General features: G+C 37.9%; 54 protein-coding genes (2 of these 54 running past the window's edge). 23 read left to right on the forward strand and 31 right to left on the reverse strand.

Annotated features, from left to right (window positions below):
* A protein-coding gene (gene clpB, locus J7Q84_RS02990) for an ATP-dependent chaperone ClpB (RefSeq protein ID WP_209092897.1) crosses the window boundary here: on the reverse strand, positions 1–1,836 show its 5' portion. The gene continues 780 nt to the left of window position 1, outside the view; 1,836 of the gene's 2,616 nt are visible here — the first part of the coding sequence; the start codon lies at positions 1,834–1,836; its stop codon lies beyond the left edge, outside the window.
* Positions 1,837–1,986: 150 nt separating this feature from the next.
* The gene (locus J7Q84_RS02995) at positions 1,987–2,166 is read right to left on the reverse strand and encodes a YjzC family protein (protein WP_209092898.1); all 180 of its coding nucleotides are present in this window, start codon (positions 2,164–2,166) and stop codon (positions 1,987–1,989) included.
* A 548-nt stretch (positions 2,167–2,714) separates the two neighbouring features.
* Between J7Q84_RS02995 and J7Q84_RS03000 the strand changes: the two genes are divergently transcribed.
* From J7Q84_RS03000 to J7Q84_RS03010, 3 genes are all read left to right on the forward strand, one after another.
* On the forward strand, positions 2,715–3,521 hold the full coding sequence (locus J7Q84_RS03000) for a Cof-type HAD-IIB family hydrolase (protein ID WP_209092899.1): 807 nt from the start codon (positions 2,715–2,717) through the stop codon (positions 3,519–3,521).
* A 102-nt stretch (positions 3,522–3,623) separates the two neighbouring features.
* Positions 3,624–3,770 carry a hypothetical protein gene (locus J7Q84_RS03005; protein ID WP_209092900.1) on the forward strand — a complete coding sequence of 49 codons (147 nt, stop codon included), beginning with the start codon at positions 3,624–3,626 and terminating at the stop codon, positions 3,768–3,770.
* Positions 3,770–3,964 (forward strand): DUF3813 domain-containing protein, encoded by a 195-nt coding sequence (locus J7Q84_RS03010; RefSeq protein WP_209092901.1) that lies wholly within the window; start codon positions 3,770–3,772, stop codon positions 3,962–3,964. The genes J7Q84_RS03005 and J7Q84_RS03010 overlap by 1 nt, the downstream gene beginning before the upstream one ends.
* 20 nt (positions 3,965–3,984) lie before the next feature.
* Here J7Q84_RS03010 and J7Q84_RS03015 read toward each other — a convergent pair whose 3' ends face one another.
* Positions 3,985–4,842, reverse strand: a complete 858-nt coding sequence (locus J7Q84_RS03015; protein WP_209092902.1) for a YitT family protein — start codon at positions 4,840–4,842, stop codon at positions 3,985–3,987.
* Positions 4,843–5,041: 199 nt separating this feature from the next.
* Here J7Q84_RS03015 and J7Q84_RS03020 point away from each other — a divergent pair, with 199 nt between their 5' ends.
* Positions 5,042–5,173 (forward strand): DUF3941 domain-containing protein, encoded by a 132-nt coding sequence (locus J7Q84_RS03020; RefSeq protein WP_209092903.1) that lies wholly within the window; start codon positions 5,042–5,044, stop codon positions 5,171–5,173.
* Positions 5,174–5,202: 29 nt separating this feature from the next.
* On the opposite strand, the gene J7Q84_RS03025 is transcribed toward J7Q84_RS03020, so the two are convergent.
* Entirely contained in the window at positions 5,203–6,066 is an 864-nt protein-coding gene (locus J7Q84_RS03025) for a CvfB family protein (RefSeq protein ID WP_209092904.1), read from the reverse strand.
* Positions 6,067–6,214: 148 nt separating this feature from the next.
* Here J7Q84_RS03025 and J7Q84_RS03030 point away from each other — a divergent pair, with 148 nt between their 5' ends.
* Positions 6,215–6,706, forward strand: a complete 492-nt coding sequence (locus J7Q84_RS03030; protein WP_209092905.1) for a YajQ family cyclic di-GMP-binding protein — start codon at positions 6,215–6,217, stop codon at positions 6,704–6,706.
* A gap of 43 nt (positions 6,707–6,749) precedes the next feature.
* Here the strand turns inward: J7Q84_RS03030 and J7Q84_RS03035 are convergent, their stop codons facing one another.
* From J7Q84_RS03035 to J7Q84_RS03060, 6 genes are all read right to left on the reverse strand, one after another.
* On the reverse strand, positions 6,750–9,056 hold the full coding sequence (locus tag J7Q84_RS03035; protein ID WP_209092906.1) for a glycoside hydrolase family 65 protein: 2,307 nt from the start codon (positions 9,054–9,056) through the stop codon (positions 6,750–6,752).
* Positions 9,057–9,123: 67 nt separating this feature from the next.
* Positions 9,124–10,161, reverse strand: a complete 1,038-nt coding sequence (locus J7Q84_RS03040; RefSeq protein ID WP_209092907.1) for a LacI family DNA-binding transcriptional regulator — start codon at positions 10,159–10,161, stop codon at positions 9,124–9,126.
* Positions 10,162–10,428: 267 nt separating this feature from the next.
* Entirely contained in the window at positions 10,429–11,955 is a 1,527-nt protein-coding gene (locus tag J7Q84_RS03045; RefSeq protein ID WP_209092908.1) for an alpha-amylase family glycosyl hydrolase, read from the reverse strand.
* A 29-nt stretch (positions 11,956–11,984) separates the two neighbouring features.
* On the reverse strand, positions 11,985–12,827 hold the full coding sequence (locus tag J7Q84_RS03050; RefSeq protein WP_209092909.1) for a sugar ABC transporter permease: 843 nt from the start codon (positions 12,825–12,827) through the stop codon (positions 11,985–11,987).
* A 1-nt stretch (position 12,828) separates the two neighbouring features.
* Positions 12,829–14,121, reverse strand: a complete 1,293-nt coding sequence (locus J7Q84_RS03055) for a carbohydrate ABC transporter permease (RefSeq protein ID WP_209092910.1) — start codon at positions 14,119–14,121, stop codon at positions 12,829–12,831.
* A 102-nt stretch (positions 14,122–14,223) separates the two neighbouring features.
* The gene (locus J7Q84_RS03060; RefSeq protein WP_209092911.1) at positions 14,224–15,489 is read right to left on the reverse strand and encodes an extracellular solute-binding protein; all 1,266 of its coding nucleotides are present in this window, start codon (positions 15,487–15,489) and stop codon (positions 14,224–14,226) included.
* A 343-nt stretch (positions 15,490–15,832) separates the two neighbouring features.
* Between J7Q84_RS03060 and J7Q84_RS03065 the strand changes: the two genes are divergently transcribed.
* Entirely contained in the window at positions 15,833–17,593 is a 1,761-nt protein-coding gene (locus tag J7Q84_RS03065; RefSeq protein ID WP_209092912.1) for an alpha amylase N-terminal ig-like domain-containing protein, read from the forward strand.
* A gap of 120 nt (positions 17,594–17,713) precedes the next feature.
* Here J7Q84_RS03065 and J7Q84_RS03070 read toward each other — a convergent pair whose 3' ends face one another.
* Positions 17,714–18,595: an AraC family transcriptional regulator gene (locus J7Q84_RS03070; protein WP_209092913.1), complete on the reverse strand. Its 882-nt coding sequence runs from the start codon at positions 18,593–18,595 to the stop codon at positions 17,714–17,716.
* A gap of 225 nt (positions 18,596–18,820) precedes the next feature.
* Here J7Q84_RS03070 and J7Q84_RS03075 point away from each other — a divergent pair, with 225 nt between their 5' ends.
* From J7Q84_RS03075 to J7Q84_RS03110, 8 genes are all read left to right on the forward strand, one after another.
* Positions 18,821–20,176, forward strand: a complete 1,356-nt coding sequence (locus tag J7Q84_RS03075; protein ID WP_209092914.1) for an MATE family efflux transporter — start codon at positions 18,821–18,823, stop codon at positions 20,174–20,176.
* Between the two features lie 122 nt (positions 20,177–20,298).
* Entirely contained in the window at positions 20,299–20,454 is a 156-nt protein-coding gene (locus tag J7Q84_RS03080; protein ID WP_209092915.1) for a DUF1540 domain-containing protein, read from the forward strand.
* 389 nt (positions 20,455–20,843) lie between these two features.
* Positions 20,844–22,067 carry an ammonium transporter gene (locus tag J7Q84_RS03085; protein ID WP_209093105.1) on the forward strand — a complete coding sequence of 408 codons (1,224 nt, stop codon included), beginning with the start codon at positions 20,844–20,846 and terminating at the stop codon, positions 22,065–22,067.
* A gap of 15 nt (positions 22,068–22,082) precedes the next feature.
* The gene (locus J7Q84_RS03090) at positions 22,083–22,448 is read left to right on the forward strand and encodes a P-II family nitrogen regulator (RefSeq protein ID WP_209092916.1); all 366 of its coding nucleotides are present in this window, start codon (positions 22,083–22,085) and stop codon (positions 22,446–22,448) included.
* Between the two features lie 224 nt (positions 22,449–22,672).
* Positions 22,673–23,431 carry a carotenoid biosynthesis protein gene (locus tag J7Q84_RS03095; protein ID WP_209092917.1) on the forward strand — a complete coding sequence of 253 codons (759 nt, stop codon included), beginning with the start codon at positions 22,673–22,675 and terminating at the stop codon, positions 23,429–23,431.
* Complete coding sequence (locus J7Q84_RS03100) at positions 23,428–24,111, forward strand: lysophospholipid acyltransferase family protein (protein ID WP_209092918.1); 684 nt, start codon at positions 23,428–23,430, stop codon at positions 24,109–24,111. The genes J7Q84_RS03095 and J7Q84_RS03100 overlap by 4 nt, the downstream gene beginning before the upstream one ends.
* Positions 24,108–25,220 (forward strand): glycosyltransferase family 2 protein, encoded by a 1,113-nt coding sequence (locus J7Q84_RS03105; protein ID WP_247739035.1) that lies wholly within the window; start codon positions 24,108–24,110, stop codon positions 25,218–25,220. The genes J7Q84_RS03100 and J7Q84_RS03105 overlap by 4 nt, the downstream gene beginning before the upstream one ends.
* Entirely contained in the window at positions 25,217–26,698 is a 1,482-nt protein-coding gene (locus J7Q84_RS03110) for a phytoene desaturase family protein (protein ID WP_209092919.1), read from the forward strand. The genes J7Q84_RS03105 and J7Q84_RS03110 overlap by 4 nt, the downstream gene beginning before the upstream one ends.
* Here J7Q84_RS03110 and J7Q84_RS03115 read toward each other — a convergent pair.
* The 4 genes from J7Q84_RS03115 to asnB all read right to left on the reverse strand — a co-directional run bounded on the left by J7Q84_RS03115 (position 26,691) and on the right by asnB (position 32,843).
* The gene (locus J7Q84_RS03115) at positions 26,691–27,548 is read right to left on the reverse strand and encodes a phytoene/squalene synthase family protein (protein ID WP_209092920.1); all 858 of its coding nucleotides are present in this window, start codon (positions 27,546–27,548) and stop codon (positions 26,691–26,693) included. The two genes, J7Q84_RS03110 and J7Q84_RS03115, sit on opposite strands and share 8 nt — an antisense overlap.
* A complete protein-coding gene (locus J7Q84_RS03120) occupies positions 27,545–29,005 on the reverse strand; it encodes a phytoene desaturase family protein (RefSeq protein WP_209092921.1) in 1,461 nt (486 codons plus the stop codon). Before J7Q84_RS03120 ends, J7Q84_RS03115 begins: the two co-directional genes overlap by 4 nt.
* Entirely contained in the window at positions 29,002–30,501 is a 1,500-nt protein-coding gene (locus J7Q84_RS03125) for a phytoene desaturase family protein (RefSeq protein WP_209092922.1), read from the reverse strand. Before J7Q84_RS03125 ends, J7Q84_RS03120 begins: the two co-directional genes overlap by 4 nt.
* 494 nt (positions 30,502–30,995) lie before the next feature.
* Complete coding sequence (asnB, locus tag J7Q84_RS03130; RefSeq protein WP_209093107.1) at positions 30,996–32,843, reverse strand: asparagine synthase (glutamine-hydrolyzing); 1,848 nt, start codon at positions 32,841–32,843, stop codon at positions 30,996–30,998.
* Positions 32,844–32,978: 135 nt separating this feature from the next.
* Between asnB and J7Q84_RS03135 the strand changes: the two genes are divergently transcribed.
* Complete coding sequence (locus J7Q84_RS03135; RefSeq protein ID WP_209092923.1) at positions 32,979–33,539, forward strand: DUF2777 family protein; 561 nt, start codon at positions 32,979–32,981, stop codon at positions 33,537–33,539.
* A 39-nt stretch (positions 33,540–33,578) separates the two neighbouring features.
* On the opposite strand, the gene J7Q84_RS03140 is transcribed toward J7Q84_RS03135, so the two are convergent.
* Complete coding sequence (locus tag J7Q84_RS03140; protein WP_209092924.1) at positions 33,579–33,944, reverse strand: YisL family protein; 366 nt, start codon at positions 33,942–33,944, stop codon at positions 33,579–33,581.
* A 157-nt stretch (positions 33,945–34,101) separates the two neighbouring features.
* A complete protein-coding gene (locus J7Q84_RS03145; protein WP_209092925.1) occupies positions 34,102–35,001 on the reverse strand; it encodes a fumarylacetoacetate hydrolase family protein in 900 nt (299 codons plus the stop codon).
* 291 nt (positions 35,002–35,292) lie between these two features.
* Between J7Q84_RS03145 and J7Q84_RS03150 the strand changes: the two genes are divergently transcribed.
* The 7 genes from J7Q84_RS03150 to J7Q84_RS03180 all read left to right on the forward strand — a co-directional run bounded on the left by J7Q84_RS03150 (position 35,293) and on the right by J7Q84_RS03180 (position 37,559).
* Positions 35,293–35,460, forward strand: a complete 168-nt coding sequence (locus J7Q84_RS03150) for an aspartyl-phosphate phosphatase Spo0E family protein (RefSeq protein WP_209092926.1) — start codon at positions 35,293–35,295, stop codon at positions 35,458–35,460.
* A 123-nt stretch (positions 35,461–35,583) separates the two neighbouring features.
* Entirely contained in the window at positions 35,584–35,805 is a 222-nt protein-coding gene (locus J7Q84_RS03155; RefSeq protein WP_209092927.1) for a spore germination protein, read from the forward strand.
* 16 nt (positions 35,806–35,821) lie between these two features.
* Positions 35,822–36,028, forward strand: coding sequence for a spore germination protein GerPB (locus J7Q84_RS03160; RefSeq protein WP_209092928.1), 207 nt, complete (start codon positions 35,822–35,824; stop codon positions 36,026–36,028).
* A gap of 39 nt (positions 36,029–36,067) precedes the next feature.
* Complete coding sequence (gene gerPC / locus J7Q84_RS03165) at positions 36,068–36,682, forward strand: spore germination protein GerPC (RefSeq protein WP_280635547.1); 615 nt, start codon at positions 36,068–36,070, stop codon at positions 36,680–36,682.
* Positions 36,683–36,685: 3 nt separating this feature from the next.
* On the forward strand, positions 36,686–36,883 hold the full coding sequence (locus tag J7Q84_RS03170) for a spore gernimation protein GerPD (protein ID WP_209093109.1): 198 nt from the start codon (positions 36,686–36,688) through the stop codon (positions 36,881–36,883).
* Between the two features lie 30 nt (positions 36,884–36,913).
* Positions 36,914–37,309, forward strand: coding sequence for a spore germination protein GerPE (locus J7Q84_RS03175; protein ID WP_209092929.1), 396 nt, complete (start codon positions 36,914–36,916; stop codon positions 37,307–37,309).
* Positions 37,310–37,343: 34 nt separating this feature from the next.
* Complete coding sequence (locus J7Q84_RS03180; protein WP_209092930.1) at positions 37,344–37,559, forward strand: spore germination protein; 216 nt, start codon at positions 37,344–37,346, stop codon at positions 37,557–37,559.
* A gap of 13 nt (positions 37,560–37,572) precedes the next feature.
* On the opposite strand, the gene J7Q84_RS03185 is transcribed toward J7Q84_RS03180, so the two are convergent.
* The 12 genes from J7Q84_RS03185 to J7Q84_RS03240 form a co-directional block, all read right to left on the reverse strand.
* Positions 37,573–37,875, reverse strand: coding sequence for an HNH endonuclease (locus J7Q84_RS03185; protein WP_209092931.1), 303 nt, complete (start codon positions 37,873–37,875; stop codon positions 37,573–37,575).
* Positions 37,876–37,897: 22 nt separating this feature from the next.
* The gene (gene addA / locus J7Q84_RS03190; protein ID WP_209092932.1) at positions 37,898–41,629 is read right to left on the reverse strand and encodes a helicase-exonuclease AddAB subunit AddA; all 3,732 of its coding nucleotides are present in this window, start codon (positions 41,627–41,629) and stop codon (positions 37,898–37,900) included.
* Complete coding sequence (gene addB, locus J7Q84_RS03195; protein ID WP_209092933.1) at positions 41,626–45,132, reverse strand: helicase-exonuclease AddAB subunit AddB; 3,507 nt, start codon at positions 45,130–45,132, stop codon at positions 41,626–41,628. The genes addA and addB overlap by 4 nt, the downstream gene beginning before the upstream one ends.
* A 121-nt stretch (positions 45,133–45,253) precedes the next feature.
* Positions 45,254–45,808, reverse strand: coding sequence for a signal peptidase I (gene lepB / locus J7Q84_RS03200; protein ID WP_209092934.1), 555 nt, complete (start codon positions 45,806–45,808; stop codon positions 45,254–45,256).
* Positions 45,809–45,851: 43 nt separating this feature from the next.
* Entirely contained in the window at positions 45,852–46,451 is a 600-nt protein-coding gene (locus J7Q84_RS03205; RefSeq protein ID WP_209092935.1) for a TVP38/TMEM64 family protein, read from the reverse strand.
* A 303-nt stretch (positions 46,452–46,754) separates the two neighbouring features.
* On the reverse strand, positions 46,755–47,345 hold the full coding sequence (locus tag J7Q84_RS03210; RefSeq protein WP_209092936.1) for a competence protein ComK: 591 nt from the start codon (positions 47,343–47,345) through the stop codon (positions 46,755–46,757).
* Between the two features lie 297 nt (positions 47,346–47,642).
* Complete coding sequence (gene aceA, locus J7Q84_RS03215) at positions 47,643–48,923, reverse strand: isocitrate lyase (protein WP_209092937.1); 1,281 nt, start codon at positions 48,921–48,923, stop codon at positions 47,643–47,645.
* Positions 48,924–48,955: 32 nt separating this feature from the next.
* The gene (gene aceB, locus J7Q84_RS03220) at positions 48,956–50,545 is read right to left on the reverse strand and encodes a malate synthase A (protein WP_209092938.1); all 1,590 of its coding nucleotides are present in this window, start codon (positions 50,543–50,545) and stop codon (positions 48,956–48,958) included.
* A 147-nt stretch (positions 50,546–50,692) separates the two neighbouring features.
* A complete protein-coding gene (locus tag J7Q84_RS03225) occupies positions 50,693–51,955 on the reverse strand; it encodes a M48 family metallopeptidase (protein ID WP_209092939.1) in 1,263 nt (420 codons plus the stop codon).
* A gap of 164 nt (positions 51,956–52,119) precedes the next feature.
* Complete coding sequence (locus tag J7Q84_RS03230; protein ID WP_209092940.1) at positions 52,120–53,664, reverse strand: fatty acid--CoA ligase family protein; 1,545 nt, start codon at positions 53,662–53,664, stop codon at positions 52,120–52,122.
* A gap of 161 nt (positions 53,665–53,825) precedes the next feature.
* Positions 53,826–54,815 carry a lipoate--protein ligase gene (gene lplA, locus J7Q84_RS03235; RefSeq protein WP_209092941.1) on the reverse strand — a complete coding sequence of 330 codons (990 nt, stop codon included), beginning with the start codon at positions 54,813–54,815 and terminating at the stop codon, positions 53,826–53,828.
* 9 nt (positions 54,816–54,824) lie between these two features.
* On the reverse strand, positions 54,825–55,559 hold the full coding sequence (locus J7Q84_RS03240; protein ID WP_209092942.1) for an MBL fold metallo-hydrolase: 735 nt from the start codon (positions 55,557–55,559) through the stop codon (positions 54,825–54,827).
* A gap of 176 nt (positions 55,560–55,735) precedes the next feature.
* Between J7Q84_RS03240 and yhfH the strand changes: the two genes are divergently transcribed.
* Positions 55,736–55,891 (forward strand): protein YhfH, encoded by a 156-nt coding sequence (yhfH, locus tag J7Q84_RS03245; protein ID WP_209092943.1) that lies wholly within the window; start codon positions 55,736–55,738, stop codon positions 55,889–55,891.
* Between the two features lie 134 nt (positions 55,892–56,025).
* On the opposite strand, the gene J7Q84_RS03250 is transcribed toward yhfH, so the two are convergent.
* Positions 56,026–57,039, reverse strand: coding sequence for a LacI family DNA-binding transcriptional regulator (locus J7Q84_RS03250; RefSeq protein ID WP_209092944.1), 1,014 nt, complete (start codon positions 57,037–57,039; stop codon positions 56,026–56,028).
* 264 nt (positions 57,040–57,303) lie between these two features.
* Positions 57,304–57,671: the 3' portion of a YhgE/Pip domain-containing protein gene (locus tag J7Q84_RS03255; RefSeq protein ID WP_209092945.1), read on the reverse strand. 1,774 nt of this gene lie beyond the right edge of the window; the window shows 368 of its 2,142 coding nt (coding positions 1,775–2,142); the start codon falls outside the window, past its right edge — the gene reads right to left on this strand; its stop codon occupies positions 57,304–57,306.

A 57,671-nucleotide genomic window follows, 5' to 3' on the forward strand; every position in this document is an offset into this window, starting at 1 on the left:
TAAAAAGATAAAAGAACCAACAGGACGATTTGGGTCCTTTATTCCAGCTCTTGCTCGCAGCACGGCATCTGTGACCAGCTTAACCGCTTCCTCTTGTCCAATTACACGTTCTGCTAAAATATGTTCAAGCCGAAGAAGCTTTTCACGCTCACCTTCTACGAGCTTTGTAACTGGAACACCTGTCCAACGTGATACAATACCAGCAATTTCTTCTTCAGTTACTTCTTCACGTAACAAACGGCTTTCCCCTTGTTTTTGCAGCATAGCCTTTTCGGTCTGCTGAAGCTCCTTTTCTAAAGCCGGTATGCGCCCGTGCCGCAATTCCGCAGCTTTATTTAAATCATAGTTTCCTTCTGCCTCCTCCAACTCTCTCCGCAATTTCTCCAGCTTCTCTCTAATATTTTGAACATATTGAATTTCTTCTTTTTCTAACTGCCACTTTGCTCGCATACTGTGAGCTTTATCTTTCAGTTCAGACAACTCTTTCTGCAACACTTTTAATCGTTCCTGACTTGCTTGATCCTGCTCTTTACTTAAAGCAGCTTCTTCAATCTCTAGCTGCATCACACGTCTCGTCACTTCATCCAGCTCAGTTGGAAGAGAATCAATTTCTGTACGGATAGTGGCGCAAGCCTCATCCACTAAATCAATCGCCTTATCTGGTAGAAATCTATCAGAAATATAACGATCAGATAAAACAGCTGCAGCCACTAGAGCTCGGTCATGAATATTGACACCATGATGAATTTCAAAACGCTCTTTTAATCCCCTTAAAATCGAAATCGTATCCTCGACTGTCGGTTCTTCCACTAGCACTTGCTGAAATCGGCGTTCAAGTGCCGGGTCTTTTTCAATATATTTCCGGTGTTCTTCTAGTGTAGTCGCACCTATGCAATGCAATTCTCCTCGGGCCAGCATGGGCTTTAGCATATTTCCTGCATCCATTGCCCCTTCTGTTTTGCCTGCCCCTACAATAGTATGAAGCTCATCAATAAATAACAAAATACGTCCTTCACTTTTCTTTATTTCGTTCAGTACTGCTTTTAATCTTTCTTCAAATTCCCCTCGAAATTTTGCTCCTGCAACTAAGGCGCTCATATCCAAAGCAAATACTGTCTTATCTTTTAATCCCTCAGGCACGTCTTTTCGAACAATTCGTTGTGCTAATCCTTCTACAATCGCAGTTTTCCCAACGCCAGGCTCTCCAATGAGAACAGGGTTGTTTTTGGTTTTCCTCGATAAGATACGAATGACACGACGAATTTCGCTGTCACGCCCAATTACAGGGTCCACTTTACCAAGCCTAACCTCCGCAACTAAGTCTCTTCCATACTTTTGCAGCGCTTCATATGTAACTTCAGGATTTTGACTTGTAACACGCTGATTGCCTCGAACCTCTAGCAAAGCTCGCAACAAGGATTCTCGTTTTATTCCAAAATGAGCGAATAATTTTCCAATATCTGAAGCAGCCTTTTCATTAGCAAACGCAAGTAACAGATGCTCGACAGAGATATATTCATCTTTTAAATGCTTTGCCTCCTCTTCTGCTCTTACAAATACTTTTTGGAGAGAACTAGTAATATACACCTTTCCTGCTTCCACCCCGCTGCCACTCACTTGGGGTCTTCGATCTAATAAAACCCGCACCTCTTTTTCAAATTGCGCCGTATCAATATTCATTCTTTGTAAAATTCTCTTTGCCAAGCTTTCCTCCTGCTGTAACAAAGCATGCAATACATGTATAGTGTCGACTTCTTGGTTACTGTTAGCAACAGCAATTGACTGTGCCCGCATAACCGCTTCTTGAGTTTTTTGCGTCATTCGATTTACGTCCACTGTCTTTCCCTTCCCTTTCTTGACTAAATTTGACCTTTAATTATTATTATATCCAAGATTTTATTTTCTACAAATAAAAGCCATCCCTTAAAGAGATGGCTTCAATCTTGTTTTAAAATATTAATGGACGAATTGAACACGAATGTTACTTTATGGTTTTCTCTTATATGTCCATTGTCTGTTATGGTTTGAGGTCTCAGGGAACTTGTCTCCGACATTGAGCTTAATCATTTTAGGATGCTTAACCATGCTCCCCGTTTCGCCGATTTCTACATAAATACCATCATTCGGTGCTTTCTGTCCAGGTCGGAATCGATGATTTTGTCCCATAATCCTTGTCTCCTTCCAAAAATACTTACACCCTTATATTTCCCGTTATCTCTTTGAATCATGAATGTGTTTTATTAGTAAAATTATGCTGATAAGACGGAGTATAAGTCTTTACAGGTTAACATAAGTATCACTGCTTGCTCTTCTTTCATATAAGCCTTTCCCTTACATAAGAATATCATAAGCCTCATATATTTAAAAAAAGTTGCTTTTCTGAACGAAGCATGTGATGGAAGTTGTTCAGATAGACAGGATAGATTCAAACAATTAGACAAGCCTGTTATTTTTATAAATCTGCATAAAAAAACTGACCAAACTGGCCAGCTCACAGGAGAGTCAAAAACTTACACGAGAAGATTACATTTTTATTATATCGTTTCTCCAAAAAAATGTAATCCCTTTCACAAAGTGGACACATTTTTTAGTATCATTTATATTCATTCTCAATTTCATCTTGACTTTCTATTCACTTTAGCTTTTAAGGTAGACAAAGAAACAGATAAAGGCGTAAGATAAAATTATACAATCTTATAAAAAAAGGTGATGCTATGCAAAAACATTTGATTGCTCTCGATTTAGATGGAACACTGTTGAAAGATGACAAGACAATTTCAGTACGCTCGAAAAAAGCTATTGCAAAAGCAAAAGAACAAGGCCATGTTGTGGTTATATCAACTGGACGTCCCTATCGTGCCAGCAGCTTATATTATGACGAGCTGAAATTAGACACTCCAATGATAAACTTTAATGGTGCATACATTCACCACCCTCTCGACCCTTCTTGGGGACAATATCACGAACCTCTAGACTTAACCATTGCCCAAGAAATTATAAAAGCATGCGCCGGATTCGGTGTGAAAAATATTTATGCAGAAGTAATCGATGATGTATATGTGCGTTATATAGACGAAGGTATGAAACATATTTTCCAGTTCGGTAATCCCAAAGTACACACTGGCGATTTACTCCGTATTTTACAAGACAATCCTACATGTTTATTAATTGATGCGGATGAACAGGAAGTCGAACTAATTCGAACTCATTTAAGCGATGTTCATGCAGAAGTAATCGATCATCGCAGATGGGCTGCACCTTGGCATATTATTGAAATTGTAAAAAGCGGATTAAACAAAGCTGTGGGTTTACAGCGAGTAGCAAAGCATTATGATATTCCACAGGATCGCATCATTGCATTTGGAGATGAGGATAACGATTTTGAAATGATTGAGTATGCAGGGCACGGGATAGCAATGGGCAACGGTATACCAGCTTTGAAATCTTTAGCAAATCATGTAACATTATCAAACGAGGAAGATGGCATAGCCATTTACTTAGAGGAAGTATTAGGACTGTAATGTAAAATTTATCATTCATAGGATTCTTCAAATAACAAACAATATAACAAGACACAGCAAATGTGTCACTCTTGTTTTGCTAACATAAAGGAGGAATCCACATTGGGTAAAAAAAACAAATCCAAGCGTTTTGTTCAACAAGGTTCTGATGCAGTAATGAAACATGACGAAAAGATTCCTTACCACCTTACTTTAGCACAAGCAGAAGCAAGAAAAGAACAAAATAATTCTACTCTTGGAGGCATCTAATGGGCAACCTTTTATTTCAACAAGCAAGAGATGCTGTCACACAAGCTTCACAGTGTACATCTAGTGAACAACAAGAGTTAGTTTCAAAAGCCAAAAATGCACTTACCTCAGCTTATGCAAATTCCTCTACAGCTGAAAAAGTGCAGCTGAGAGAAATGCAAGAACAACTGCAAAACCTTTCTGATACGCAATAAGGGGCAACTTGCCCCTTATTTTAGTCTTTACGGAAAGCACCTAATACCCCTACAGTTTGTACCACGTTTGTAAACGCATGAGGATCTACTTCCTTAATAATTCGCTCCAAATCATACAACTCATAACGAGTAATAACCATAACCAGCATTTCTTTATTTTCATTCGTAAATGCTCCTGTGGCAGGCACAGTAGTAATGCCTCGCACTAAACAAGAATGGATAGCTTTACGAAGAGCAGGTCCATTCTTGGTGACAATCATGGCCGTTACCTTTACATGACGAGTATGAATGGCATCGATAACACGAGTGGATACGTATAAATTTACTAATGTGTATAATGCTTTTTCCCATCCATACAGTTGTCCGGCTGTGATAATAATAAGGGAATTAAATGCAAAAAAGTAAATTCCAATGGGTTTATCTTTTAAGCGCGATAAAATCATCGCGACAATATCTAACCCTCCTGTAGACGCTCCATATTTTAACGTCAAACCGATACCAGCAGAAGCTATGACTCCTCCGAAAACCGCATTCAAGATAATATCATGGGATACGGCACGCACCGGTATAATCTCTAGAAACAAAGTCATAAACGCGACACTGATAAAACTGAACAGCGTAAAAGATTTCCCTACTTTTTTCCATGCTAAAATAACTACCGGTATGTTAAATACAATGAATAAAATACCGGTTGATAGATGAAAAGGAGTATATTCTTCAGTAATACGCGAAATAAGCTGGGCTAGTCCAGCAAAGCCGCTCGCATATACATCTGCAGGAATTAAAAACAAATTCATGCCGATTGCGTTTAAAAGTCCACCTATAAAGACAATAAAGATTTTTTTTGTAAACTCCTTATAATTTAGCTTTATGTTCACTTCTTTAAACTCCTCCTTACTACAACCATCTCGAAATATACAACTCATCTTATGTAACTTTGTACCACAATGTCATAGCATACTTAATTTATCTGTAATTGTAAAACATTATTTTAATATTTTTTCTAAGCTTATACATAGTCTTTACTGAAACGGGGACGATAAACATGCATCACAGAATTAAGGAGGAAATTTTATTATGCCGCATACAAGTGATAATGATAAAAAAGCAAGAGATAATAACGCAAAACATTTTGAAAAAAATATACTTGCGCATAAAAATGCTCAGCACGGAAAAAAATCATATTCTAAGAAAACAGATCATCTATGAATAATAAAAACCCTGTCAAAGCAGGGTTTTTATTCATTATTCTTTTTAAAATAGGTCCAGCCGTCTTCTTGGTACACTTTTTCTTCCTTCATAAGCTTGCCAAGCGCACGTTTAAAAGCAGCCTTACTCATATTAAAACGTTCTTTAATATCTTCTGGGTAGCTTTTATCCCAAAACGGCATAGCCCCTCCTCGGTTCTCCATATAATCGTATACAGTCTGAGCATCTTCATCCATACCTTCCTGCTTGCGCGGCAGCAGAGACACATTAATGCTTCCATCTTCTTTAACATCAATAATGCGGCCAGATACCCTCTCTCCAATACGCGGTTCCTCTCGTTGCTCGGATTCGTGAATAAATCCTAAGAAATGCTCATCTGTAATAATCGAGGCACCTACGCGCAGGGACTTGTAAATTCTTCCATTTACATTTTTGTTAAACATTGACTCCGTTGCCGGTACCATAATATCTCTTAGTTGCTCTTCATTTGCCATTTTGGCCAAAAGGCGTCCGCTGCGAGTTATTTTTAACGTACAGTAAAGCTCGTCTCCTTCTTGCGGCCATACTTTTTTATAGGAAGGCAAATCTTCTTTATCAATTAACATATCTTTGGAAACGCCAATGTCAACAAATACTCCTAAGTTATATTTAACCTCTTTTACCGGTACCCAATTAAAATCTTCTGCGGTAATAAGAGGCGTTTTCATTGTAGCTGTAAGACGCCCTTGGTGATCGTGATACAAAAATACATCAATAGTATCTTCCAGACATATCTCGCCCGCTACTTCATTTCTATGCATAAACACTTCTGTTTCTTCAGTACCGACCATATATCCAATATCTGTTTCTCTTAACACGGTGACAGTCACAATATATCCAGCTTCTAATTTCATTAATAATAATTCCTTTCTCAAAATATGTACTGTATCAGAATCTCATAATACCCTAAACAAAGGACAATTATAACATGTTTTTATTCCTATTTGTGATTCCTTCAGAATTTCACTATAATTAGAGTAAAAGAATGGTGGAGGTGGAAATATGTCAAAAGAAAGTTCATTTGATATTGTATCAAAAGTAGATCTTCCAGAGGTCTCCAATGCAATCAACATTGCCTTAAAGGAGATTCAGACTCGCTATGACTTTAAAGGGAGCAAAAGTGACATCAACTTAGAAAAAGAAGAGATTGTCTTAATTTCGGACGATGAGTACAAGCTTGGACAGCTAAAAGATGTACTCATTGGAAAATTGGTCAAACGTGGTGTCCCTATCAAAAACTTAGATTACGGAAAAGTTGAAAATGCTGCAGGTGGAACCGTTCGCCAGCGTGCAAAGCTAGTACAAGGAATCGATAAAGATAACGCAAAAAAAATTAACAATATCATTAAAGAAACGAAGTTGAAAGTCAAAAGTCAAATTCAAGACGATCAAATTCGAGTGACAGGAAAAAGCCGTGATGACTTACAATCCATAATCGCTGCTGTCCGTCAAGCAGATTTATCAATTGATATCCAATTTATCAATTATCGATAAGTACATAAGTTAAAGACCCGCTAGTACCAGCGGGTCTTTATCATTAGGCTTTATTTTGTTGAAGCGCTATCGTAACTGTACCGTTCGCCGGCAGAGTAATTGTTTCATCGTATACTTTTACTTGTAAATCGTCCCCGTTTGTTTGCGTCAATGTGACTCCTTCTTTGTCTACCCCTACTTTGAAGTTATGATTTCTATACACAATATTAAAGGAGTAGCTCTCCCAAGCAGATGGAATAAACGGTTGAAATGAAAGGGATTCTTTGAATGTCCTCATACCTGCGAAGCCCTGGACAATAGCTAGCCAAGAGCCCGTCATACTTGTAATATGCAAACCATCTTCTGTATCGTTATTATAGTTATCCAAATCCAAACGAGCTGTGCGATTATACATTTCATACGCTTTTCCTTCCATTCCAAGCTCTGCTGCTAAAATAGAATGGATGCATGGTGATAAGCTGGATTCATGTACTGTCATCGGCTCATAAAACTCGAAGTTGCGGCGCTTTTCCTCCAATGTAAATCGGTCATTTAAGAAATAAATTCCTTGCAATACATCTGCTTGTTTAATAAAACAGCTGCGTAGAATTTTATCCCAAGACCAATTCTGATTCAATGGTTTGTCTTCTGAAGCCAACGTGTCTACTGTGCGTAAGTCTTTATCTAGGAATGTATCATGCTGTACAAATACTGCAAGCTCTTCATCATAAGGATAATACATATTCCCTACAATATCTTTCCACTTCGCAATCTCATCTTCTGCAATCTTTAATTCAGCCAGTCTGTCTTGATGACCATTTTCCTTTAAGTACTCTATTACACTAAGTGTATACTCCAGTGTCCATGCAGAGATTAGATTTGTATACCAGTTATTGTTGATATTATTTTCATACTCGTTTGGTCCTGTCACACCATGCATCATATATAATTTTTTCTTTTTATTAAAATGGACGCGATCTGCCCAAAAACGCGAAATCCCTGTCAGCACATCTATACCATATGTATGTAAATAATCTTTATCGCCGGTGTAATTAACATAATTATATACTCCATATGCTATAGCGCCATTACGATGAATTTCTTCAAATGTAATTTCCCACTCATTATGACATTCAATTCCAGTGAACGTTACCATTGGATACAAAGCCCCTGCCAAACCTTGCTTGCTGGCGTTTACATATGCTTCTTCTAATTGGTTATAGCGATAAACACACAAATTACGCGCTACCTCTGGCTTGGCCGTTGATAAATATAAAGGAAGTGCATAAGCCTCAGTATCCCAATATGTTGCCCCTCCGTATTTTTCACCAGTAAATCCTTTTGGTCCAATATTTAAGCGAGCATCTTCACCATAGTATGTACAGAACAATTGGAATAAGTTAAAACGAATTCCTTGCTGCGCCTCCTGGTCCCCTTTAATTTCTACGTCTGCAATTTCCCACCGAGACAGCCATCCTTTTTTATGCTCGTCTAGTAAGGTATCATATCCTTTCCCGATGCTTCTTGCCAATATTTCTTTTCCTTTTTCGACAAGTACTTGAGCGTCATAATCTCTATCCGTTGTTACAGCAACATATTTTGTTAACGTAACTGTTTGATTTTGTTTAGCTTTTACCGTAATGATATTCTCAATATATTCGTTCTTGCTATTTGCTTGTATTTCTGCAACAGGACATTGGACCTCTATATTCATTGTCGCAGCCACTTGAAACGTAGGTGTTCCAAAAGGATTATCCTTCGTACGCATTACTAAGCTGCCTTCATATTCTTTCACCGCTTGCGAGACAGGTAACCAGAAATCTTCTTCATAATTAGAATCTTCGTTCCGTACATCACCATCTAGATATGGAATATATGTAATAACTCCCTCATAGTTTAATGGCGTTGCATTGTAACGAATTACTCCGAGCTCGCTTTCTGCTACAGACAAGAAACGAATAACTTCAAATTCCGTTTCTTTCCCTTCTTGGTTCACCGTAAACTTTCGTGTTAATACTCCATGCTGCATATCCAATTCACGATAATATTCTTTTATATCTGCACTGTATAAATCAAGTTCTTTTCCATCTATTAAGACACGTATGCCAATGTAATTTACAGAGTTAATAACTTTGCCAAAATAATCTGGGTAACCGTTTTTCCACCACCCAACACGTGTTTTATCCGGAAACCAAACTCCGCCTATGTATGAACCTCGATGAAAATCCCCTGAGTAAGTTTCCTCAAAATTCCCACGCATTCCCATGTGGCCATTTCCTAAACTTGTCATACTTTCTGCCAAACGAAATTCATCTTTATGTAATTTATTTTCAATAATTTTCCATTCATCTACACCAAATAATCTTTTCATTTTTTCACCTTCATTATTTAAAATTATGCAATCGTTTGCACTTCGAAATATAAACTCAGCTATGTCACTAAGTGCATAGCTGAGTTTCAATCAATTTACAAGTTTGACGCTTAATAATTTTATATGGTACCACAATACTTTTTGGAGCAAGATCTGGCGATTCCACTTTTTCAACTAAAGATTTTGCAGCTTCGTATCCTAACTGGAAGATACGGACATCCACCGATGTTAACGGAGGACAGGCAATCTCAGAAAAAATCACGTTGTTGAAGCTTACCACAGACACATCATCAGGTACAGAATACCCCTTTTCTGATAACATACTGAGCACACCAAGCGCCATTAAATCATCCGTTACTACAATTGCACTAGGTGGCTGTGGCAAAGACATAAGCTGTTCTACCGCTTGTTGTCCGCCTTCACGCAAAAAGTCCATATAAAAGATATAATCATCCAATAACCACAGTTCAGCAATTTTAAGAGCTTCTCTAAATCCTGCCAATCGCTCTTTTGTTACCATTAAATCCGGACTGCCTCCTACAAATGCAATATGCTTATGTCCAAGGGAAATAAGATACTGTGTAATTTCTCTGCTGGCTAAATAGTTATCGTTATCTACATATGTGATCTCTTCTATTGCTTTATGCGGTTTGCCAATCAAAACAAACGGAAATTGTTGCTCAATCAAATATTCAATGACTTTATCATCAATACGTGAATATAGGAGAACAATTCCATCCACGCGTCTCCCCTGCACCATCTTCACAACACCTTCATAAATTTCTTCCTCTGTTTCGCCTGTTGACATATATAAGGAATATTCCTTTATGTGAGCAAAGGAGCTAATGCCGCGAATGACCTCCGGAAAAAACGGGTTTTGAAACGATTTATTCGCAGAACTAGGCATAACAAGCCCAATTGCCTTTGTTGTTTGATTAGCCAAGCTTCTAGCATTCAGATTTGGATGATATCCAAGTTCATCCATAATTTTTCTGACACGCTTTTTTGTCTTTTCACTGATTCTTGGGCTATTTGCAATTACTCGAGAGACGGTCGAAGGTGCAACATTTGCTATTTTGGCTACATCTTTAATGGTAACAGCCATTTACACCCATTCCTTTCTCCTTAACCTGTTTCTTGACTACCTTTTGAGCCCACAAAGCATTAAGAAACTTAATAAACAAAAATTATTATCAGAAAAAGTTGTACAGTATAAGTATTTCCTTTTCCTGAATCGTTTACATTATAACATTCTAATTACAAAAATTTTACGGTTTCCTATGAATTTTTACTTATTCCATCTAGGCTGTTTCTCAATAAATTCGTGTGTTCTATAAGGATGGATGCAATTCACATTAGAGCACAACATACGTTATTGCTTTTTCTTGCGTTTTACCAATACTAAAAAAATCATAAATAACACATAAATACCAATTAATGTAGCGATAAACGGAATGTTTAACCCAGTTTTAGGAGCAAGCGCATATACATTGGCCTTCTCACGATCCAATATTAAATCGTATCCGTCCTTTGTAGAACGTACTAAATCATCGTCTAACAATCCTCTTAATTCCATATTTTGTGCTAATTGTTCATTGGTCAAATGTACCTTTTGTGACTCGGTTGTATTATTAATCGCAACAATAGTAGTTTCTGTTTTATAAACGCGCTTGAATATACTCATGCCGTTCTCTGCATACAATAGCTCAAAACTTCCTCTCCTTAAAGATGGAAGCTGATTTCGCAGCTCTCCTAGCTTAGAAATGTACTTTAAAAATTTATCATCTGTTTTAAAGTCCATTAGACGGCGATTATCAGGATCCTCTCCTCCGTCCAATGCGATTTCTGTACCATAGTATACAATAGGAATACCAGGAGATGTGTACAGATAGGATAATGCTAGTTTCAACCGTGTTGGCGGGTATTGTTTATTTTCCAATGCCACTCGAACAAAGCGTTTCATATCGTGATTATCGATGAAGGTACCTAGCATATAAGGATGCGCATAAAACCTCTCATCCCTCATCCATACATTGTACAAACTTTCAGCAGAAACATTCGGTTTACTGAATGCATTCGTGATTTCCTTTTGATATGGGAAATTTAATAAAGAATCTATACCCGTGTTCATATAATCTGCAATATAACGCGGGTCTTCATCCCATACCTCTCCAATTAAATAAAAATCTTTCTTTACGGACTTCATTTCTTTGGCAAAATCTGTCCAGAATTCCTTAGAAACAAACTTGACTGTATCCAACCTGAAACCATCCACACCTGTTTCTTTAATCCACCATTTCGCATTATTGATAATGTAGTCTCGCACTTCTGGATTATCTTGGTTTAAATCAGGTAAGCCATATAACCAGCCTTCCTCTACCGATTGCTGATTACTATAATTAATTGCTTCGTTTTTCTCGTGAAACCAGCCTGCTTTTGAAGGATCTTTTAACCAAGGATGGTTGTAGCCAGTATGGTTAGCAACATAGTCAAAGATTACCTTCATCCCCCGCTTATGCGCTTCGTTCACAAGTTCTTTTGCATCTTGAAGCGTTCCAAAATGCTCATCTACTTTGTAAAAATCCTTTGGCCAATACCCGTGATACCCTTTATCTTCATTATCAATAATAGGAGTAAGCCATATAGCGGTAAAGCCCATGTCCTTTATATAATCGAGCCGTTTAATGATTCCTTTTAAATCACCGCCATGGTACGCCTTGGGATCCTTAGTATCCACATCAAAATCGTTTGCTGTATCTCCGTTATTAAAACGGTCTACCATAATAAAATAAATACTTTCATCTTGCCAACTTTTTTCTTCTTTTTCAGCAGCCCCTACAGGCATTCCATAAAAAAGAAGAAACGGGATTAGCAATAGTGTCATCACTCTTTTGCACATCTCCGCTCCCCCTCTCCACAATACTATTCTTAGCCTTTTGTGCCTCCAGCCGTTAAGCCAGAGATAAAATATTTTTGCAATGACAAGAATAGTATAGCAATTGGAATAGCAATTAGGACAGACCCAGCTGCAAATTTTGTAAATTCATTGCCGAATTGTTTTGCTACTAAATCGTATAATCCAACTGCCAATGTATAGTTTTCAGGTGATCTTAAAATAATACGCGCCACAATAAAGTCAGTAAACGGTCCGATAAACGTAAACAATGCTACTACCGCTATAATTGGTTTCGCAAGAGGCATAATAATTTGCCAGAAGATACGAAAATGTCCTGCTCCATCAATACGTGCAGATTCATCCAATTCTTTTGGAATCGTATCTAAATAGCCTTTCATAAGCCATGTGTTCATTGGAATTGCTCCTCCGACATAGATCAAAATTAAAGCAAGATGTGTATCTACCAAGCCCGTTAGCTGTGCCAAGATAAATAATGCAATCAACGCGGAAAAGTTTGGAATCATTTGCAAAATTAAGAACGTTAACAACCCATTTTTACGTCCTACAAAACGGTATCTTGAAAATGCATAGCCAGTAAAAGCAATCGAAATAACCGAAAAAATCATCGTAAAAATACAGATTTTTAATGTGTTCCAATACCATAATAGATAATCACTATTTGAAGTATCAAATAGCTCGCGATAATGTTCTAATGTAGCATTTTTTGGAATAATGCTCGATCCCGATAAACTATCTCCTGCATTAAAAGAAGAACCTATAATCCAAAGGATTGGATAGAAAATAACAACAGCCATAAACAAAAGTACTAAATAAGATAACGTCAATCTAATATATTTTTGTTTTTTAATCCCCATATTACATCATATCCTCTTCTTGGAATGATTTTGTTCTCTTGAACTGCCATAATGCTACTGAAATAACAACGATAGACAACAGCATTGTAATAGCCGCCGCTTTACCATATTGTGCAGATGTCATCGTCAAGCTGTAAATCCAAGAGATCAAGATATCTGTTCCTCCGGCATTCTGTCCTGGTACCGCTGGTCCGCCGCCATTGAACAAATAAATAATGTTAAAATTATTAAAATTGAATGTGTACTGCGTTATGATAACCGGGGCTGTTGAATAAAGCACTAATGGCAATGTGATTTTGTTGAATTTTTGCCATGTTGTTGCACCATCAATCGTTGCAGCCTCATACAAATCAGCTGGAATAGCTTGTAATACGCCGGTAACCATAGCAAATACAAATGGAAATCCTAACCAAGTCTGAATGAGAATTAATGCTGTACGCGTCCAAAGCGGCTCTGTCATCCATGAAATGGGATCGATTCCAAACGCGCTTAAAATTTGTGTATTAATTGCACCAAAAGATTCATTAAACATTCCAGCAAATACTAAAATTGATACAAATGCTGGAACTGCCCAAGGCAAAATTAAAATCGTACGAATAATTGCCTTTCCTTTTAAATCAGGCTGATTGACTAAGATAGCTAAGAAAATACCTAACGACACTTGTAATGTTGTAGCAATAAATGTCCAAGCAATTGTCCAACCCAATACTCCAAAGAAAGTAGTTCTCCAAATCGATAATGTGAAAATATCAACGAAGTTTTGTAGTCCCGTCCAATCTACTAACTTTGCAGGAGGAGAATGATATAAATCGTAATTTGTAAATGCTAATAAAACAACGAAAATAATTGGGAAAATAACGACAAATACTAGCAAAAGGAAGCCCGGTGTAATCATTAAGTAAGGAAAGCCGTTATCAACGAGGTTTTTATACTGTTCTCTTACAGAACTTACTTTAAGACCTAAATCGCGTCTTTTTCCATTTTTGTATGCATCTCGTAAATTAAAGGCATAAATAGCCAGACCAAAAACGATAACAATGAGCGCCAAAATCCCTTGTACTAACAAAAAAATAGAGTGATCGCGAGGCAGTTCTTCCCCGAGTGTCACAATTCCCCATAATCCAATGTTTAACAAATCTTTGAATGCAATCACGAAAGATGCAGTTAGAATTAATAAGATAAGCCCTTTTAACAACTGTCGGTTGTATATTTGCCCAAGACCCGGGATAACAGACAATGCAGTTGCAACTTTACGGTGGTTCGATTGTGATGTTGGTTGTAAGATTTCTTCCATTATTATGGGTTCCCCCTTTAGGCTCTCATTACCCTTTAAAATAGGTTATGTTGCCTCTTCATCACGAAGAGGCAACATACAGTGAGATTTTTAGTTCTTTTTTTATTTCTTATGGTTTGTTTCAATATTTGTTTTGATTTGTTTTACAGCTTCATCAAGCGCTGCTTTTACATCTTGTTTTCCAGTTGCAATTAATTGTAATGCGCTTGCAGCCGGTGTCCAAACCTCACCCATTTCAGGGATATTTGGCATTGGAACCGCATATTGAGATTGAATTGCTACTGCTTTTGCACCTTCATTATCAGCAATAATTGGATCTTCAATTAAAGATTTTACAGGTGGAATTTCTTGAGTTTTTTCGAAACGAACTTTTGCATTTTCTTCATTTGTAATCCAATCGATAAACTTTGTAGCTAACTCTTGGTTTTTAGAGAATGAAGACACATGCCATCCTTTAACACCCATAAATGTTTTAACATGCTCGCCATTTGGCAGTGTCGGCATTGGTGCTACACCAAAATCAATACCTGCTTTTTGTATTCCATCAAACGCCCAAGGACCATTCATTACAGCAGCTGCTTTGCCTTCGTTGAATAAGCCGTCCATTGCAGAACCACCATTTTCACCGATAATACCTTTCGGGAACAACCCTTCTTTGTACCATTTTTGGATATACTCAGCACCTTTAACTGCTCCATCATTGTTTAATCCGATATCATCTGGATTTAACATGCCGTCTTTTTCACCAAACACATATCCGCCCATTCCAGCAATCGGACCATGCGCAAAGTAGAAATTATCCCATAATGCTAAAAACCCGTAATTTCCGTTCTTTGTAAAATCTTTAGAGAATGTATACAGCTCGTCCATTGTTTCAGGAGCCTTTGGCATTAACTTTTTGTTATAGATGAATACAGGTGTTTCTGTTGCCTTTGGTAACCCGTATAATTTTCCGTCAAATCTTTCTGCTGCAACAGAAGAATCAGTGAACTTATCAAGTACAGAATCATCTACTTTCACTTCAGCAAGTAAGCCTTCTGTAACTGCTCCTCCGATTTGGTCATGAGGAAGTGTGATTACATCAGGACCAGTACCAGCAGGACCGTCAAGACGAAGCTGCTTCACTTGATCCGTCATTTGCATTTCTTTTACTGTTACTTTTACATCGTATTTCTCTTCGAAAGATTTTACAGCGTCCTCTAAACCTGCACTCTTATCTTTGTCTTCCCAAACTAAAAGAGTGTTTTGTTTTTCTGCTGTATTTTTTGCACCCTCATCCTTGCCAGTATCTTTTGGTCCGCATGCGGAAAGAACACCAATAGCCAAGGCAGGCACAGTCAATAAAGATAGCGCTTTCGCTTTTTTCATAGAGAATACCCCTCTCCTAAATAAATTATAATAACAAAGTAAAATTGCTCAAACGTTTGCACAACAATTGGTGAAAACGTTTGCACCTTTTATGATTTTTATTATACAACTAGTAATCTTTTTTATTCAACATTTTTTTGAAATTTTATCAGAAATCTAATATTGCACTTAGCTGAAATTACAGCTGTATTAACAATAACACCATTTTATAGTGAAAATCTGCAATCTAATCACCCCTGCTCAATATACAATATAACCAGCATTGACTTTACTTAATATAAATAATAACCTAAAGAATAAAGAAGGCAAACGATTGCCATTTAAAAATTAGGAGGTCTAATCAGTGCTGAAGGAAGCTATTTATCATCGCCCGAAAAACAACTATGCTTATGCGTATGACAAACAAACATTACATATTCGCTTGCGCACCAAGAAAAATGATGTAAACGAAGCACACCTAATCTATGGGGATCCTTATCAATTCACCAATGGTAATTGGCAATATGAAACAGCTCCAATGACAAAAATAGGGACAACAGAATTATTTGACTACTGGTTTGTAGCTATTCAGCCCGATTTCCGCCGTCTCCGCTACGGATTCGAAGTACAAGATAACCATGAAACTATAATTTATGCTGAAAAAGGGTTTTATTCAGAACCTATAACAAATGACACTGCACCGTATTTTTGCTTTCCTTACTTAAATGAAGAAGATGTATTCACTCCACCAGCTTGGGTAAGGGATACTGTATGGTATCAAATTTTTCCAGAGCGCTTTGCTAATGGAAACCCTGCAAATAACCCTGAAGGCACTCTACCTTGGAGAAGCGAAGCTCCTACACCAACAAATTTCTTTGGGGGTGATTTTGAAGGTGTCATTGAACATCTTGACTATCTTGTAAATCTAGGAGTAACAGGACTTTATTTCACACCGATTTTTAAAGCAACCTCTAATCATAAGTACGATACTATTGATTATATGGAAATCGACCCGCAATTTGGCACAAAGGAAACATTCAAAAAGTTAGTGCAGTTGTGTCACCAAAAGGGTATTAAAGTGATGTTAGATGCGGTATTCAATCACAGCGGATTCTATTTCCCGCAGTTTCAAGATGTCTTGAAGAACGGAGAAAGTTCTAAGTACAAAGATTGGTTCTATATGTGGGACTTCCCTGTAAAAACAGAGCCAGCACCAAACTATGATACATTCGCTTTCACTCATATGATGCCAAAGCTTAATACTTCTCATCCCGAATTAAGAGAGTATTTATTGGAGGTTGGCCGCTATTGGGTTCGTGAATTTGAGATTGATGGATGGAGATTGGACGTAGCAAATGAAGTTTCGCATGACTTCTGGCGGGAATTCCGCAATGAAGTAAAAGCAATTAACCCTGACGTATACATTTTAGGGGAAATTTGGCATGATTCTATGCCTTGGCTGCAAGGAGATCAATTCGATGCCGTGATGAACTACCCATATACAAGTGCAGCAATTCAATTTTTCGCACAAGAAGCCCTCGGAGCTGAAGAGTTTGCCCATAAAACAACAGATGCTCTTCTTATGTACCAAGAAAACGCAACCGAAGTAGCATTCAATCTGTTAGGCAGTCACGACACTCCTCGAATTTTAACAGTATGCGGGGAGAACAAAGCAAAAGTGAAGCAATTATTCACATTTCTACTCTCATCACCAGGTTCACCATGTATTTACTACGGAGATGAAATTGGCATGTCAGGCGGAATGGATCCCGGATGCCGAGAATGCATGATTTGGGAGGAGAAACAACAAGACGGTGAGTTACACAGCTTCATTTCTCAACTCATTCGACTACGAAAAGAAAACCCAGCATTCGGAAACAAAGGGGCATTTCAATTCATTCGCGCAAATGATGAATTAAATTACGTTATGTATGCAAAAACATTTGCAGATACTACCCTTCTATTCACTTTTAACAATTCAGATAAGAGTATTACGGTTGATATCCCTTATGACTTAAAAGGAAAAACCGTAACAAACCTATTAACTGGAGAAGAATTTGCACATGAAACAGCGAATGTAGATTTAGTGCTAGATGCACATGGATTTATAGTTCTATCCTTTTAAAAAAAGGAGCACAGAGCAATCTGTGCTCCTTTTTTTAAAGCAAGCTTCCTCCTACCCCCATGTCTCTTTTTTCACCATACCTTGTCTCCAAATAAAAAGAAATGCCATTTCGTTTCTTTCTTAATCAGGTGATCTAATGCCCTCTCTTTGCAGCATTCTTCTATATTCTTGTGGACTCATCCCTTCTTTTTTACGGAACAGCCGAGAAAAATATGTTTCATCATGGATCCCTACTTGTTTCGCAATTTTTTTTATTTTCTCATTGGTAGATGACAAGTATTTTTTTGCAGAAGCCAATCGGACTTCATTTAAATATTGCAGCGGTCCCATCCCCATGGTTTTTTGCATACACCGCGTAATATAGTCCGCGTGATAATGAAGCCTTTCAGCAATATCTGTTATTTTCATTTCTTCTCTGTAATGCTCGAGAATATAAGCAATTGCTTGTTCACTCACCTTTTCCGCAGCGCTAGGAATGGCAAGAGCCTCTTTTTGCAGAAAAAGAAGGAATTTATGAAAGTGCAGTTGCTGCTGCAATTTATTCTCGATTAACGCATGGTCATTTGCACTGGTCAAGTCCTCTAGCATCCGTTCTCCTAAGTCTTTGTTTTGTAAACTTCCGCTTTGTGGTATTTGCATTAAAAACTGGGCAGGCTCTGTAAATGTTTCTTCTGCAACAAGCACATCATTCCACTGTATTTCTTTTTCGTCTGTTAGGAAATAAGGGGCGTGAGCTAAAAAGTGACACCAGTAATAATCTGTACTCTCTTCACAAGGTCTGTATCCAAAATGCTCATGTCCCGGGGAAAGAATAATATATTCTCCCTCTCTAATTTCAAACTCCTTTCCATCTTCATTCATAAACAACGTTCCTTTTTGTACATATAAAAAATCAAATACTGTATAAATCCGCCGAAAATGTTTTTTTCCTTTCCCAAATGTTCCCTTACCCACCTTAATAAAAGTCGGAAACGGAGGAATTTGAAATAATAAAGTCTTCATGTTTTCTCCTATAATGTAAGCCTTTTACCAATACATGTTTTTCCCCTTTTATCTCTCGTTAAATCCTTGATGCTTTTAGATTTCCTGTATGCAATTAATGGTTTTATTAAAAAAATCAAAAGTCGATTTTATCCTATTTTCTTCGTTTCATTCTCTTTTTATTATAGCAATTACTATGTAAACTAAGTATGGTTTAGAAGTCGGTTTTTACAAAGGAGTTGTCTTATGAATAAAGAAAAAAATCAGAAATTATCTTTGTTCACTTTAACTTGGCCTATCTTTATAGAGGTACTACTATATATGCTAATGGGCAATGCAGATACATTGATGTTAAGTCAGTATTCAGATAATTCCGTTGCTGCAGTTGGAGTTGCGAATCAAGTATTAAATATCATTATTGTTATGTTTGGCTTTATTACAGCTGGCACCGCTATTCTCGTTGCTCAACATCTTGGAGCTAAAGACAAATTACGTGCTATGGAGGTGTCAGCTGTATCCTTAGCAGCTAATGCCGTATTTGGTATAGTTGTCAGTTTCTTTATTTTTTTATTTTCCGCCCCACTCCTAAAAGCAATGGGGTTAGATGCCGATTTGCTTCCACGTGCGGAAAGCTTCATGAAAATCGTAGGAGGTTTTTCTTTCATCCAAGCATTTATCATGACAGTCGGCGCGATTTTGCGCAGTTATGGCTTTACCCGTGATACGATGATAGTTACTATCACCATGAATGTATTGAATGTAATTGGAAACTACTTTGTAATTTTCGGTCCGTTTGGCATGCCGGTTTTAGGAGAATCTGGGGTTGCGATGTCGACTACAATAAGCAGAACCATCGGATTAATTATCATAGTCTATTTACTTATGCGACGAATTGGTAATCCATTTAAATCAATAAAAGGCGGACTCTTTCCCAAACACCATCTTCGCAATTTATTAAAAATCGGTATTCCTGCAGCTGGGGAAAATTTATCTTATAACGCTTCCCAAATGATTATAACCATGTTTATCACTATGATTGGTACACAGGCATTGACTACAAAAGTGTACGCACAAAACATTACTATGTTTATTTTTCTATTCAGTGTAGCTGTCAGTCAAGGAGAACAAATCATCATCGGGCAGCTTGTCGGAGCAAAACGTTACGAGAAAGCATTTAAAAGCTGTCTCCAAGCACTAAAGATTTCAATCCTTATTTCCATTTTGATGGCTGCGTTATTTTCACTATTCAGCAGACAGCTAATGGGCATATTCACAAATAATACTGATATTATTCAAACAGGTGCTGCATTGATTTTACTCACTATTATTCTTGAACCAGGACGTGCATTTAATTTAATTATCATCGGATCGCTTCGTGCAGCAGGAGATGTAAAATTCCCTGTATATATGGGGATTTTATCCATGTGGGGAGTCAGTATTCCTATCGCATACATTTTGGGTATTCATTTTGACCTTGGTCTTATCGGCGTTTGGATTGCCTTTATCGCAGACGAATGGCTACGGGGATTGCTGATGCTATGGCGATGGCGTTCACGTATATGGGAAACAAAATCTTTCGTCACTTCCTCTCAGCCTGCTTAGAATAGTGAAGAAAGAAAAATTATTAAATACAAAAGTGAAACACTTGATATAATCAATTATTTCTCACAAAGTATACACACCTCAAAAAAAGTCAAAACTACTGACTGAGGAGGTGTATAACAATGGCACTAGACGTATTATGCGAGGTAAACAATTGCAAGTTTTGGGCACAGGGAAATAAATGTTCCGCAGACCAAATTTACGTGGTCAGCCACAAGGGCAAGCAAGCATCTGAAAGCGAAGAAACGGACTGTAAAACATTTGAAGCAGAAATATAAGAATAATGAAAAGGACAGCGTGGACGGCTGTCTTTTTTCATTACTATTATCGATAATAATTATCATTATTATTCATATATCCCATGAAAATTTCTCCAAAGCATAAACTTCATTCCTTTTCACCTCGTTTATTTTTATACAAATAAATACAAAATCGATCCATGTAAGAACAAATAATACTTGTTAACGCTTACAATAAAAATAGGCTTTTTTTATATATAAATTTGTTTATTTTTTCTGAAAATTCTATTGATAATTGAATATAAATTGAATATGATATTAAATATAACAACTCATGTAACATAATCTAACATTAGGCGCCGGTGTTAGGAAAACGGAAAAGTTAAGTTTAGTAGAAAACGAGAATGGAGGAATTATATATGGAAGGAATCAACATTGGAGATACGGTCTTTATTTTCTTAGCAACTGTTATGGTGATGCTGATGACCCCTGGTTTGGCTTTATTTTACGGCGGAATGGTAAAAAGCAAAAATGTGTTAAGCACCACTATGCATAGTTATGGAGCTATGGCAATTGTATCTATTCAATGGATTTTAATTGGATATTCATTAGCGTTCGGCCCCGATTGGAACGGACTGATCGGCGGATTAGATTGGATTGGTCTGAAAGATGTAACATTTACTCCAAACGCAGACTACAGCACCGCTCTTCCCCATAATTTATTTATGATGTTTCAATTAATGTTCGCGGTTTTAACACCAGCCCTAATTTCTGGTGCATTTGCAGAGAGAATGAGATTTTCAGCATTTCTTCTCTTCATAGTATTATGGACAACATTTGTATATGATCCAGTAGCACATTGGGTTTGGGGTGTTGGCGGCTGGCTTCGTGAACTTGGAGCGCTCGATTTTGCAGGCGGCAACGTTGTTCACATTACCTCAGGTGTATCAGGACTCGTACTTGCAATCATGCTCGGAAAAAGAAAAGATGTTCACTCCTCCGCTCCTCATCATCTCCCATTTACCGTCCTAGGAGCAGGTCTACTTTGGTTTGGCTGGTTTGGATTTAATGTCGGAAGTGCTCTTACCCTCAATGACGTTGCATTGACAGCCTTTATCAATACAAATACAGCAGCAGCCATGGCAGCAATCTCTTGGGTTGTATGCGAATGGATTATCAACAAAAAACCAACTGTTCTCGGTGCCGTAAGCGGAGCCATTTCCGGTTTAGTCGCCATTACTCCTGCTTGTGGATTTGTCACTCCTCTATCCTCTCTTGTGATTGGGTTGATTGGCGGAGCCATCTGCTTCTTGTCCGTCTTTTATTTAAAGAAAAAACTCGGCTACGATGATGCACTAGATGCTTTTGGATGCCACGGTATCGGCGGAACATGGGGCGGAATCGCTACAGGGCTATTCGCTACAACATCTGTAAACAGCGGAGGAGCAGACGGCTTATTTTACGGAGGTGCTGCATTACTCGGAAAGCAATGCATTGCAATTCTTGCCACCTATGCTTTCGCAGCACTTGGAACATTTTTAATTGTGAAAGTCATCGGATTATTTACTCAAGTACGTGCAAATGAAGAGGAAGAAGCAATTGGACTTGATATTACAATGCACGGCGAAAAAGCATATCATGAGAGTGTATAGGAAGAGGGTGAGTGTATGAGCGACAAATTGACAAAAATTGAAATCATTACACGTCCAGAAAGATTTGAAAATCTAAAAGAGGAGCTCGCCAAAATCGGAGTGAGCGGCATTACAGTTTCCAATGTTCTTGGCTGCGGGTTTCAAAAAGGATTTACCGAAGTCTATCGAGGTATGAAACGAAAAATCAATATGCACGAACGTATCAAGGTAGAAATTGTAGTTTGCAAAGTACCGGTCCAATCAGTTATTGATACAGCAAGAAAAGTATTAAACACCGGAAAACCAGGTGACGGAAAAATTTTCATATACGAAATTACGAATGCAATAAAAATTCGTACAGGCGAAGAAGGCTGCGACGCCTTACAAAATGATACGCCATAAAAACTGTGGAATCCCTCTCCACAGTTTTTTTATAGAAAGAAAATATACACATCCACCTATCCTTTTTACAAATTTCGAATATTACCACAACTGACAAATATGATATAGGTAACTCCTAGTCTTTCACACATCCGATAATTTCTTATATATTTCATCTAAAAAAGTTATACAAAAATTGAAAATCCACTATAAATAAACATATAATACAAATAGGTGATACTTTTATGAATTGGGAAAACTATGTATTTCGTTTCTTTTTAATTTGGTACGCGTGTGGTGTTATTTTATTGAGCCTTAATATTCTCCCACCATGGCTAGAGTGGGCAAATGCTGTATTTTTAATCCTCTCCGGCACACTGGGAGCAATATATTGGTGCAAATCCTATGGGGTATTACAAGGAGGGATTGTTTCAGCAATCATTTTTCTTGCTTCCATGATCGCTGAGTATACAGGGACTACATATGGATGGATTTTCGGAAAATACTTTTATCAATCTGATTTCGGTCCACAGATTCTAGGAATACCTATCACCATTGGCTTTGCTTGGCTAATCGTTATTAGCACCTCTCATGCTTTGATAAAACGTATGATGCAAAATAGAAGTAGCATTATATATATTTTTTTGGGAGGAGTTATTGCAGTGGGGATGGATTTAATTATCGATCCGGTAGCATTTGTGGCTAAACAATATTGGATATGGGAAAAAACAGGCCCTTACTATAATATCCCCATACAAAACTTTTTGGGGTGGTTTTTCGTTGCCGCCTTTCTTCATCTATTCATTTATTTCTACTTACAAAAGTACTGGCATCAAGAAGATTCTGCTTGGCATACAAAAATGATTGTTCTTTATATTCTTGTTATCTTTATGTTTATTCTGCTAGCTTTCATTGCTAAACTGTATCTAGCCGTTTGTATTACATCTCTTTACAACTTACCGATACTGATCTATTACTTTCGGCAAAGGAGAGTGAACAGATGATTCCAGCACAAAAAATACGGTGGCTTCAATTTGGCTTTCACCAATATAACACTTTTTTACTAAAGCACAGATTTCATCGTATTTTAGTTTTAAAACATTCACTTGAGCGCCCCCCCTCACCAGCATTATTTATAATGAATCACAGTTCATGGTGGGACGGAATTATCAGTATTCATTTAAACCGTTATGTATTTGATAACTCCGGCTGCTTTATGATGCATGAAAGCGGTATGAAACGCTTTCCTTTTTTCCGATATTTAGGTGCTTTTACAATTAACCGAAGCAACCCAAAAGACATTATACACTCCTTACACTATGCTTGTGAACGCCTCCAGCAAAAAGAAAGTATATGGCTGTTTCCACAAGGGGATGAAAAACATTTAGAAATTCGTCCGCTCAGCTTTTTACCAGGATTCGTTTATATAATCGAAAACAACTTGGACATTCCTATTGTTCCGGTTTCTTACTACTATTCATTCGGTCATCATCAAAAGCCTGATCTATACATTGCTTTTGGCGAACCTTTGTTTTATAACCAGCTTGCAGGTACTACACGTAGGGACAAGACTAAGTATACTGAAGAGCTTTTTACAAATCAGTTAAATTCCTTAAAGACACTAGTTGTGACGGAACAGCTAAATGCCTTTGTTCCACTTAAAGAATGGAGGTGGAATACATGATTATGATACTAACTACCCTTTCAGCTACATCGCTTTTATTTTTGCTTTGGACAATCTTGAACTCTATGTTTCTTCCTAAATTTACGAATGTCGAGCATCGTAAGTGTTGTACTCCATTTACCTCTATTCTTGTTCCTATGCGAAACGAAGAACGGAATGTCTCTGCATTTATTACGAATATTCAAAAGCTCAGTTACCCTAACTTTGAATGTATTATTCTTGATGACCAGTCAACAGACAATACTTTTTCCTTACTAACCCAAGCTATTGGCAGTGACAACCGTTTCCGGATAATCAAAGGTAACATCCTGCCAAAAGGCTGGGTTGGTAAAGTACATGCCTGTCATCAATTAAGTCAACAAGCAGCTGGAGACTACTTTTTATTTTTAGACGCCGATGTTCAGATACAAGAAGATACGGTAGAAACCGCTCTTGCTTTGTTACAAAAACGAGGAGCAAAACTGCTAACCGGATTCCCCCATTTTCCAGTTACACCTTGGCTCGCAAAACTTCTTGTTCCTATGCAGCATTTTATAGTATATTTTCACCTTCCTATTATGCTTGCAAACTATACATCGCGTATACATACGACTGCAGCTCACGGAGCATTTATGCTTTTTGAAAGAAATGCCTATTTTTCAATCGAAGGACATAAGTCTGTTAAATCCTCTCTAGTAGAAGATGTTCATATTGCCCGTAAGATGAAAGCTAACGGACATCATGTTATTTTAGCTAACATTACTTCCCATGTTTCATGTTATATGTACGAAACTAATAAAGAAGTATGGAGTGGCTTCACAAAAAACATTTTTATTGGATTAGGCCGATCTGTGCCCCTTGTAATAGGATTAACGGCATTTTACCTTATTTTTTATGTTTGGCCGTTCATACTTATTGTCTTAGATTTTCACTATGGTATGACAGGATTGCTGCCTATTTTACTCTTATGGTTGCAGCGCTTATATATCGATTGGTGTACAAAACAGCAAAAATGGTTGTTTGTAACACTTCCTCTTTCTATTTTATCACTCATTGTTATAATGATTCATTCTATGAAACTTGCTTTGCAAAAGAAAAACTATCATTGGAAAGGACGGACTTACTTATGAAGGAAGTAGTTGTAATCGGAGGTGGCCTAGGAGGATTGGCCGCTGCTATCACATTACAGTATAACGGGTTTTCAGTAAGTGTATTTGAAAAAAATGAACATTTCGGCGGAAAACTTATGCCTATCCAATTAAATGATTATTATTTCGATTTTGGTCCTAACACAATTACGATGCCGCATGTGTTTCAGCATGTTATTGAACAAACCGGCGAGAAAGCTGATGACTATTTTCAGCTTATAAAGCTTGCTTCGCATACGAGAAATTTCTTTCCTGATGGTACTTCGTTTGACTTCTCAACTTCTCAGCAAATTATGAAAGCACAATTGAAAATGATTGATACGAAAGGACTGCACAATTACCCTTCCTTTTTAGCAGAGATTGAGCGATTATACCATTTATCAGCACGCTATTTTCTGCCCCGTATGTTTACATCATGGAAGGATTATCTTTCTCCTTCTTTAGGAGCAGCATTTCTTCGAGTACGTCCACTTGAAACATTGGATCACTTTTTTCAACGTTACTTTCAGCATAAACATATTCTTCAAGCATTTAATCGATATGCTACTTACATCGGCTCATCTCCTTATCAAACACCGGCAACCTTTGCGATGATTGCGTATTTAGAGCTGATACACGGAGTATATTATGTAAAAGGAGGCAACTCTAATATTGCAAAAAGCTTTGTTCGCTTAGCGAGGAAATTAGGGGTCAAACTCTACCCGAGTACGCAAGTAACGAAACTTGAGGTTAAGGACAGAAAGATTAACAAGATTATTTTAAATTCAGGAGAAACAGTCAATGCAGACTTTATTATAATGAATGCTGATTTACTGAAGGCTTATCCTCATTTAGTACTTGAAAAAGAACGACCCCATTTTACAAATCAAAAAATAGAAGGATATGAACCTTCTATCTCTGCATTTGTGATATTAGCAGGATTAAAAAAACGACACCAAGGCTTACTTCATCATAATGTTTTCTTTTCAAATAATTATGAGCAGGAGTTCCGTGATTTATTTACAAATAAATGTTATTCAACGGACCCTACCATTTATATTTGTAATTCTTCTTACACAGACCCTACTGTAGCTCCAAGCGGGGATAATCTCTTTATTCTCGTGAATGCTCCTTCTACCAAAAATGCTGAGGCACATGATGGACTGGAAGACTATAAAGAGCTTGTATATAAGAAACTAGAGACATATGGAATATCTATCAATCCCCATCTTGCAGTAGAAAAGGTTATTTCTCCACTTGATATTGAAGAGAAGTTCGGAGCATTCAAAGGTGCTTTATATGGTATTTCTGCAAACCATCGGATGAACGCCTTCTTACGTCCTTCTAATATAGCAAAAGATATCCACAATTTATATTTTGCAGGAGGAACGACCCACCCTGGAGGAGGCTCTCCTATGGTAACTATAAGTGGATTAAATGTAGCAAATCATATAATAAAAACAAAGAAGGAAACTAAATAACTTCCTTCTTTGTTTTATTCAACATAGATAAGATAGCTTGCTTTTGCTCATCAGGCACAAAATACTTCCTACCAAACACACGATACTGATTTCTACGAATTTCATCCAAAATGGCCCGATATAAACGAGCTGCCCCTTCTACCGGAATTCGGGAGGTTAGAGGATATAAATGTATAGTTTTAAATGCTTCATTATATAAATTCTCTGCTTCCTTAGCAAGATGCTCCCAAAGGGATAGAAATGAATCGTTTACAGTTCCTGTACATAAGTGTTCCACAGTGTAGCCGTATGCTTTCATTAACTGTGCAGGTAGGTAGGTACGGCCGCGCTCTAGATCTTCGCCTATATCACGTAAAATATTCGTAATTTGCATAGCTAGCCCAAGAGAAATGGCTCCTTGTTTTAAATGTTCTACCTTTGCCGGAGCTAAAATCGGCAATAAAATTAACCCTACTGTACTTGCCACATGGTAGCTGTAATGCAACAACTCTTCATAGGTACTATACGTATACTTAACTACATCCATTCTTTGCCCTTCTATCAGCTCATAAAATGGCTTGGTCTCCAATTCAAACTTTGAAAATACATCTTGTAGTGCAATCCACAAAAAGTCTTCTCTATCCGCTTTTCCTTCTAAGAAGGCTACAAACTCACGGTGAAATTGTTCCAGCTCTTCAATCACATTGTCTCCTTCGTCCACAATATCATCTACTCGTCTACAAAACGCATACACAGCCCATACAGCATTTCGCTTCTCCCTCGGAAGAAGTGAAAATGCTTGATAAAAAGTTTGAGAATTCTTCTTAATTATGTCTTCACACTTATAGTACGCTTTTTCTAAAGAAATCAATGCGTTCCACTCCTTTGTATAAGATCTTCCAGCATAGCTTCCACCGCCAGATTTGCACCTAACATAACGATTGGAACACCTCCACCAGGATGGATAGAAGCTCCTGCTGCGTATACATTTTCTATTACAAACGGCTTTATCTGCGGACGAAACACTCCTGATTGCAATAATATAGGTGCAATCCCAAAGCTCCCACCTTGATACAGCCCTTCTGTCATCGCTTCATTAGGTGTCTTAACTCGCATCCACTCGATATGATTTCTTAAATTAGGAAACCCGCGTTCTTGTATACTGTCTATAATTCTTTCAACAAAATTAGCTTCATTCTTCCAATCAATATGGTCTCCTGAAGGTACAGGAACCAAAGTATATAAAACTCCTTTTCCAGCAGGAGCCAGTGAAGAATCAATTAGAGATGGATGAAATGTATAAAAAGAAGGATCTGTCGGCACTTCTTTTGTTATAAATATTTCCTGCATATGTTTATCCATATTACCACTTAAGAAAAATTGGTGTACCTCTGCCTCTTTGTAGGTTTTATTTAAACCAAAATAAAGTAATACACATCCAGAGGAAGGAACATATGGGTTTCTTGTCCTTTCTGTGTCAACGAGCGACTGCATGTTTGGAAAATCTCCATTCACGAGTATTGTATCAAACGAATAAAATTTATTATTCGCCCATAACCCTTCAGCACGCCCCTTTTGTACTTCTATCTTTTCTACCTCAGTCCCATAATAAATCTCAATCTTTCTTTTACGTAATTCCTTCTCTAAAATACTCACAAGGCCAGCATAGCCACCTTTGATATACCATATCCCAAATTCATGTTCACTGTACGATACTAAACTGTATATCGCAGGTGTTTCACTCGGATTTCCTCCAATATATAGTGTCTGAAGTGAATATGCATCCTGCAGTTTTTCATCTTGAAAATATGAGCTCATCATTTTTTTTGTAGTTTGGTATACTTTGAGTTTTAAAAGCGTTTTAATATTTTCATAAGTAAAAAAATCCCGCTTTTGAATAAATGATTTTTCTAAAAACATTGGTTTCCCTAAAGAAAAACGTAATTTCATATCTTTCATAAATCTCAAATAACCTTCTTGCTCACCCGGAAATACTCTTTGCAGTTCTTCCAACTGTTTGGCTTGATCAGCATATTTCGTATATGCAGAACCATCTTTGTAATGAATCTTGTATAAGGGATCACAAGAAAGCAACGAATAATCCCCTCTATCTATTCCTGACTTCTCAAGTATCTCCTCTATTATCTTTGGTAACAAAACAATAGTCGGTCCTTCATCAATCCGATAACCATCTCTCTCTACAAAGGACAAGCGCCCCCCCAACTTATGCTGTTTCTCAAAGATTGTGACGTTAATGCCTTGCTTCGATAATAATAGTGCTGCAATTAAAGAGCCTATTCCTCCTCCAACTATCCCTGTATTTCTCATATACTACCTGTCACCTCCATTTTGTATTTCTCTCTAATCAGCTTTGATGTAATTTTGGCTGACTCTAAAATAGTAGGAAGCCCGCTTCCCGGGTGAGTTCCTCCTCCGACAAGCCAACAATTCTCAAGTTCATCAAACCGGTTATGCGGGCGAAGATACATCATCTGTGAAAGTTGGTGACCTAAATTAAATGTAGCACCTTTATAGACAAAAATATCTTCTTCCCAATTTTTCGGCGTTACTATTTTTTCAATTTCAATATGCTCACGTAAATCTTTAAAATCTGTTCTCTCTTCAATTATGCGTAGCACAAGATCACGAAATTTACTTTTGTGATCTTCCCAATCGATATTGCTCATATTATTAGGTACGGGGGCTAATATATACAAAGCTGATTTACCTTTCGGCGCAAGAGTATGGTCTGTCACAGAAGCATTTTGAATATAAATGGAGGGATCAGCAGAAAGTATCATTTTTTTTGTAATTTCTTCGACATTTTTTTTATAATCATTCGCAAACACTATTGTATGATGTGGCAAATCATATTGCTTATTAATTCCGGCATATATCATAAATGTAGAACAAGAGTACTTTTTTCTCTCTAGCTTTTCTCGGCTATATTTTTTTAAAACACCTTCATCGAGAAAATTCTTCATGGCATACGCAAAATCCGCATTAATAACTACTTCATCTGCCATTACCTCTTCACCATTTTCAAGAAGGATCCCCTGCACGCGTTTTCCATTTAATAATAGTTTTTTCACCCCTTTTCCTAGATGTATACGACCACCATACTCTTTTGTAATTTTCGCCATTGCTTTCGGAAGCTGGTTTACCCCTCCAATAGGGTGAAAAATACCGTATGCATGCTCCATATAAGACAAAATAGAGAACGCTCCTGGGCATTCCCAGGGTGACATGCCTAAATATTTTGCTTGAAAAGTAAAAGCAAACTTTAATCGTTCATCTGTAAAATAACCAGAAAGCACATCATACAAGCTTTTAGATAAAGATAAATGAGGTAGAGCTTTTACAACCCTCAAACTCAAGTAATCTTGTAACCTATCGATAGGATTCTGTAAAATAGGAGTCATCACTTCCAATTTTTTAGCATTATCTTTCATAAATAAAGAATAGCCTGTCTCATTTCCTGGAAAACGCTCCGCAATTCTTTTTTTCATCTCGTGTTCATCTCGTGTCATCATCAGCTTAATATCTTCAAAAATGAGTTCATACATATCCTTTAACTCTTTTAAATTCATGTAGTCTTCTGTTTTACGATTGACCAATGCAAAGAGCTCTTTCACAAGATGGGGCATGCTTAAAAAGGTCGGCCCTAAGTCGAATGTATATTCCCCAAGATGCAAAGCTGTGTTTCTTCCGCCAACAGATAATTGTTTCTCATATACATCTACCTCAAAGCCTTTAGAGGCTAACAGCATAGAAGTTGCTAGTCCACCAGGTCCCGCTCCTATAACAACAATCCGTTTTGCCATCTTCTATCTCCCAACTCTCTTTTGTATTATACAATACATTGTACATAACATATACAAACATTATATAAAACTACAAAAAACAAAACAACGAATTTAAACTTGTCCTTCTTACAAAATTATGATTACCTTTGAATTCTCATACCGTATTCTCTTAAAACATAGTTAATTATTTACAAACAACAACCTTGAAGATAACATTATAACCTTAGGTAATTTACATTCTGTAATACTTCCTCTCCTATAGCTTTTCATATTAGAGGGTACATACTGGCTATTAAAAACTGAGCAGGGGAATCTTCTTCAATTTTTGTACACTATTCAAATCCATCAATACTCTACGTAAAAATAGGAAATACACATTTTAAAATTTTATGCTTTCTTAACCAAAAAAAGCGGACACAGTCCGCTTTTTTTAAAAATTACTCTATAAATAAAGGTAAATCCGCTAGGCTGTAATACACACTAATCTTTACAAACAGTTGTCAAAAGCTTCCCTACTCCTTAATATTAATACCATATGCTTCAAACCATACATGCATTTGAGCAAGATGTGCCAAAAGCTGTGGTCCTGTCATTAACTGCCCGAACCAAGGAACAGCAAATGCCTTCCCTTCCGTTGCAATTAAATCTTGCAGCTGCTGCCGATCAAAAAAGACATGTAACATTGAATTTTTATCTTCCAATAATTGATTCAACCACTTTGTTACAGCTTTTGTATAATACGGATTATGCGTTTTAGGATATGGACTTTTTTTACGGTAAAGTACATCATTCGGTAATACTTCTTCTAGTGCTTTGCGCAGCAATCCTTTTTCTCGGTTTTTATACATCTTCATTTCCCATGGAACATTCCATATATACTCTACAAGACGATGATCTGCAAATGGTACACGCACCTCTAAGCTTGCTCCCATACTCATTCTATCTTTTCTGTCTAACAGTGTAGTCATAAACCAAAGCTGATTCAAATAGAAAAGTTCACGGCGTTTAGCGTCGACCAAGCTTTCTCCATCAAGAACTGGTGTTTCCTTTACTGTCTCCTCATAGCGCTGTTGCACATATTGTCGAAGCTGCAGTTTTTCTCTCCATTCCGTTTTCAATAAATTTTCTCTAGCTTCCGTCGACCTCATCCACGGAAAACTTGCTGATGCCAAGTCTTCTTGCCGATGAAACCAAGGATAACCACCAAATATTTCATCAGCACATTCACCAGATAAACTCACTACAAAATCTTTTTTTATTTCACGACAAAACCAAAGCAGCGATGAATCAACATCAGCCATCCCTGGCAAATCTCTTACAATTGTAGCTTCTGTTAAGTGTTCAGCTAACACCTCTGTTGGAATAATACAGCGATGATGAATCGTTCCGAACGTTTCAGACATTAAATTAATATACGGTGCATCAGAATTTGGCTGAAATGCATTGGATTTGAAGTATATATCATTATCCTCATAATCGATAGAATACGTATGAAGCGGCCCTACTCCTTCATGTTCATAGGCTTTAGCTGCAAATGCAGTAATAGCACTCGAATCTACTCCACCAGATAAGAACGTACATAACGGAACATCCGATACAAGCTGCCTTGTAATAGCATCCCTTAATAAAAATCTTACCTTTTCTACAGTTTCATCAAAGCTGTCAGTATGCACATTACTTTTTACATTCCAATATCGCCATACTTTTAATCCACTCTTCGAAAACACCAATGCATGACCAGGACGCAACTCTTGTACTCCAGCAAACACACCGTGCCCTGGCGAGCGAGATGGCCCTAGCCCAAATACCTCTGCCAATCCTTCACGTGTCAGTTCTGCCTTTACATTTGGATGTGCCAAAATAGCCTTCAATTCTGAACCAAACAACAAGCGTCCGAAATCCTCTTTAAAAAACAACGGCTTTACGCCTAATCGATCTCGGCCAATAAACAACTTTTCTTTTCCACTATCCCATACCGCAAACGCAAAAATACCATTTAAATGCTCTAAACACGCTTCTTCCCATTCAATATATGCTGTTAATAATACCTCTGTATCTGAATGACCTTGGAACGTATATCCCTTTTGCAGCAAAATTTTACGAATATCCTCTGTATTATACAATTCACCGTTGTAACAAATTGTATAAGTAGCAGCGCCTTTACTACGCGTCATCGGCTGCTTTCCACCTTCTAAATCAACAACTGCCAAGCGTTTATGACCAAATGCCGCATGAGTCACAGTCCAAATATTCGTATCGTCCGGTCCCCGCTTTGATAATGTTTCTGTCATTTTAGCAACTATTTCGGTTTCATTAGTTAAATTGCATGTGTAGTCAACCCACCCTGTAATTCCACACATAAAAATCATCCCTTCAAGAACAAAAGTTGTTTTCATTGTATGCCTATCACACCAGGGTGGTGTCAGTCTATAAGTTTAAAAAGCAGCAAAACTGTCTATACCAAAAACAGAGTATGCAACAAGGAGGATAACTTTATGGAGTTACAAAACAGATATCATATATTTCGAGAACAACCTCGCGCCCATACATTAGGAAACATTGAATATATTAATGAAGAATGGATTTTTTTTGATGAGGAAAGCGATGAGGCTTTTTCTTTATGGGATATTATCGAGGATGACTTTGAAATTCTCTATAACAATAACTGGTTACCAGCACGCTTTTATGAAGATAAAGCTGTTAAAGTCGACAACGAGCTGTATCCATTACAAGACGGAGAAATGATCCGTGTCAAAAAGAAGCTCCATCCTACCTATGAAGAATGGCTCAAATTACTGTCTGACAACGCCTTTTCCGCAATAACAAACGTGTTAAAGCAATCGGATTATTCACTATATGATTGCATATTTTGCCATAATTTTTTAGGGTTCCAACCCAAAAATACCCCTTGTCAAGGTGTCAATATTATCATCTTTGATAACTTGGATTTAGTTTGTGCACTGCATCATCATTTCGTTCGTGACGAAAACGGGCAGCGAGACCAGTTTGAGTTTGTGCGAACAGACGGACAAAAATACAGCATTGCTGTATTGTGAATAAAAAAAAGAACTGCACTGAGAAGTGCAGTTCTTTTTTTATGAGAAAATGTGAATGTTTAACGGAAGCTTGAATCCTAAGTAGAAAACAGCCACTAATGCAACAAAAAACAAAAACCAAGATACCTTAGTGTTCTTTTCTTTTTTAGTACGCACCAATACCATTTCCATGAAGCCTATTATTAGAATACCAGCTAATGCTTTCATGCCGTACCACATATGCATACTAGATGTCAGCTCTAATGACATATAAAGCATAACCCCCGATAGTACAATTAAAATAAAAAATAAGCGTAGAACCATATGAACGATTTTCGCTTTGCTATTCCCATTTTTGTACATAGAAACCGCAACAAAAAATAAGATGATCCCAATTAACCAAGCAGTAATATGAGCGTGAATCATTTTTCTTCCTCCTCTAAAAAGTACGATCAGTTCTATAATACCATGTACAAAGAGTTTTAGAAAAATAATATGGTTTATTATCAATCATGTTATAAAGAACAGTACAAACCGCTGCTATTTTGCATATCAAAAAGCCATTCATAATGAATATGTTATCTTATTTCACTGCATTTTCCAATGTTCCAATGTTATCGATTGTAATCTCAATCCGGTCTCCCTTTCGTAAAAAGCGCGGTGGTTTAAACCCCTTTCCTACCCCTGCAGGCGTCCCCGTTGCAATAATATCCCCAGGTTCCAGAGTCATCCCCTGACTGGCAGCAGAAATAATATCCTCTAGACTAAACACCATATTTGAAGTGTTAGAAAATTGCCTTACCTCCCCGTTCACTTTTGTTTCTATATTCAAACAACTAGCATCATCTATAGCAGAAGAATGAACTAGGCACGGCCCCATAGGACAAAATGTATCAAAGCTTTTTCCTAAAAAAAACTGTTTATGACGTCTTTGAATGTCCCGAGCTGTCACATCATTCAATATCGTATATCCAAAAACATAATCCATTGCCTGTTCAGGACGAATTGTTTTTCCTTTTCTTCCAATAACAACAGCTAGTTCCCCTTCATAATCCAACTCTTCTGTTATATGTTCGTAACACTGAATTGTATCATTTTGTCCAATAACCGTTGTCGGAGCTTTAGTAAAAAATAAAATATTCTCCGGCACATCCTCAGATCCCATCTCCACAGCATGGTCTCTATAATTCTTGCCCACACAAAGAATGTTTTTTCGCGGTCTTGGAATCGGAGCCATCAATTTGACATCATCAAGGAGATAGCGACTAGCGAGATTCTGCTGTTCATTTGCCCAGCCTATCACTTCATTCACTTGCGAAAGAAAAGCTTCTCCCGCTTCAATGCACTCTAGCATCGTTATAGGCAATGACACTTTTCCTGCCATCTCCTTTTGGGCTTCTCTTAAATTCAATACAGTAGTCAATGTTTCCTCTATAACGCCGACAAATACCTTTTCTTGCCTTTTAGCAGTTATGAATCTCATCTCTCCACTCTCCATGCTGTAATTAACATCATCCTACATTTAATTCGCACCTTGCATAAAAAATTCCTCTAAAATTGTCACAGTGTTGACATTCTACTACAAAATCGTATACTAAAATACCACAAAAACCTTTCGGATTTGAGTTATTTGTAAAACGCTGTAACATTTTTACTACTTTTATCGAAAGCATTTCTTTTTTATGATATTTCTGTATAATATAGTTAAATAAATTGGAGCAAAAATGGTAATAGGTTGTCTTCTCGAAAATAATAAGGAGATGGAGCAAAGACTATGTTTGAATTAGCCATTGAAAAAAAACGAGCAAAAATGAAATATCTAGCTGCACGTTATGGTATGACCGCTAAACAAACAGTAACTTGCAGTCAAGAGTTGGACAGGTTATTAAACATTTTATTACTTTGGAAATTACACGATCATTTAGAAAATAAAAATGTTTAGCGCATGCTCTGTAGCGAGTATGCGCTTTTTATTATAGATTTTTCAGATTTTATACACATTTTTGGGCAAACACCCATACAATAACAATAAGATTTAAATTTTATCTGAAAGGTGTTTTGCATCATGCCTGCCATCGTAGGAAGTGTAAGCATTATCAATATTGGAAGCAGCGCCGTATTTCATATAGGTGATGTTTTCTCGATTCAGCCCTTGAGTTATGCTCGTACCTTCGCAGGTGCAGGCTCATTTAACGTAGGTCAAAATATTGCAGTTTATAATTATCAGAACACCACAAGCGTCAATGACTCAGATGTAATAGATCAACCAACTATCGGATCTTTGTAGCTCAGGAGGTGTCTGTTTGAAGCTGTACGTTAATCAAAGTATCATCATCCACAGTTTAAAAGTTGGAAGCGTGACTACGTCTTCCGTCTTTCAAATCGGAAGTGTAGGAAGCATCAAAGCATTGTCTAAGTTTACAAATACGGGAGATTATACTGAGGAAGCACGACCTTTAGAGGCAAAAGGACAAATTATTTCTACTTCGTTTGGAAGTAATGGCTCCTAGCCATAGTGACTTCCCTCCCTATTATGCATGGAGGTTGCTATGATGAACCAAGACCTGTTCCCTTATCTTCAGCAGCTTCAAGCTGTCTTGCAAGAACAGCAGCAGAAAATAGCAGACCTTGAAGCAACTATTCTACAACTATCAGAAGAAGTTGAAGCTATGAGAAAAAATCCGCCGACCTCCATTGGAAAGGTCGAGTATAAGTTCGATCAGCTCAAAGTGGAAAACTTAAACGGTACATTGAATATAGGCTTAAACCCATTCACCCCTAATCCTATAGAAGACCTTGTGATAGAAGAAGAAAAGTTAAAGGTAGAACCTGAAGCTCAGCTCTCTCCTGACTTTTATCAAGATATCATCCAAGAAATGGATCGATATTTGAATGAAGAAGCATATGGCCGTATTATCCAACTTGAAAACGAACAACGTACACCGCTTGATGAAATGTATCGGCAAATGATGATTGATGATATAAAGAAACAAATGGAGCATCGTATCCCGTACTATATGTCACAAGTAGAACCTTATCCAGAAATAACTTCTAACCCCAAATATATGAAAGAAATTATAATCCAAACAATGAAACAGGATATTGATAAAGCATTCCTTGCCTTTATTCAACATTTACCGCATAACGTTCGAAAGGAGTGGTAATTTCTGAACTTTACTGTGGTTAATCGCGAACTGAATGTAGGTAACATTCAGTGTACGGGTGTATCCTCCTCCGCTTTAGTTCTTGTTGGAGATGCTCATACATTCATTTTGACCTCCATTTTAGATACACCCCCTGAATCCTTAGCAAAAGGACCTTTCGTACCTCTTGTACTTGATGTGCCTACAGCACCAACAGGATAATGCTACTTAAAAATAAAGGAGAGAGCCGCCTTGTTTCGACGCTTTTCCGTTGTCAATCGCGTAGACATACGCTCTATGGGTTTTGCTAGCGTTCTCCAAATAGGAGATTCCAATCAAATTCAAACTCGAGCTCGAGCTATTGCCGTACAGCGTGAACTTCCCATTTACGATGCAAAGGAAGGACATTTTGCAAAATACAGCCTGTTTCTTGATACAGAGATCTCTATATTGAAGCGAGAACAGGATATACGTATGCATCAAGTACACGAAGTCCCTTTTATTTGCGTAAAATCTGTGGAAATTGTATCCTTTGGAAATTCAGGCATTTTGCATATCGGTTCTACAGATAATGTTTATGCAAATGCTCGTATTCTGCAAATTCGTCACTACATTGAGGAAGAACCTTTCTCTGAACCGAGCATATAGTAACACCATCTAAATAAAACGGCGGGTGAAAATCATGCCTTCATTTGTAGGAAATGTATTGGTGCAAAATAGTAATGGCTCTTTTAATCTAGGAGACTTTTATAACGTTTCACCGAAAGAAAACTCCAAATCGTATAACGGATCAGGCGCTTCCAATGTTGGAATTGTTATTAATACCTTCAGCGGAGTTAATGCTACAAATACATTGGACCCTGATGTAAACGATCAAAACCAAACAGCAAATGCATAAAAAGAGGTGTTCATCACCTCTTTTTATGCTTTCGCTCATTTGATTTTTTGGTACGTACCAATTTCGATGACGGCTGCTTGCAAACCCATTTCAAAAACGAAGCAATTTGTTGATCTGCTTGCAATGCTTCAATTGTATACAAACGACCCGCAAGCTCTTCATTTGTATACAATGCATGAATTTGTTTGTGACAAGCAAGACAAAGATTGGCAATTGGACCAAACGTTCCGCCCATTTCTTTCGGTATTAAATGATGCACAGTAATTTGCAAATCTTCCCGGCCACATAACTCACAAACTCCTAACTGCTTTTTCATCTGCAAATCTCCGTATTAAAATTTAATCTTCTATCTGTAGTATATAGCCCCCATCAAAAAAATATAAATACTTTTCCTTTACTTTTTGCTGAAGACTTTTCTCAACTGCTAGACTATACAGATGGAGCTGCTTGCGATAACGTTCTTCTAATATTGGTTGTGCTTCCATAAACCCTCCAGTAAACCTTTTGATACTGTCGGTTTTAAAGTCAACAAGGGTCATGCCCCCCTCCTCTTCCATAAGACAATCGATAACCCCTTGAACAAGAACCTCTTCTCTACCGCCTGTCCAATCTTGATACGTATCCTTAGCCTCTAGCATCATCGTAAACGGCACTTCTCTATGAACAGCTTTGGCGTCTTGCATGCGCTTCCCAAGAGGCGATGCAAAAAATGCTACAATCGCTTCTGCTTCCACACTTTCTGCCTGTTCTTGCGTGAGTAATTCATTATTTACCATTTTTGCTAACTGTTGCTGCACACTTTCTTTTGTAATCACGCCCCTATAATCAATATGCTGCATAGCGGTATGCATAGCAGTTCCTCTCTCCGCTGCAGTCAGACCCTTCCTTTCCATAAAACGTGGTCGTTCCTGTATCGGTATTCGTAAAGGAGTAATGAACCTTGTATCTCCTTCATCTTCTGACTGCTGATAATTTCGCTTAATATCGGTAACTGATTGCTTTGCACGATGAGTAGTAGCTTGATTATAGGCATAACGCCACATTAACCGTTCGTATACCTGTGGTTTATAGGTACTTTCAATAGATACCTCTTGCTGTTGCCGAACTGTTTCTAATAGCTCTTGACTCTGTTGCTGTTCCTCTGGCTCTGCCGCAAGTAGTGTATCTGTCTCGACTATTTCCATATGCCACTTAGCAGGATAGTCACGGATTTCCTCCGGTACTTGCGGCAGCCTAGAAGTTATTTCAGTGCTGCTTCTATGTCTCATCAAAGCAGGACCTATCCAATCAATATAAGCAGTCGCTTGTGCTCTCGTATGTTCAAGAAGCACCCACTGGTCATGCTCGCCAGCTTCTATCCATTTTTCTAACTGTGCATTTGCATCCTTTATCGTTCCAACGAGATATAGCTTTTCTTTCGCACGTGTAAGTGCCACATACAGCACACGCATTTCTTCGGAAATTAGTTCCATTTTCATCCTTCGGCCAATGGCCAATTGCGGCAGCGTAGTATACGTTATCCGTTTTTTGGGATCTACAAATTTTGAACCAAATCCTAAGTCTTTATGAAGTAAATAGCGCTTATTTATATCCCGTGTATTAAATTTCCTTGATAATCCCGCTACAAACACAATAGGAAACTCCAGCCCTTTACTCTTATGAATGGTCATAATACGTACTACATCTTCCTGCTCTCCTAATGTTTTTGCAGTTCCCATATCATCTCCTCGATCTGTTAACCGCTCTATAAATCGAAGAAAACGAAACAACCCTCGAAATGCTGTTGCTTCATATTGACGAGCACGATCATATAAAACACGCAAATTTGCTTGCCTTTGCTTACCGCCCGGTAATCCTCCTACAAAATCATAGTATCCGGTCTCGCGATAGAGTTTCCAAATCAGTTCCGATAATGATTGATGACGCGCAATGCTGCGCCATTCATCTAAGTGAGCCATAAACCATTGGAGCCTTTCAAATAGATCATCCTGTAATGATTGGTATTCTAAATAAGAGGTGATGGTTTTATAAATGGAATCTTTTTTCATATGAATACGCACACTAGCTAATTGTTCGTCTGTTAATCCTACGATAGGGGAACGCAGTATAGACGTTAACGGGATATCTTGTGCCGGATTATCAATGATATGCAAAAGGTTTAACATAATTTTGACTTCCGTTGCTTCAAAATATCCTGTTGTAAGCTCAGCATAAGCAGGTATACCATACTTTTTAAATTCCTCTATCATTTGTGGTGCCCATGGCATGGAGCGTAGCAAAATCACAAAGTCTCGATACGAAACAGGCCGCATCGTATTATGCTTTCGATCATATATCTCATATCCGCCTGCAACAAGCTCATTTATTTTCTGTGCAATTAACCGCGCTTCAAGTTGGGACGATTCTAAATCAAGTAAATCATATTCACCATTATCCGTATTCTCATCATCTTCCTTATCAACACCCGCTTCACGGTTTATAACAAGAAATTCTGCGTCTGTTTGTGTGGATTCAGGGTAGCTTGCTCCTAATTTCAGTTCAGCTTCTTCATCATATTCGATTTCCCCTACAGACTCTCCCATGATTTGCTTAAATAAAAAATTTGTACCATCAAGAACTTCCGAACGGCTACGGAAGTTCTTGGATAAATCGATTTTCATCCCCCCATTTATCCCGTGAGGAGTAAACCGTTTATACTTATCAAGGAATAAACCAGGCTCAGCCAAACGAAAACGATAGATTGACTGCTTCACGTCCCCGACCATAAATAAATTCCCATTTGCTTCAGTACCTCTTGTCACAAGCTTTAAAATAGACTCTTGTACAAAGTTTGTATCCTGATATTCATCAATAAGAACTTCAGCAAACTTTTCGCGATACTGCAGGGCAGCTGGCGAAGGTATCAACTCACTGCCTTTTGCAGAAGCATCTCTCAATACTTCCAAGCACAAATGCTCCAAATCTGTAAAATCTACCAAGCCCTTATCACGTTTCACTTCTTGAAAACGGATCGCAAAGAGCTTCACAATGTTAGTCAATTTTCGCAAAAGCGGATGCATTAATGTTAAATCCGCCAAATAACGTTGAGGTGTTCTTGTAAATAATTCTTCTTGAAGATTTTTTATAATTTCTTTTTGTTTATCACGCAGTTTCTGTGTCTGTTCAACCAAATCCTCATCGTACGCTTCCTTTTTTATGCGCTTCAAGCTCGAAAAGCTCACGTTTTGCATCGCTTCATACAGAGCTTGCCAAGAGGTATTTGCTGCCGAGATAAGGTTATCTAGCTGCATTTTGTCTGCTTCAAACGTTTCAAGGCGAGGAACGGGCCCATTCGGCTGATTCGTTAACACTATTGCTTTTTCCAAGGAATATCTTGCTGTTTCTAGACGAAGCATAACATCATCCATCAACGGCTTTTTATATGGTAAATCGTCTATTGTTTTCCCTTCTGTATGATAAAGCTCTACAAGGCCATCAAGCCATTGTTCGGGATTTGGATGAGCTCTCGCTTCTGTATAGAGCTTCAAAATCATTTCTTGTAAATCAGTATCGCTGCGATCTCCCGTATAACAATCTACTAAATCGAAAAACAGCTCATTATCTGGTGTACCATACTCATCCTCTAAAATCTCTTCTAATGTTTCTTCTTGTAGCAACTGAATTTCCGTTTCATTGCCAATCCGAAATCCAGGGTCAATATCCAATAAATAATAGTAGGTACGAATCACTTCCAAACAAAAAGAATGAATAGTTGAAATAGATGCTCTGCCAATTAAGCTAAGTTGTTTTCTTAAATGAGAAGAAGCAGAATTCATCATTAATTCCTTCTCTAATGCTTCGCTGATTCTCATTTTCATCTCCTGAGCCGAGGCATTTGTGAATGTTACAACGAGCAGACTATCTACATCGATTGGATTTTCGTTACTAGTAATTTTCTTGATAATGCGCTCTACAAGAACTGCGGTTTTCCCCGAACCAGCAGCTGCCGCTACTAGAATATCCTGACCATTTGCAGCTATCGCTTTCCACTGATCATCTGTCCATTGTGTTCCTTCCGGTTTCGGTATCATGAATTCTCACTCTCCCCTCTCATCTTATTCAATGCATCTGCTCCTTTTAATGGGCGCAGTACCCTATATTGATTATCCTCAAGCGATTCATCAAATTGACAAATCGATTTAAACTCGCAAAATGTACACGGAGTTTTCTCCTTCATCTTATAAGGAGCGATATCAATAACCCCTTCTGTAATATTAGTGCCAATTTTCTCAAACGTTCTACGCACATATTGTTTTAACACAGCAAATTCTTGTTCACTTGCTACAGCTGAACTAGAATAGAATGTACCATCTTTTTTCAAACCGGCTGATACAATATTGGAATGTCCTGTTTCCAACCCTTTATCCATAAGACGAACTGCCTCTTCTTCTGCCAGCATAAGGCCTTTCATTTTAAATTTCTTTAAAATTTCTGTTTCAATGCCTTCCGGCGACATATCTTTTTTAATATCAATCATTGGATTATGGATATGAAAATACAATACTCCAGCTGGTGTGACATCTTTCCCGCGCCCTACCCACTTACTTGCGTTAGTGACTACCACATCTAAATAAGTAAGCATCTGCAAAGCCAAACCATAATATACTTCACCCATATCCAATGTTTTTGCACTGGACTTATAGTCGATAATTCGTAAAAATGTTCCACTTTCATTTTCTGCCTTGTCTACACGGTCAATTCGACCGACTACAGACATTTGTATTCCATTTTGAAGCTGAAACTGCATCGGAGGAAGCGTCTTTTCTCCAAATCCGAACGGCACCTCCAAATCCACGGGGACAAACCCGCTTGCTTTTGCATGTTCACTTAAAATAATGGAGGCTCGTGAGATAATTTGCTGTAATTTTCTCTTTAAATAGTAAAAGCGGTTAGAACTGAGTAAGATTTCCTTCTGCAACAAGGGAGCTAGCTGTTCAATAGCTTCACTAGCTAAATACTCACATTCTTTTCTAGTCAAGTCTTCCCACCCTCTTCTTTCTTCAAGAAGACGATGAGCCATTGCTTTTAATGCTTCATGGAAAAGCTGTCCAATATCAGGTGCATTCAGTTTGAATAACTCCCTCTCTTTTAAGCGCAAGCCGTGCTGTACAAAGTGGGCATATGCACAGCTCTGGAACAGCTCCATTCGAGAGACGCTGCCCTGAATATCTTCTCCGTACAGTTGGCGACTGATATCTGTACCAAGAGTTTTTGCCTGATTTTGATAAAAAAGGCTCGACAACACACGAATACTCTTGTTCTTCCATTCTGAAGATGTAATATAAAAATTATAAACATCCCACCAAAAAGAAAGGTCTTCCTGCAGCCCATACCTTTTCCATCGCTGCAGCTGCTGTGTTAAATAGGAAAGTGTCATGGTCCGGTTCGTCACATAAGCAAATTGCTTATCTCTAGCTACATCACTTACGTCATTTGTAATAAATACATCCTCAATACGAGGAAACAATCCTTTTATACGTTTTAGTAAACTTGATGGCAACAGAGCCTTTCCTTCTTCATCTGCCAGTGGATAACAGAGATATAATTTTCGAGACGCCCTCGTTAATACATTGTAGATAACAAAGGATTCATCGAGCAGCTTTTGCCTGCTTGATGGTGCCAATTCTATCCCTGAGTCTAGCAAAACTTCCCGTTCTTCATCTGAAATCATACCATCCTGAGATGGAATGGCTGGAATAACCCCTTCATTTGTCCCAACCACGAAAACGGCTTGGACGTCAGACAAACGTGAGCGGTCGATATTCGCAACAATTACTTGATCTAATGAAGCAGGAATATTAGCAAATTCTAACGACTCTAATCCTGTTCCTATTATTTTGATAAACATATCAAGCGACAGTTTTTCTTCACCCAATACTTCCACACATTTATCTAGCAGGGCAACGACTTCCTTCCATACTTGCTCATGGTCGCTTGCGAAAATCAAGTTTCCTTTTTTCTCTTCTTCTGCCCGCATAGCCTCTAACTTTTCAGGTATTTTTAATTCATCTAAACATAAATATAAAGCTTCACACATTTGTCTCGTGCTTTTCGCTCTCTTTAACCGTTTCTGCAGCAGCAGCAGTGGCTCTGCCACAAGCATTCTCAATTGATTAATCTTCTGCTCAAATTCTAGTTCTTCATCCGTATGCCTGCTAGAAACCCCTTCAAGACCTCGGTACCTTCTATAAGTCCATGGCATTTCGTTTGTCCATTTACTTCCCTGAACACCATAAGCTAAGCAATAGTTTTCAAACTCATCCATTTCTTCACGTATCTGCTTTTTATTGCTCTTTATCGGGAATAACAGCTCCGTTTTAATCGTGCGGAATACAGCATCGTAGCGCCAATGTCCATGTATCACTTCCAAAGAAGAGCGAATAAACTCAATAAGCGGATGATGCAGCATAGATCTTTTTTGATCAATAAAGTATGGAATATCATGATCTTCAAAAACGGTCTTGATTAAATCATAATAATCATTACCATTTCGAAGCATAACAGCTATGTTGCGATAACGATACCCTGTACGTACCAGCTCTCTTATCTCACGAGCAGCTCCTTCGATTTCCGCTCTTCTATTTACTGCCGAATGAATAGTAATATCTGCATCATCAAAAAACGGCTTGTATGGACGCACATCATAGTATTCTTCTAGATGGGCAAGAGATGAGCTTTTAACAAAGCGCTGCTGCCCTGTTAACACAATAGGAGAATGGATTGGAGTTTGTAATTCTTTCCCAAGCTGATATACCCTTTGATATGTCTTAGATGACATAAAAAATAGGGAAAGCTCATCTAAGTCCCTATTTTCACATGGTTCCTCTAGAGTTAGACAAACATTGACTCTTTCGCAGTGCTTTAGTAACCCTTTGATTATTTCTAATTCTTGCGGGGCAAACGTATGAAAACCATCTATATATATAACTGCATCCTTTACATATCGAGAAAAAGGAAGCTTTTGACAAAGCAGGCGAAGATAGTCTTCTGAATCTAGATATTTGCCTATCAGCGCCTTTTCAAATTCTTCATAAAGCAGATGCAAATCGTGAAGCTTTGTCGCAAGAAGCGCATCTTCTGTTTTCGTACTAGTCAATTCCAACTCCTGTTGCTGTAAATACAGCTCAGCAGGATTCAGATTGTATCGTTTCAGCTCTGCAATCATTGTGCTTAGTTGTTCAAAAAAACCATTTTGCTCCGCAGCTTTTTGGAACACCTTCAAATCTTGCTTTTTCAGCTCTACAATTTTGCGCAGCAACATGTTAATGCCGACTTGATCAATATGAAGGCGGCTGGCTCCGCCTGTTTCTAAAAGCACCTTCCAAGCTAGGCGCGTAAAACTGAATACCTGAGCACGAATTGCCCCTCCTAGCCTTGCAGCTAACGCTTGCTGTGCTTGAAACGTCATTTGCTCTGGTACAATATATAAAATTGTTGCTCCAAAAGGATCGTTCTTACTTGCTTTTTCGATTTCCTGCAAACAATACTCGCTTTTCCCGCTTCCGGCACGTCCAAGAACAAATTGAAGTGACATATACTTCCCACCTTTATATAACAAATTCCTATACTCTATTTTACCATTCATACCACACTCTAGTACATATGTTCTATCGTGATAAAATTGAATCCACCTGATTATTTCAGGTGGATTTCTTTTAGAATTTTGTCCCAGTCTCCTGTACAGGCCAATAACGAAGGTCCACTTTTCCAACAATCTGATTAATCTTCACAAACCCGAAATAGCGACTGTCTTGACTGGCCAAGCGATTATCACCAAGAACAAAAATATGCCCAGGCGGTACTACTTGCTCTCCAGTAATACTCTGTAGAGTAAAATCTCCTGTCAGCGGGCTACCAACCATTTGCTTTTTATAAGCATCTAAATATGGCTCTTCCACTTTCTGACCATTTATGTATAACGCATCGTCTTTATAAAATAAACGATCTCCCGGTAAACCAACAATTCTTTTTACATAATCTTCCTGTTTATTTGCATGAAATACAATAACATCAAAGCGATGCAGCTCTCCAATCTGATAGCCGATTTTATTGATAACCAATAAATTACCGTCTTGCAATGTTGGCATCATAGACTTTCCTTCTACAACATACGTAGAAAAAAAGAATGTTCGAAAGAAGATAGCCAGTATAATACCAATCCCAATTGTTTTAATCCATTCCATTCCCTCTTTTTTCAGCTTTTTACTCATCTCATTTTCCCCCCTTCATTGTAACAAACATACATACCAATGCTTATTTCTTATGTAATTCCAGCCTTATCTCAATTCTCTTCCCAACATACCATAAGAGAAAAATACCGCCTACAGCAATAATAGTTCGAATTGGCTTGTGGATTAGTGCTAACGCATCAAATCCCACATAGCTAATCATTAGAACCATCACAACCTTGCCAAGCATAAGCGCCAGCATAAACTGCTTCATGCTCACTCGAGACAAACCGGCAACAACATTGATTAATGCTGATGGAGTAAATGGAAAGCAATAAAGAATAAAAATCGGGCCAAACCCTTTTCTCTCAATCCAACGCATCGACTGACGCACTTTCGGGTGCTTATTTAAAAAGGAAAAAAAACGGTGCCGGCCATACTTTCTAACGATTAAACAAAGCAGCAGTGCCCCGATACAAGAACCGAGCCAAGAATAAAAAAAACCGGCCCACAGTCCATACGCTGCAGCATTTGCCATTACAAATGCAAACAACGGCAATACAGGCACAAACGCTTCCACCAATGTCAGAGAAATGCCGAACAGCGGTCCGAACGCACGATAGCTTCGCAGCAGCTCTTGTATATTTTCAATTGTCATATATTCCTTTATAGCATGTAAATCCATATATGTATAAATTCTCCTTCTTTTCATAACTTCCTTTGTATTAGTATTGTACCATTCTTTTCTAATTCCTCTAAGGAATTACCTTGAATAAGATTATTTTTTTACTACTCTCTTCCAAGCATCTAGATGAGTGAACCCCTTCTCTACTGTCGTTCTTTTCACTACACGTTCATAGTTATTCATTTCTATCTGACATATGACAAGAATGATAATACACTCAACGAAAGAAAAAAGAACAGTACCCGTAAATGTTATACTCCCTAAAAAAATCCCATGTCACAATGACATAGGATTCTTTTATAGTTACTCTTCTTTTCCTTCATCCAAAAAAGTTAGATATTGTCTTTCATAATCTTGATGAGGTTCAAAAATTTGATTGCTTTCCGCAAATCTAAAGGTAACAAAAGATTTATGTTTTTTTCGATCTTCGAATGCGGAACGAAGCTGTGCAGTACGATACAGTTGATTATCAAAACTCCCTTTAGACATATCGAGTTTCAAAGTTTGTCCATTTGTTAGTGTTACAAGAAGAGTGCCATGCAGTATTTGTTTATTGCTTGCTACATGGAAATGAGAAAGCCAGGCGCATTCCTTACGGACAGATGATGTTGTAGGAAAAAAATACAAATTATCTGTCGGACTGATTGCTGTCGGAGCTTTGTGAGTAACACCAATTAATTCTTTTGTCCCTTCTTTACGACCAATATAACTTGAACCGTAATATTTGCAGCTTTGTTCAATAACCTCTACTGGCTTTTTGAGCACAAGAAACAAATCCTCCTCCTCTAATATAAGAGTGATTACCCTCTTATCTTTTGTCGTAACAGGAAGGACGGCCATAGTTGCTCCACTGACTATATATTCTGGTAAATACTTTTCCAATGTTTTTTTCATAAGGTTCACTCCTCCAAATTTTGTAAGAAAATCTTAGTACTTCTACGTTTTCGAGTTTATCACAAAGCGAATATTAAATGAGGGAAGTTAGAGAATTTTTACATAATTTTACATAAACAAACAAATTCTCTTTCCACCCCCCTTATGTGCTTAGCTACATAGGAAACGTTTGTTTTATGACTTTTATATCTGCTTGAATTTGCTTTACCTTTATCAAAAAAACAAAACATAAAAAACTCCACTTTTTCTTGTCTTCACACCAAAAAGACTGCCTCCATGTGAGACAGTCTTTCCTCGTTACTTATCAGCAAACTGTTCTTCTTCTGTAGAGCCTTTTAATGCGGTGGTAGAAGATGTTCCTCCTGTAACAACTTGCGCTACCTGATCGAAGTAACCTGTACCTACTTCACGCTGATGGCGCGTTGCACTATACCCGTATTGCTCTGCATCAAATTCCGCCTGCTGTAATTCAGAGTATGCCGCCATACCGCGTTCTTTATATCCTCGTGCTAATTCAAACATACCATAGTTCAAGGAATGAAATCCGGCAAGGGTCACGAATTGAAACTTATAACCATACGTCGCAATTTCTTTTTGGAAGTTGGCAATAGTTGCATCATCTAATTTCTTCTTCCAGTTGAAGGATGGAGAGCAGTTATAGGCTAATAATTTTCCAGGGAATTTCTCATGAATCGCTTCCGCAAAGCGCTTTGCATCTTCTAAGTTAGGCTCAGAGGTTTCACACCAAATCAGGTCTGCATACGGTGCATAGGCAAGACCTCTTGCAATCGCTTGGTCCAATCCTGCTTTTGTACGGAAAAATCCTTCTGTTGTTCTTTCCCCTGTAATAAACGGCTGATCGACAGGATCAATATCGCTTGTAATAAGATCTGCTGCATCCGCATCCGTTCTTGCAACGATAAGCGTTGGTACTCCCATAACATCAGCTGCCAGACGAGCTGCAATTAAGTTGCGTACTGCTGTTTGCGTTGGCAGCAATACCTTCCCACCCAAATGACCGCACTTCTTCTCAGAGGAAAGCTGATCTTCAAAATGGACGCCTGCCGCACCTGCTTCAATCATGCCCTTCATTAACTCAAATACGTTCAATTGTCCGCCGAATCCAGCCTCTGCATCAGCTACAATCGGAACAAAATAATCAGTTTCTCCGCTTCCTTCCATATGCTGAATTTGATCAGCGCGCTGAAGCGTTTGATTAATACGTTTTACCACTGCCGGAACACTGTTTGCTGGATATAAGCTTTGGTCTGGATACATGTGACCAGCTAGGTTTGCATCAGCCGCAACTTGCCAGCCGCTCAAGTAAATCGCCTGCAACCCTGCTTTTACTTGCTGCATCGCCTGGTTTCCTGTTAATGCTCCAAGTGCATTAATATAATCTTCTGTATGAAGCAAGCCCCATAGTTTTTCTGCACCGCGGCGTGCTAATGTATGTTCAATATCAATGGAACCACGCAGCCGAATAACATCTTCAGCAGAATATGGACGCGTAACACCATTCCAACGTGAATCTAACTCCCAGCTTTCTTGTAACTTTTGAATTCTTTCATTTGTCATAATTCTAATCTCCTCTATATTAATTTAGCAATCTATAATACGTCATACCCAGAAAGTGTCAAAAACGTTTGGAATGCATCATCTTCTACGAGAGCCTCAAACAGTGCTGCCGCCTCGTTGAATCGTCCATTCTCAAAATAGCTCTTTCCGCATTCCAGTTTAATTTTTTCTAACTCTTCTTCTTTTAGTTGCTCCACCAGCTCGAATGTTACTTTTCTTCCATCTTCTAGTACCCCTTTGGGATGACGAATCCATTGCCATACTTGAGCACGAGAGATTTCGGCAGTAGCCGCATCTTCCATAAGGTTATAAATAGGTGCTGCGCCTCTTCCCTGCAGCCAAGATTCAATGTATTGAATCGCAACATTAATATTAGTCCGGAGTCCCTCTTCTGTAATCGTTCCTTGAAGCACTTCAAGGAGATCTTGTTCTGTAACATGTACGTCTTCCCGCTTTTTATGAATTTGGTTTGGCGTTGTCATGATGCGGTCAAATACTTCTAATGCAACTGGTACAAGTCCCGGATGGGCTACCCATGTCCCATCATGGCCAGCATTGGCTTCCCGCTCTTTGTCTGCTCTTACCTTATAAAATGCTTCTTCATTAGCCTTCGGATTATTTTTCACTGGGATTTGCGCTGCCATTCCCCCCATCGCTGGTGCATTTCTTTTATGGCATGTTTGAATGACAAGCTCACAATATGCCTTCATAAACGGTACGTTCATTGTCACTTGTGCACGGTCTGGCAGAAGGAACTCTTCATGTTTGTGAAGGCATTTCAAGAAACTGAAAATATAATCCCAACGCCCGCAGTTTAAACCTGCGGAATGCTCTTTTAACTCGTATAACAGTTCATCCATTTCAAAGGCTGCGTGGATAGTTTCCAATAACACCGTTGCCTTAATTGTTCCTACAGGAATACCCATATACTGCTGTGCATATACAAATACATCATTCCATAGCCTTGCTTCTAAATGACTTTCCAACTTCGGTAAATAAAAGTACGGTCCACTTCCCTTTTCAAGAAGAGTAGCAGCGTTATGATAGAAATACAATCCAAAATCAAACAGACTTCCAGACATTTCTTCTCCGTTAATTACGACATGCTTTTCATTTAAATGCCAGCCGCGTGGCCGTACCATTAAAACTGCTGTTTGTTCATTCAGCTTGTATAGCTTTCCATTCGGATTGGTGAATGAAATAGTCCCCTTTACAGCATCACGCAAATTAATTTGGCCATCTATTACATTTTCCCAAGTAGGGGAATTAGCATCTTCAAAGTCAGCCATAAATACCTTTGCACCGGAGTTTAATGCATTAATAATCATTTTCCGTTCAACCGGTCCAGTAATTTCTACGCGACGATCTTGCAAATCCTGTGGAAGTGGAGCAACTGTCCAGTCAGCATTTCGAATATGCTCTGTTTCCTTGAGAAAACTCGGTAATCCGCCTTTATTAATTCTTTCTTGTTTTTCCTTTCGAAGCTGTAACAATTCATTTCTGCGCTCATTAAATTGCTCGTGCAAACATTTCACAAACTTCAAAGCATCTTCTGTCAGGATTTCTGAATAAAAAGGTGCCAACGAGCCAGCTATCGTGACTCCTGATGTCTGTATAGACATATCCACATCTCCTTTACTATATTACTGTTTTATAACAGATTGTTTTTTCTTTTATATATTATATAACAATTTTTCTGAAAAGGAAGACTTTTTTGGAAATTTTTTCTGAAATAAAAAAACGCCTATCTTATCGATAGACGTTTTTCATTATCGCTTTCCCTTTCCATACTCCTCAAAATAATTAATTCTCTCAAAAATAGTCGGATGTGTGTAAAAGAAAAATTTGACTAACCCCGGCGGGTTCACTTGACTTAAGCTTGACTTGGAAAGCTCTTGAAATGTTTCAACTGCGGCTTTGCTGTTATTGGTCATCTCAAGAGCATACTGATCTGCCGCATGCTCCTCCATGCGAGATACATAGTTTGAAAGAGGGTTTACTGCAAACGAAAGCATAGACATGATAAGCAGTAAAAGAGGTAATGAAGAAAAGCTTGCAACACTTGAAATTTTAAGTGTTTTTCCATACCTCGCAATCATAAAATTCATTATTTTACTAATTAAATACAATCCAATAAACGAGAGGAGAATATAAGCCCCTACTCCCCAATAAATATGCTTCATAACATAATGTCCCATCTCATGAGCCATAATAAATAAAATTTCATTATCTTTTAATCTATTCAATGTTGTGTCCCATAGAACAATGCGTGAATTAGACCCTATTCCTGTTACATATGCATTAAGGGCATTTGTCTTTTCTGACATATTGACTTCATATACGTGCTGTGCCGGTATATCCGCTTGCTCAGCAAGTTGCAGAATTTTCCCCTCTAGTTGTTTATTTTTTAGAGGAGAAAAATCATTGTATAATGGGTCAATGATAACCGGCTGAATAAATGTTAAAAACACAGTGAACGGTATGGATAATGCCCAAGCATACAACCACCAACGCTTTTGACTTTTTTGTATCAATAAAAATAATACAGCTACAACGACAAACATCAGCCCATAATTAACCCAAAAATCAATAACTTGCTCCTTAATCCAGCTTTGAGTGGTTTGAACAGAAATTTGATATGATTTGGAGACTTGATAGCCAATCCATTGTAACGGAAGGGATAACAGCGTTGTAATTAATGATAAATAGAGCAAATAAATACCGATATGTACAAATTGTTTTGACGTCGTCTCTTTTGCCCATGTCTCCAATCGTTTTGAAACCCCTGTTACCAATAAAAATAATAAGATAATCCACTCTAAAGGAGTAGATAAGAAATACAGCAAGTATTTCGTCACAGAATATTCTTGCGATAGGATCAACTCCCGTGCACTCATAAACGTATGGGGATCTGCACTGCTTCCCTTATACGCAGCCGGAATTGCCGAACTGCTCCCATAATACAAATACCAGTATATAAACACACCAAAACACACATATAAAATAAGCGACCAACCTATCACCTTGCGCATGTGATGTCCTCCTCCTTATCGTTCAAACTGATGTATGTACTATTATTTTAGCGGACAACTTCAAAATTAGAACAAGCATCGGAAAGTTTGCTCAAGTAGAATTAGTTGAATAGAAATATAAGCAATAAAAATAAGCTCCCTGCCAAATGACAGAGAGCTTGTTTTTATGCATGTATGATTTGCTGCTTTAAAGCACGTCGTAAAATTTTTCCTGTTGTATTTTTAGGCAGCTCCTCTAAAAATTCAATAGTGGCTGGTACTTTATATTTGGCTAAATGCTCTTTACAATACGCAAGCAACTCTTCTTCTGTAAGAGACTCTTGCTTGCGTACCACAAATGCCTTCACCGCTTCACCAAAGCTATCATCCGGAACACCAAGCACAACTGCTTCTACTACAGCTGAATGGCTGTATAGTACTTCCTCTACTTCACGTGGATACACATTATAGCCGCCTACAATTATGAGATCTTTCTTACGGTCTACAATATAAAAATACCCTTCTTCATCTCTCTTTGCCAAGTCTCCAGTATACAGCCAGCCATCTCGAATAGTTGCAGCTGTATCCTCCGGCATTTTATAGTACCCTTTCATTACGTTTGGACCGCGAACAATCAGTTCTCCTACTTGACCATGAGGAACTTCTTCTCCTAATTCATTAACTATCTTGTTTTCTACGTTAATGATATCTGTTCCAATAGAACCCGCTTTTCTTGGACGATCCAGCGGATTAAAGCACGTAACAGGAGATGCTTCAGACAAACCGTATCCTTCAGCAACAATAACAGTGAATTTTTCCTCAAAATTTTCGAGCAAGGCAACAGGCATGGAAGCGCCTCCAGAAATACAAAGACGAAGCGTTTGTAAATCTTCCACATTTCCTTCTGAATATTGCAGCAAGAAATTATACATCGTAGGGACACCTGCAAATACTGTTGCTTTATACTTCTGAGAAATATTAAAAATTTCTGAAGGGCTGAATTTAGGCATGATAAGAATTGTCGATCCCTTAATTAAAGGTGCATTTAATGCTACTGTTAAACAGAAAACATGAAACATTGGAAGCGCGGCAATAATTTTATCATTCTCTGAAAATTGCAGATACCATCCTATGTCTCTAGCATTACTGTATAAATTTTTATGCGTCAGCATAGCGCCTTTTGGTTTTCCTGTTGTACCAGAAGTATAAAGAATTACAGCCGTATCTTCTTCTTCAATAGGTGCAGCCGGAAAATCTAAGTCTCCAGCAGAGAGCACATTTGTAAACGGTTGCATTTGTTCATTTTGTAAAAATACGTTCTGTTCGTTGGTTTCTTGTGAGGTTGAGCATACAATGATGTGTTCGATAGAAGGTAGTTTGTTTGTTATTTTTTCTAAGATAGGCGAAAGTACATCTAAAGCAATAACAGTCTTTACATCTCCGTTTTGGATAATGTACGAGATTTCATCTGGTGTATACACAGGATTAATTGGAATAATAGTAGCTCCTGCGTACATTGCTCCATATAATCCAACTACAAACTGAGGAGAATTGCCTAAAAGAAGCGCAACATGGTCACCTTTTTTTACTCCAAGCTTATGTAAGCCGCTTGCAAACATCGTTATCTCATTATACAGCTCTGTATATGACGTCTCTTTTTCCTGAAATATATAAGCTGTTCGATCGCCGTGTTTTTGCACGGTTTCCATTAATGAAGAAATTAGATTCATAAATAAACCTCCTTGTCAGAAAATATAAAATTATTAAAATTCTATATACATTATATTGGAAGAAGGTTAGACATACAATATAATATGTCTAAATTTACTGAAAAATAAAAATAAAAAAGAAAGGAAGCGATGTTCACACCACTCCCTTTCTTTTTACTTATTTAGAAAAATAAGGAAATGAACTCTTGCTGTGTTATATTACCAAAATATCTTTGCATTTCCATATCAGCAAGAGCTGATTGAAATTCATCTTTATCGAACTTCAGACCAATCAGACGCTGCTCAAGTTCTTTCACGTCTTCTACACCAAAAAAGTCTCCATAAATTTTACATTCTTCCACAACACCTTTAGTCACTTCCAAACGGACATCGATTTGTCCTACAGGGAAGCGGTGAGAGTGCTGCACATTGAATTTTGGAGATTTTCCATAATTCCATTCCCAATTGCGGTAGCGCTCTTCAGACAATTTATAAATAGCTTCCCAATCATTCTCTGTCAACTCATAGGAAGGAATAAGGTCGTCTGTATTAAAAATTGACTGCAGAAGTAATTGTTTAAACTGCTCAATTGTCACATCTCTTTGTATAAATTCACTAATATTTGCCACACGACTGCGAATAGACTTAATTCCCTTCGACTGAATTTTATCCAGCTTTACGTTTAAAGCTGAAACAACATCCTCAATCTGAGAATCAAACAATAATGTGCCATGACTGAACATTCTTCCTTTAGTGGAAAATTGGGCATTACCAGAGATTTTCCGTCCTTCTGCCAAAATATCGTTACGACCGCTTAACTCTGCTTTTATACCCAGCTTTTGCAACGCTTCAATAACGGGCTCTGTGAATTTTCTAAAGTTGTGAAAGCTTTCCCCATCATCCTTCGTTATGAAACTAAAGTTTAAGTTTCCCAAATCATGATAAACCGCACCGCCTCCAGATAAGCGCCTTACCACATGAATACCTTTTTCTTTCACATAATTTGCATTGATCTCTTCAGCTGTATTTTGGTTCTTCCCGATAATTATAGAAGGCTCATTGATATAAAACAGTAAGTATGTTTCATTAACATCTAAATTTTTCAAGCAATACTCTTCAATCGCCAAATTGATTGTTGGATCTGTGATTCCTTTATTATCAATATAAAGCATACGTCTACCTCAGCTTTCCCATGTATATCCGCTATGTGCTAGTGTAATTTTACCTTCAAATACTTTACCTGCCTGCTCTGCTAATTGCTGTATATTCCCCTGATGAGGCAGGTGAGTAAGCAACAGCTCTGTAACTTCTGCTTCTTTCGCAATGCTTCCTGCTTCTTTACTATTCATATGACCTATTTTTGCCCCATCCTGATTTTCGTATAAATTGCACTCACAAATAAAAAGATCGGCTCTATTTGCAAAGGAAACAAATTCTGAAAGATAGCTGGAATCTGCCGTAAATACTACTGTTTGTTCGCCTCCAGTTATACGCATAGCATAACAAACAGCAGGATGCTTGGTTTTCATAAAAGTAATAGAAAATGGTCCAATTTGTAAAGCTTCCTCAGGTTTATATGCAATACCTTTTGTATATGGTTCATGCGTCAAAGAGGCGAATCCTTGTTTATCTGCCGCATGTCCGTAAATAGGCAGTTCCGGCAGCTTATCTCTCCCTAGACTTGTAATAAGGCGCGCATATTGCAATACCCCTATGTCTGCCACATGATCATGATGGTAGTGCGAAATTAATACAGCATCAAGCTGTTCTGGTGCTATGTATTTTTGCAAGTGTGACAGCACACCGCTGCCGCAATCTATAAGTAATCGAAAGTCATCTTGCTCAAATAAATATCCTGTTGTAGCTTCACCAGCCTCGGGATATCCCCCCCAGTAACCGACAACTGTAACTTTCATGTGTTCACCCTTTCACCAATACGTCTTCTGCACTATTCAGTGTTCTCCTTACTTCTTCACTATAATCTATTTTCTAGACATTTTCATCATTTTGATTTTTGTTATAAAACAGAAGTTGACATAGTCAATCTGTTTTAATACAATATTATTAATCAGAACTATTGGAGGGGATATACATGTTAGGTAGCGCAGTAGAATTTTTTAGAAATTTACCACCAAAAGTTTGTACGGATTGCGGAAAAGAAATTGAAGAACAGCATGAAGCGTATCATAATAAGTGTGATAATTGTATTGATACAGAATATTGGAGTTCAAGCAAAGAAACAGCATAAAGTAAGCGTACAATTAAATAGATCGGCCTGTATCATACAGAAAAAGCCCTGCACATAATAATGCGCAGGGCTTTTGTATAACAACTTTGAACTAAATTCAATTACAAGATACAAAAAAGCCTAGTAAGTACTTACTAGGCTAACATCATTACAGTATTCATGGTAGATCCCTTTATTTTCAGCTCTAAATCAAATTCATGAACTTCTTTTTGTCTATATCGTTTCGTGTGGATTTTTTCTATCATTAATTCAATAACCTTATTTGCCATCTTATCAACAGGCTGACAAACGGTTGTAATAGTCGGTTCCGTAATTTCTGATAGCAATTGATTATCAAATCCCACTATAGCGAGCTGTTCCGGTACATTCCATTGATGGCGTTTTGCCTCTGAAATAATCCCTGCTGCTACCTCATCTCCCCCAGCAAAAACGGCAGTAGGAGATTTTTTCATGCTTGTGATTTTATGGAAAATATTGCGGCCGTCCTCAATTTCGTAAGCGTTTTCTAAAAATTCGATATACTCTACTTGTTGTTTATATTCGGCCACTGCGCGTAAAAATCCCCTTTTTCTATGCTGAACGACCATGCTCTCCTCACTGCCGCTGCAAAATAACAATCGGCGATGGCCTTGTTCTAATAAGTGCTTTGTTGCCGTATAAGCACCTTCAATTTGATTGAACTTGACTGTAGGAATTTCCGCTTCTTCTGTATATTCATTACATAAAACAATAGGACCATGCTGTAAAAACGGCTCAATTTTACCCCAATCATTTTGCAAAGAGCATAAAATAATGCCATCCACTTGCTTAGTAGATAGAAGTTGTAAATATTCAAGTTCTTTTTCAGATGAATATCTTGTTTGACATATAATTAATTTGTAATTGTACTCAGAAGCAGCCATTTCTAAAGACTCTATTAATTTACTAAAAAAGGGATTGGTCACCCGAGGGACTAACACCGCAATTGTTTCTGTTTTTTGATTTCGTAATCTGCGCGCTGCTGAATTAGGCACAAACCCAAGCGTATTCATGGCAAGTAACACGCGTTTTTTCTTGTCATCAGATACGTACGGGTGGTTATTAATCACTCTTGATACGGTTGTTCTAGATAGCCCCGCTAATTTAGCCACGTCCTCGATTGTTGACACATTCCTCTCCCCCTAAAAAAAATGAAAGCGTTACCATTGTACATTATATATTATGCTTATGTAACTTTCAATCTATTTTTAAGAAAAGTGCTCAACACTCATACTGCTTTCTAAACTCCATGCATCATTCACTAAATATACGTAAAGGTACATTGTGCTCCCAGCACTTTAAGCTTATATAGCTTGTTTTCTCAAGCTTTAAAACGATCTCGTTAATATATTGTAAAAACATACACTTTCTTTTAAAAAAACAACGGCGAGAGATTACATCTCTGCCGTTGTCCCTTGTTTTATATTGTAGCTAGAATAACGCTTATGAAAGATTGTGAAAGTTATAATGGTTGCTAAAGCCATAGCTGCTATAAACACTAATAAAACACCTATATTTTCCCACATAAAACTGAAATCCCCACTTGAAATGACCGCTTTAAATCCAGAAACAGAATATGCCATCGGCAACCATCCATGAAAGATTTGCAATGATTTAGGAATCAATTCTAACGGGAATGTTCCTGCACTTGTTGATAATTGTAAAACCAAAGTGATAATCGCTAAGAAGCGTCCTACGTCACCGAATGCTGTTACTAAAAATTGTACTAATGTTAAGAAAGTGACACTTGTAATAAAGCTGA

The sequence above is a fragment of the Bacillus sp. 165 genome (genome assembly GCF_017742235.1).
In the GTDB taxonomy this organism is placed as follows: domain Bacteria; phylum Bacillota; class Bacilli; order Bacillales; family Bacillaceae_G; genus JAGHKQ01.

Coding starts and splice junctions, on each gene's coding strand:
- J7Q84_RS03040 (WP_209092907.1), bottom strand. CDS start 10,161: ATGGCTGTTACCATTAAAGATGTAGCCAAAATAGCAAATGTTGCACCT.
- J7Q84_RS03055 (WP_209092910.1), bottom strand. CDS start 14,121: ATGGAAGAAATCTTACAACCAACATCACAATCGAACCACCGTAAAGTT.
- J7Q84_RS03060 (WP_209092911.1), bottom strand. CDS start 15,489: ATGAAAAAAGCGAAAGCGCTATCTTTATTGACTGTGCCTGCCTTGGCT.
- gerPC (WP_280635547.1), top strand. CDS start 36,068: ATGATGAACCAAGACCTGTTCCCTTATCTTCAGCAGCTTCAAGCTGTC.
- J7Q84_RS03230 (WP_209092940.1), bottom strand. CDS start 53,664: ATGAATCTAATTTCTTCATTAATGGAAACCGTGCAAAAACACGGCGAT.
- J7Q84_RS03025 (WP_209092904.1), bottom strand. CDS start 6,066: ATGAAATTAGAAGCTGGATATATTGTGACTGTCACCGTGTTAAGAGAA.
- aceA (WP_209092937.1), bottom strand. CDS start 48,923: ATGACAAATGAAAGAATTCAAAAGTTACAAGAAAGCTGGGAGTTAGAT.
- J7Q84_RS03125 (WP_209092922.1), bottom strand. CDS start 30,501: ATGGCAAAACGGATTGTTGTTATAGGAGCGGGACCTGGTGGACTAGCA.
- J7Q84_RS03150 (WP_209092926.1), top strand. CDS start 35,293: ATGTTTGAATTAGCCATTGAAAAAAAACGAGCAAAAATGAAATATCTA.
- J7Q84_RS03090 (WP_209092916.1), top strand. CDS start 22,083: ATGAGCGACAAATTGACAAAAATTGAAATCATTACACGTCCAGAAAGA.
- J7Q84_RS03185 (WP_209092931.1), bottom strand. CDS start 37,875: ATGAAAAAGCAGTTAGGAGTTTGTGAGTTATGTGGCCGGGAAGATTTG.
- J7Q84_RS03240 (WP_209092942.1), bottom strand. CDS start 55,559: ATGAAAGTTACAGTTGTCGGTTACTGGGGGGGATATCCCGAGGCTGGT.
- J7Q84_RS03205 (WP_209092935.1), bottom strand. CDS start 46,451: ATGGATTTACATGCTATAAAGGAATATATGACAATTGAAAATATACAA.
- J7Q84_RS03035 (WP_209092906.1), bottom strand. CDS start 9,056: ATGAAAAGATTATTTGGTGTAGATGAATGGAAAATTATTGAAAATAAA.
- asnB (WP_209093107.1), bottom strand. CDS start 32,843: ATGTGTGGAATTACAGGGTGGGTTGACTACACATGCAATTTAACTAAT.
- lplA (WP_209092941.1), bottom strand. CDS start 54,815: ATGCTTTATATTGATAATAAAGGAATCACAGATCCAACAATCAATTTG.
- J7Q84_RS03030 (WP_209092905.1), top strand. CDS start 6,215: ATGTCAAAAGAAAGTTCATTTGATATTGTATCAAAAGTAGATCTTCCA.
- J7Q84_RS03050 (WP_209092909.1), bottom strand. CDS start 12,827: ATGGGGATTAAAAAACAAAAATATATTAGATTGACGTTATCTTATTTA.
- J7Q84_RS03045 (WP_209092908.1), bottom strand. CDS start 11,955: ATGTGCAAAAGAGTGATGACACTATTGCTAATCCCGTTTCTTCTTTTT.
- addB (WP_209092933.1), bottom strand. CDS start 45,132: ATGTCACTTCAATTTGTTCTTGGACGTGCCGGAAGCGGGAAAAGCGAG.
- J7Q84_RS03180 (WP_209092930.1), top strand. CDS start 37,344: ATGCCTTCATTTGTAGGAAATGTATTGGTGCAAAATAGTAATGGCTCT.
- J7Q84_RS03000 (WP_209092899.1), top strand. CDS start 2,715: ATGCAAAAACATTTGATTGCTCTCGATTTAGATGGAACACTGTTGAAA.
- J7Q84_RS03020 (WP_209092903.1), top strand. CDS start 5,042: ATGCCGCATACAAGTGATAATGATAAAAAAGCAAGAGATAATAACGCA.
- J7Q84_RS03075 (WP_209092914.1), top strand. CDS start 18,821: ATGAATAAAGAAAAAAATCAGAAATTATCTTTGTTCACTTTAACTTGG.
- J7Q84_RS03110 (WP_209092919.1), top strand. CDS start 25,217: ATGAAGGAAGTAGTTGTAATCGGAGGTGGCCTAGGAGGATTGGCCGCT.
- J7Q84_RS03105 (WP_247739035.1), top strand. CDS start 24,108: ATGATTATGATACTAACTACCCTTTCAGCTACATCGCTTTTATTTTTG.
- J7Q84_RS03135 (WP_209092923.1), top strand. CDS start 32,979: ATGGAGTTACAAAACAGATATCATATATTTCGAGAACAACCTCGCGCC.
- J7Q84_RS02995 (WP_209092898.1), bottom strand. CDS start 2,166: ATGGGACAAAATCATCGATTCCGACCTGGACAGAAAGCACCGAATGAT.
- lepB (WP_209092934.1), bottom strand. CDS start 45,808: ATGAGTAAAAAGCTGAAAAAAGAGGGAATGGAATGGATTAAAACAATT.
- J7Q84_RS03155 (WP_209092927.1), top strand. CDS start 35,584: ATGCCTGCCATCGTAGGAAGTGTAAGCATTATCAATATTGGAAGCAGC.
- J7Q84_RS03100 (WP_209092918.1), top strand. CDS start 23,428: ATGATTCCAGCACAAAAAATACGGTGGCTTCAATTTGGCTTTCACCAA.
- J7Q84_RS03010 (WP_209092901.1), top strand. CDS start 3,770: ATGGGCAACCTTTTATTTCAACAAGCAAGAGATGCTGTCACACAAGCT.
- J7Q84_RS03070 (WP_209092913.1), bottom strand. CDS start 18,595: ATGAAGACTTTATTATTTCAAATTCCTCCGTTTCCGACTTTTATTAAG.
- J7Q84_RS03145 (WP_209092925.1), bottom strand. CDS start 35,001: ATGAGATTCATAACTGCTAAAAGGCAAGAAAAGGTATTTGTCGGCGTT.
- J7Q84_RS03120 (WP_209092921.1), bottom strand. CDS start 29,005: ATGAGAAATACAGGGATAGTTGGAGGAGGAATAGGCTCTTTAATTGCA.
- aceB (WP_209092938.1), bottom strand. CDS start 50,545: ATGTCTATACAGACATCAGGAGTCACGATAGCTGGCTCGTTGGCACCT.
- J7Q84_RS03140 (WP_209092924.1), bottom strand. CDS start 33,944: ATGATTCACGCTCATATTACTGCTTGGTTAATTGGGATCATCTTATTT.
- J7Q84_RS03225 (WP_209092939.1), bottom strand. CDS start 51,955: ATGCGCAAGGTGATAGGTTGGTCGCTTATTTTATATGTGTGTTTTGGT.
- addA (WP_209092932.1), bottom strand. CDS start 41,629: ATGATACCGAAACCGGAAGGAACACAATGGACAGATGATCAGTGGAAA.
- J7Q84_RS03080 (WP_209092915.1), top strand. CDS start 20,299: ATGGCACTAGACGTATTATGCGAGGTAAACAATTGCAAGTTTTGGGCA.
- J7Q84_RS03210 (WP_209092936.1), bottom strand. CDS start 47,345: ATGAAAAAAACATTGGAAAAGTATTTACCAGAATATATAGTCAGTGGA.
- J7Q84_RS03095 (WP_209092917.1), top strand. CDS start 22,673: ATGAATTGGGAAAACTATGTATTTCGTTTCTTTTTAATTTGGTACGCG.
- yhfH (WP_209092943.1), top strand. CDS start 55,736: ATGTTAGGTAGCGCAGTAGAATTTTTTAGAAATTTACCACCAAAAGTT.